The organism is Pseudomonas sp. Yb2C2 (assembly GCF_052112325.1).
In the GTDB taxonomy this organism is placed as follows: Bacteria; Pseudomonadota; Gammaproteobacteria; order Pseudomonadales; family Pseudomonadaceae; genus Aquipseudomonas; species Aquipseudomonas marginalis.
Genome location: NZ_JAVAJK010000007.1, coordinates 230,686 through 286,002, shown reverse-complemented (window position 1 = coordinate 286,002; position 55,317 = coordinate 230,686). Strand labels below are relative to the sequence as shown.

The window sequence follows — 55,317 nt, the reverse complement described above, 5'->3', positions numbered from 1 at the left end:
GAGCTGTATGACTTGTTCCAGACCGCCTACATCAGCCCCGGCCTGATCAGTGACGGGATTTTCCACACCGGCAGCGAGGGCGTGTTTGGCTTCTCCGACCAGGCGGCGTTCGCCTCGGCGACCTTCCTCGGCCTGTTCCTCGGCGCCAGCCTGCTCAGCCCCATCGCCGACCGCTTCGGGCGCCGGGCGATCTTCACCTTTGCCTTGATCTGGTACACCGTCGCCACGGTGTTGATGGGCATTCAGACGTCCGCGCTGGGCATCATCGGCATGCGTTTCCTGGTGGGCATCGGCCTGGGCATCGAGCTGGTGACCATCGACGCCTACCTATCGGAACTGGTGCCCAAGCGCATGCGCAGTTCGGCGTTCGCCTTTGCGTTTTTCATCCAGTTCCTGTCGGTGCCGGCCGTGGCATTGATGTCATGGTGGCTGGTGCCCCAGGCGCCGTTCGGGGTGTCGGGCTGGCGCTGGGTGGTGCTGAGCAGTGCGGTGTTTGCGCTGTTTATCTGGCAACTGCGCAAGCGCCTGCCGGAATCACCGCGCTGGCTGGCGCAGAAAGGCCGCTTCGAAGAAGCCGGCAGGATCATGGACACCCTGGAGGCACGCTGCCGGAAAGACCATGGCAAACCCCTGGATGAACCCGAACCCGAAACCGTCAGCGTGCAAGGCAGCGGCCGTTTTGCCGACATCTGGCAACCGCCATACCGCCGCCGCGCGTTGATGCTGATTGTGTTCCATGTGTTCCAGGCCATCGGCTTCTTTGGTTTCGGCAACTGGTTGCCGGCGCTGCTTTCGGGCCAGGGTGTCAGCGTGACCCACAGCTTGCTGTACGCCTTTATCATCACCCTCGCCTACCCGCTGGGGCCGTTGCTGTTTGTGAAGGTGGCCAACCGCTTCGAAAACAAATGGCAGATCGTCGGCTCCGCCATGGGTGCGGTGATCTTCGGCAGCCTGTTCGCCCTGCAAACCACGGCGGTGGGGCTGGTAATCTGCGGGGTGATGATCACATTCTGCAACGCCTGGCTGAGCTTCAGTTACCACTCCTACCAGAGCGAGCTGTTCCCGACCAATATCCGCGCGCGGGCGGTGGGGTTCTGCTATTCGTTCAGCCGCTTGTCGACGGTGTTCAGCAGCCTGTTGATCGGTTTTATCCTCGAACACCTGGGCACACCCGGTGTGTTGGCGTTTATTGCCAGCAGCATGCTGATCGTGATGATCACCATCAGTTGGTTCGGCCCGCGTACGCGCAACCTGGCCTTGGAAAATATCGCCCATTGACGGCAACGGTTGGCCGCCTGCGGGACAATGTTTGCCGCGGCGGCCAGGCCAAATCCAGTCAAACCGGGGTTATCGGACCCGGCATGTTATTTGCTCCCGCTATGGCACCGAACATTTTCCCAGGTGACCGATCATGCTGGTTAACAACAACCCCCAAGCCGTGTCGACCCTTCAAAAGATCACGCGTCCCGACATGGACCCTGCCAACGCCGCCGCCAGCACGCTGTACAGCGGCGCCCTGCAAGCGGCGCAGCAAAGCGTGACCCTGCCGGCCGCGCAGAAGGATCTGGACAAGGCGGGCGATCGCATCGACGAAGCGTTCGCCAAGACCCGCGTGCAGTTGCAGGCCAGCACAGCGGCCACCACGGTGACGACGGATGTCCCCGCCACCAGCTCCGCCCGCACAGACTTCACCGATTACATGAGCAAAACCCCGGCCGAGCGTATCCGTGAGCAATTGCTCAAGGAACAAGGGTTGACCGAGGCGGATGTGCAGAACATGTCACAGGAAAAGCAGGACGCCATTTCCAAGCAAGTGGCCGAACGTTTGAAGCAGCAGCAAGAGCAGCAGGTAGCGGCGAAGACCACTGACCCGCAGGCGCAGGCAGTGAAGGAAACCCTGGCGGCGATCTAAGTCACAGGTGGGACGCCGAGCGTCCCTGGCGGCATTCCCACGCGGGTGCGTGGGAATGATCATTAACTCAGTGACCGAACAGGCCTGTCTCGGTTTTCTTGGCTTTCTTCTCGGCGCGTTTTTCGTCGGCGGTCTTTGCCGGTTTCTTCTTCGCGGCTTTCTTTGAATCCATACCTTTGGCCATGATGCATGCTCCACTTACAGGGGATGTAACACTGGGTATACCACCTATTGCCGCACAGAAGGCGCTTATAATCCCCGGCCCTTGATTATGTTGCCCAAACACCATGCCCGAACTGCACATCGCCCCCCTGGCTGAGCCGCTATGGCCGCTGCTGAACAAGTTTTATCGCCGTCATGACTCACCGATGAAGGCACTCAAGGGCGGGCGTTTGTGGGTAGCGCGCGACAGCGAGATTGTCGCCGGTCTGTGCCTGACACCCGTGATCGGCGGACAGTGGTTGACCGGCGTGTTTGTCGACCCGGCGTATCGCGGCCAGGGGTTGGCGGGGCGATTGATAGCCGCGGCGGCGGCCGAGGTGCAAGGCACGCTGTGGTTGTTGTGCCATCCGGACCTGGAGGGTTTGTATCAGCGCATGGGTTTCACCCAGGACACGCTATTGCCGCAATCCCTCAGCGAGCGACTGGTGCGCTACAAACGTAACAAACCGATGATCGCGATGGGCTTAGATCGTTTAGTGAGGTCGTCCTCGGATAATGTGTGATCGCCCCGCATGGGCCCCATGCTAGCCTCGGCGACACAGTGGCCCACTTTTCGGATGATCATGAAAGCGACCTTTGCAGCTCTGTCCCTTACCGCCCTCCTCGTTCCCACGTTCAGCCAGGCCGCCGACGCATCGATCAGCGCCCAGCAATACGCCAGCGTGTTGGCCGGCAACTGGCGCGACCCGGCCAACAGCGACCGCGACGGCTATCGCCACCCGCAGCAGACCTTGGAGTTCTTTGGCCTGCGCGCCAGGCAGACCGTGATCGAAATTACCCCAGGGGGCGGTTGGTACAGCGAACTACTGGCACCGTTGCTCAAGGAGCACGGGCATTACATCGCCGCCGTACAGGCGCCGAGCAGCAGCGCCTATGCACGCACGTCCGAAGAGAACCTGAAAAACAAATTCGCCGCCGACCCTACGCGCTATGCCAAGGCAGACGTGGTCGAGTTCGACCCCAAGGCACCGGTGTTCGGCAAACCTGCTTCGGCGGACGCCGTGCTGACGTTCCGCAATGTGCATAACTGGGTGCTGGCCGATACCGCCGAGGCCACGTTCCACGCGTTCTACACGGTGTTGAAACCGGGTGGCGTGCTGGGTGTGGAAGATCACCGGGCCAAGGACGGGGCCGAGCTGGAGGCGATCAAGGACAGCGGTTACCTGACCACCGCCCAGGTGGTGAAACTGGCCACCGACGCGGGGTTCAAGCTGGCAGGCCAGAGCGAGGTCAACGCCAACCCGAAGGACACCAAGGATTATCCCGCCGGCGTGTGGACGTTGCCGCCGACGTTGAAATTGGGGGAGCAGGACAAGGCAAAATATGTGGCGATTGGCGAGTCAGACCGGATGACGTTGCGGTTCGTCAAACCGGCCAAATAACCTGGTCCCGCCCACATTTTGTTCTCAACGGGTCGGCGATTACTCGTCAGCGGTTGGGTCCATGTCGGGAAACATCACTTCAATAAAGCCGAACTTGCTGAAGTCGGTAATGCGCGAGGGGTAAAGCCGGCCGATCAGGTGATCGCATTCATGCTGCACCACCCGCGCGTGGAAGCCATCGGCAAAACGTACGATCGGCTCGCCCTTCGGATCAAACCCCTCGTAGCGAATCTGCTGGTAACGGTCCACCGCACCACGCAGTCCGGGCACCGACAGGCAGCCTTCATAGCCTTCTTCCAGCACCGGGCTGAGCGGCGTGATCAACGGGTTGATCAGGATGGTCTGCGGCACCGGCGGCGCATCCGGGTAGCGCTCGCTGGCTTCGAACCCAAAGATCACCAGTTGCAGGTCGACGCCAATCTGCGGCGCGGCCAGGCCGACGCCGCCCACGTGCTCCATGGTCTGGAACATGTCGTCGATCAATTGCCACAGCTCGGGGCTGTCGAACATTTCCGGCGGTACCGGCGGGGCGATACGCAGCAGGCGTTCATCGCCCATTTTCAGGATTTCACGGATCATCGATCAGACTTCATCGGTAGTGGGTTTGGAGTGGTCGCGGCCGAGGCCGGAGACATGTTGTTTTTCGTGCGCGGGCGCGGGCTCATCGAAATCCTTTGCGCCTGGCTCCTTGCCTTCGGCCGACATGTGCTCGATCACGGCATTCATCTCCGCCCCCAGCAACAGCACGGCGGCGGAAATGTAGAAGTACAGGAGCAACACGATGATCGCACCGATGCTGCCATACATGGCGTTGTAGTCGGCGAAGGTTTTGACGTAGTAGCCAAAACCGAGGGAGGCGACGATCCACACCACCACCGCGAGCACCGAACCCGGGGTAATAAAGCGAAACTTCTGCTCGACGTCCGGCATCACGTAATACATGAGGGCCACGGCAAACATCAGCAGGATCACGATCAGCGGCCATCGCACGATGGTCCACAAGGTCACCACGAATTCCTGCATACCGATCTGGCCGGCCAGCCATTCCATCACCTGTGGGCCGAGCACCATCAGCGCGGCGGCGGCCAGCAGCATGCCGGCGATGCCGATGGTGTAGAAAACCGACAGCGGGAAACGCTTCCAGATCGGCCGGCCTTCCACGACGTCGTACGCGGCGTTCATGGCGCTCATCATCAGGCGCACGCCAGCGGAGGCGGTCCAGAGGGCAATCACGATACCCACCGAGAGCAGGCCACCCTTGGATTGCTGCAACTGGTCGATCACCGGGTTGACCTGCTCCAGGGCCTGGGGCGGCAACACCAGCTCCGATTGCAGGCGCAGCCAGGTGAAAAAGTCCGGCAGGTGCAGGAAACCGATCAGGGCGATAAGGAACAGCAGGAAGGGAAATAACGAAAACAGCATCTGGTAGGCCAGTGCCGAGGCGTAGGTGGACATCTCGTCATCGACGAATTCCTTGACGGTGCGCACCAGCACTGTGTGGAGCTTGAGACCATCGAGAACCGGAAAAATCATAGCGTCTCCTTTCGCCGCAAAAAGGGGGTCGTGGGCGACTCAGGGGCCGTTTTCTACATCAAGGTAGCCTATTTGGCGACCTTGAAACAATTTCGAAACTTTAATCACTGCATGTGACATAAAAACGGCCATCCGTGGATGGCCGTCGGGCTGCACGATGGCAGTCTTACTTGGTCGCTTTTTTCACCGCGTCCTTGGTGTCGCCCACGGCTTTTTCAACCTGGCCTTTCTTTTCCTGCACGACGCCTTCAGCGCGCAGTTTGTCGTTGCCGGTGACTTTGCCGACGCCTTGCTTGATGTTACCGACGGCTTCGTCTTTCAAACCTTTTGCCTTATCCGCTGTGCTGCCCATGGTATTTCTCCGAAAGAACAATCAAAGGGTTTTGGTCATTACGTAGAGATTGACCCAAGGCCGTTCGGCAGAGTTTCAATTATTTTTCGGTGAACATTTCATCGCCAACGACAGGTTTGGCTTTATGTTTTGCAGCCAACCCACGAGAATGCCCGGCACATTCAGGCTCCAACGCTGAATAACAGATCCCGTAGGAAGGTTATGAAACTCAATAAAGCACAGGCCATCGCCCGCAGAAACCAGGAACTGGGCGGTGCCGTACTCGGCGTCAATAACTGCCACTTCACCGACCTGGACCGCAAACGCAACATCTGGTGGTTCGATCTGCCGGTGGGGCGTATTGCCGTCGGCCAGTACGAGTGGATTCACCTGTTGATGCACAACGCCGAGACCGACCAGTTGCTGCACCTGAAGGTGCCGACCGTGTTCCTGCGTGAAAAGCTCGAGGGACTGGTGGTGCGCAACGCAGGCAAGCGCAAGCCGGAGATTACCCTGGAGCTGAGCGCGGATAAGGATTCGTTCTTGAAGGATGTGCGGCCGGCGGGTGCGGGTGTCAGCTTCGCGCAGTTCGCCGTGTAAGAACGCGGTCAAAAAAATGTGGGAGGGGACAAGCCCCTCCCACATTTGGATCGGATTACTTTTTAAGACCGAGTTTCTTCAACTCTTCATCGCGCAATTCGCGGCGCAGGATCTTGCCCACGTTGGTGGTCGGCAACGCATCGCGGAACTCCACGGCCTTTGGCACTTTGTAGCCGGTGACATTGGCGCGCATATGCTCCATGACCTGCTCCTTGGTCAGGGTGGCGCCCGGCTTGACCACGATGAAGAGCTTGATGTGTTCGCCGGACTTTTCATCCGGCACACCGATGGCCGCGCACTGCAGCACGCCCGGCAGGCCCGCCAGCACGTCTTCCAGCTCGTTGGGATACACGTTGAAACCGGAGACCAGGATCATGTCTTTCTTGCGATCGACGATGCGCATGTAGCCATCCGGCTGGATGATCGCGATGTCGCCGGTCTTCAGCCAGCCTTCGCTGTCGAGCATCTCGGCGGTGGCGTCTTCGCGCTGCCAGTAGCCCTTCATCACCTGCGGGCCCTTGACGCACAGTTCGCCGACTTCACCCAGGGCCAGCTCGACGCCGTCGTCGGTGATGACCTTGCACAGGGTCGACGGCACCGGAATGCCGATGGTACCGATCTGGATATGCTGGATCGGGTTCACCGTGGCCACGGGGCTGGTTTCGGTCATGCCGTAGCCTTCGCAGATGCCGCAACCGGTCACGGCTTTCCAACGCTCGGCCGCCGCCAGTTGCAGGGCCATGCCGCCCGACAGGGTGACTTTCAGCGCGGAGAAGTCCAGCTTGCGGAAGGCTTCGTTGTTGCACAGCGCCACGAACAGAGTGTTCAGGCCGACAAAGCCGCTGAACTTCCACTTCGACAGTTCCTTGACCATCGCCGGCAGGTCGCGCGGGTTGCTGATCAGGATGTTGTGGTTGCCGATCAGCATCATCGCCATGCAATGAAAGGTGAATGCATAGATGTGGTACAGCGGCAGCGGCGTGATCAGGATCTCGCAACCTTCATTGAGGTTGGAGCCCATCAGCGCCTTGCATTGCAACATGTTGGCGACCAGGTTGCGGTGGGTGAGCATCGCGCCCTTGGCCACGCCGGTGGTGCCACCGGTGTATTGCAATACGGCCACATCGCCGCTGGCCGGGCAGACTTCGTTGACCGCTTGCCCCTGGCCCTTGGCGAGTACGTCGTTGAACTTGATCGCCTTGGGCAAGTGATAGGCCGGGACCATTTTCTTCACGTACTTGATGACGCTGTTGATCAGCAGGCGCTTGAGCGGCGGCAACAGGTCGGCGACTTCGGTGACGATCACATGCTTGACGGCGGTCTTGGGCACGACCTTTTCCGCCAGGTGGGCCATGTTGGCCAGGCAGACCAGCGCCTTGGCGCCGGAATCATTGAATTGGTGTTCCATTTCCCGCGCGGTGTACAGCGGGTTGGTGTTGACCACGATCAGGCCGGCACGGATGGCACCGAACACGGCGACCGGGTATTGCAGGACATTGGGCAACTGCACGGCAATGCGATCGCCGGGCTTCAAGTCGGTATGCTGTTGCAGGTACGCGGCGAAGGCGCCGGACAGTTCGTACAATTCACCGTAGGTGATCGTCTTGCCCAGGTTGCTGAAGGCCGGTTTGTTGGCGAAGCGCTGGCAGGACTGCTTCAATACCGCCTGAATATTCGGATACTCGTCTGGATTGATTTCTGCAGCAATCCCGGCGGGGTACTTATCCTTCCAAAAGTCTTCGTGCATGGAAGCCCACTCCTCAGCGACGCGAATTCATCATCGCATTTGATGCGATTATTATTGGTGTATGTTTTTTTTGGTGAATCTGGCGCTTTCAAGCAGGCCTAGACGTCACAAAGCGCGCCGAGAGTAGCAGCTTTGCCAAGGGCCGACTAGAGCCTAAAGAGGGCCCCGCAGTCATAATCACGACTGTCCTACAATATTTGGTCACACTTTAAACAGAAGTGAAATACCTTGATGAAAGGCTCTGGAATAAGGCCTTCAGGACGACGCACGACAAATGTGGGAGGGGGCAAGTCGAATCGTCGCACCGCCCCTCCCACATTTTTACCGCATCTCACATCAGGCGATGTCGCGTAGTTCCCTGCGCAGGATCTTCCCTACCGGCGTCATCGGTAACGAGTCGCGCAACACAATGTGCTTGGGCACCTTGTAACCCGTGAAGTTGGTCTTGCAGTACGCCTTCAACTCCTCAAGGCTCACCCCTTCTGCACGCGCCACCACGAACAGCTTCACCGCCTCCCCCGTGCGCTCGTCCGGCACGCCGATCACCGCGCAGTTGGCCACGGCCGGATGGGCCATCACCACGTCCTCGATTTCGTTGGGGTATACATTGAAACCCGAGACGATGATCAAATCCTTCTTGCGGTCGACAATGCGCACAAACCCATCTTCGTCGATCACCGCGATGTCACCGGTCTTCAGCCAGCCTTCGGCGTCCAGGGCCTCAGCAGTGGCCGCCGGTTGCTGCCAGTAGCCCTTCATCACCTGCGGGCCCTTGATGCACAACTCACCGCGCTCGCCCAGGGGCAGCTCGGTGCCTTCGTCATCAATTACCTTCATCGCCGTGGCGGGCACCGGGATGCCCACGGTCCCCAGGCGTGATTTCTTGCCGTAGGGGTTGGTGCTGGCCACCGGCGAGGTTTCCGTCAGGCCATAGCCCTCGCCGATCGAGCAGCCGGTGATCTGCTCCCAGCGTTCGGCCGTAGCCTTGATCAGGGCCGTACCGCCGGAGTTGGTGAGCTTGAGGTGGGAGAAATCCAGGTTCTTGAACTCCGGGTGGTCCATCAACGCCACAAACAGCGTGTTGAGCCCCAGCAGCCCGGTAAAGCGCCACTTTTTCAGCTCCTTGATAAACCCACCGATGTCCCTGGGGTTGGTGATCAGTACGTTGTGGTTACCCGAGACCATCATGCACATGCAGTTCGCGGTGAAGGCATAGATATGGTACAGCGGCAGCGGCGCGATCATCACCTCCTGCCCTTCCTTGATCAGCGGGTGGCCGTCGTCGCCCACCTGGGACATGCACGCGCGCGCCTGTTGCATGTTCGCCACCAGGTTGCCATGGGTGAGCATCGCGCCCTTGGCCAGGCCGGTGGTGCCGCCGGTGTATTGCAGCACGGCAATATCGTCCAGGTTCACCGGATGGCGCGTCACGCCGAGGCCCGCGCCCATGCGCAGGGCGCGCTTGAACGACACCGCACGCGGCAGGTGGTAGGCCGGGACCATCTTCTTGACCTTGTCGACCACGGTGTTGACCAGCCAGCCTCTGGCAGCGGGCATGAAGTCGCCCATCCTGGCTTCGATCAGGTAGTCGATCTCGGTGTCGGTGCACACGTCCTGCACCCGCGAACCGAACAGGTTGAGGTAGACCAGGGCACGCACGCCGGCGTCCTTGAACTGGTGGCGCATCTCGCGCGGGGTGTAGAGCGGGTTGGTGTTGACCACGATCAGCCCGGCGCGCAGTGCGCCGAACACGGCGATCGGGTAGTGCAGCACGTTGGGCATCTGTACGGCGATGCGCTCGCCGGGCTTGAGGTCGGTGTGCTGCTGCAGGTAGCCGGCGAACGCCGCACTCTGGCGCTCAAGCTCGGCGTAGGTCAGGGTGACACCCATGTTGCTGAATGCCGGACGGTCGGCAAAGGCCTTGCACGAGCGCTCGAAGACTTCGATTACCGACTTGTAGGCCGACAGGTCGATGTCATTGGGAACGCCCGCCGCGCGTTTGTCATTCCAGAAATCAGGTTGCATTATTCTTGTCCCCTTACCTGAAGGTGTCCGGCCGCTTTTATAGAAAGCGGAGCTTGGGGGACGTTAGCAGCTATGGCCAAACAGGCAAATACAGCAAATTGCGTCATTGATTGTATGAATCTTGTCCCTGATGCGCAGGCAGATACCCCGTCGCCTGACAGATGAGCTATACACTGCAACAACGTCGAGCAGACCTTGAGCAGACCTTGAGAAAGGGAACCCCATGAACCACAGCACCTTCTGGCTGACCGCGAATGACCGCAGCCGCCTGTACGTCAATCATTGGATGCCCGACGGCCCGGCCAAGGCGGTGGTCATGCTGTCCCACGGCATGGCGGAGCACAGCGGGCGCTATGCGCGGCTGGCCGAAGCCTTGTGCAGTGCAGGCTATGGCGTGTATGCGCCGGACCAGCGTGGCCACGGCCGCACCGCCGACGAAGGTACGCTGGGCCTGTATGCCGAAAAGGATGGCTGGAACAAAGTGGTCGGCGACCTGGCCAGCCTCAACCAGCACATCGGCCAGCAGCAGCCGGGGCTGCCGATCATTTTGCTGGGCCACAGCATGGGCAGCTATATCGCCCAGGCCTACCTGCTGCACCACAGCGCCAGCCTGCATGGAGCGATTCTCAGCGGTTCGAATTTCCAGCCCGTGGCGCTGTACCGCGCCGCACGGCTGATCGCTCGCGCCGAACGCCTGCGCCAGGGTGTGCGCGGGCGCAGTGCGTTGATCGAGTTCCTGTCGTTCGGCTCGTTCAACAAGGCATTCAAGCCCACTCGCACCGCGTTCGACTGGCTCAGCCGTGACCCGAACGAAGTCGACAAATACATCAACGATCCACTCTGCGGCTTCCGCTGTACCAACCAACTATGGATCGATCTGCTCGGCGGCTTGCAGCAAATCAGCAAAGCGTCCAATCTCGCCCAGATCGATCCGGGCCTGCCGATCCTGGTGATGGGCGGCGAATGTGATCCGGTCAGTGAGGGCAAGCGTCTCAAAAGCCTGGCCCATGCCCTGCGTGAGGCCGGCAGCCAGCACCTGCAACTGAATATCTACCCGCAGGCGCGTCACGAAGTGTTCAACGAAACCAATCGCGACGAAGTCACCGCCGATGTGCTGACGTGGCTCGACCAGGCCCTGACCTTGCGCAGGCCGGCCCACTGCGAATAAATTTACGTTTAAAATCAGATAGTTAAATTACCGATTAGCCACAGGATGCACCTTTAGATGACCCAGGTAACCAACACCCCGTACGAAGCCCTTGAAGTCGGCCAGACCGCCAGCTACAGCAAGACCGTCGAAGAGCGTGATATCCAGCTGTTTGCCGCCATGTCCGGCGACCACAACCCGGTACACCTGGATGCCGAATACGCCAAGGCGACCATGTTCAAGGAGCGTATCGCCCACGGTATGTTCAGCGGCGCCCTGATCAGCGCGGCCGTTGCGTGTGAGCTGCCCGGGCCGGGCACTATCTATATCGGCCAGCAGATGAGCTTCCAGAAGCCGGTGAAAATCGGCGATACCCTGACCGTGCGCCTGGAAATCCTCGAGAAGCTGCCGAAGTTTCGCGTACGCATTGCCACCCGTGTGTTCAACCAGCGCGATGAGCTGGTCGTGGATGGCGAGGCGGAAATTCTTGCACCACGCAAGCAGCAGGTCGTGACCTTGACCGAGTTGCCGCCGATCAGCATCGGCTGAGTACGGTTTTCAAGGCCAACACCCTGCAAATGTGGGAGGGGGCTGCCCCCGATGGCGGTGTGTCAGTCATTGAAATATCGACTGATCCACCGCTATCGGGAGCAAGCCCCCTCCCACATGTCTTACACAGCAGCGCTTAGGAGCGCTTACGACTGAGCGCGAGCCTGGTTACGCAGGGCTTTTACCTGGTCGTGATTGCGTTGCACGCCGTGGTACTGACGCTCAACCAGGTCACGAATGCCCAGCAGGTTGTGCTTGTTGATCTTCTCGATGGCTTCTTTATAAGCCTTCAGTGCGTGATCTTCGCCGCGCTCGGCTTCGTTCAGCACAGCCTCTTCGTCCTTACCGGTCACCATCGACTTCACGTCGACCCAGCCACGGTGCAGGGCGCCGGCTACGCTGCCGGAGTCTTCCGGATCACCGCCCAGGGCACGCACGGCGGTCTTCAATTCGGCGGCGGCGGTAGCGCAGTCAGCGGAGCGCTTGGCAAACAGCGCCTTGAGTTCCGGATGCTTGATGTCTTCTGCGCATTCCTTGAAGCCTTTCTGGCCGTCGATGCTGGTCTCGATCAGGTCGTTCAGTACGGAGATCGATTCTTTGTTGATGTCAGTCATTTTTCAATTCCTTAGGCAGGTGAAGAAGGGTTGCCTTAATGATTGCAGCGCTCGTGCCAGGTTTTGAAAAATTACTTTTATGTTTATTTTCAATCACTTAAAAATATTTGAACCATCTGTATGTACGTTATTTGCATGATCTGTCATTTGGCCTTCATGCAGAATGCCTGTATTTTCGAAGACCTCGCCTCACTCAATACGAAACCCATGAATCCCGAAAAACTCGAACTGCTGATCACCCGCGAAATGCCCTTCGGCAAGTACAAGGGCCGGATCATCGCCGACCTGCCGGGTCCCTACCTGAACTGGTTCGCCCGCGAAGGCTTTCCCCACGGCGAACTGGGTGGGTTGCTGGCATTGATGCAGGAAATCGACCACAACGGCTTGTCTGAATTGTTGGAACCGCTGCGCGTTAAACACGGCAAACCCGCCCCCCGCCATTAAGAGACTCGCCATGCCAAGGAATGCTGACAACGAACCTCACTGGCAGGCCATCGCCCAGCGCTATGCGCTGGAGCCCGGCCCGATCAACCTGGAGAACGGCTACTTCGGGCGTATGAGCCGCGAGGTGCAGGCGCAGTACCTGGAGCATGTGGCGTTTATCAACCGCAGCAACTCGCTGTATGTGCGCCAGCGCTTCGAGCAAGGTGAAAACGTCGAGATCCGTCGCCAACTCGCAGGCCTGATCGACGTCGACCCCGAGGCAGTCGCCTTTACCCGCAACGCCACCGAAGCCTTGCAGTCGCTGATCCGCAACTACAACCGCCTGCAACCCGGCGATCAGGTGCTGATCAGCGACCTGGAGTACGACACGGTCAAAGGCGCGATGCGCTGGTTGGCGGGGGTTCGCGGTGTGGAGGTGATAGAACTGTCCCACACCCACCCGGCCAGTTTCGACAGCCTGGTGCAGACCTATCGCGATGCGTTCGCCCAATACCCGCGCCTGAAGCTCATGGCACTGACCCATGTGACCCACCGCACCGGCCTGGTGATGCCCGTAGAGGCCATCGCCAAGGCTGCGCGTGAGCATGCCATCGACGTGATCCTCGACGGCGCCCATGCACTGGGCCAGATCGAGCTCAACCTCGCCGAACTGGGCATTGCGTTCGCCGGCTTCAACCTGCACAAATGGATCGGCGCGCCGCTGACCCTGGGGTTCCTCTATATCGCCCCCGAACGCCTGGCAGATATTGATCCGGACATGGGCGAGTTCCACTACCCCGCCACCGACGTGCGGGCGCGTACGTCGTACAGCACGCCGAACTTTCCGGCACTGATGACCTTGCCGCTGGTACTGCAAGAACATCGCGCGCTGGGTGGCGCGGCGGCCAAGGGCGCGCGGATCAATTACCTGCGGGATTTATGGGTGAGACAGGTGCGACCGTTGCCGGGGATCGAGGTGCTGACGCCGGACGATCCACGGCTGTATTGCGGGATTACGGCGTTCAAGTTCAGCGGGCGGGATCAGCAGGTGATGGTGGATCGCATGCTCAAGGACTATGGGCTGTTCACTACTACGCGCACCGGTGCGGCGTTTGGTACCTGTATCCGCGTGACACCGGGGTTGCTGACGTCGGCGGAGGACATCAATGTCCTGGTCAATGCCATTACCGAGCTAAGCAGAGATTAAAAGTGGGCCTCAGGTTTTTACCGGCAAAAAAAAGCGGTACACCGACCAAGTGCACCGCAAAAATGCCGTTAAGCACAGCAACAACGATTCGATGAATCAGATCAATCCAGCAGCGCCAGCGCCTGCGCGGTGACTTCCTGGATGCGGGCCCAGTCGCCGTTCTTGACCCACTCCGGGTCAAGCATCCAGCTGCCGCCCACGCACATCACGTTTTTCAACGCCATGTAGTTTTTGATATTGGCCGGGCCGACGCCGCCGGTCGGGCAGAATTTCACTTCGCCGAACGGGCCGCCCAAGGCCTTGATCGCGGCGACACCACCGCTGACTTCGGCCGGGAACAGTTTGAAGCGACGGTAGCCCAGGCCGTAGCCTTCCATGATGCCGGAGGCGTTGCTGATGCCTGGCAGCAGCGGGATCGGGCTGTGCACCGAGGCTTCCAGCAGGTCACGGGTGATGCCGGGGGTGACGATAAATTGCGAACCGGCGACTTCCGCCGCTTCAAGCATGTGGCGGTCGAGTACGGTGCCGGCGCCGGTGCACAGTTCAGGCCGCTGCTCACGCAGCACCTGAATGGCCTTGAAGCCGAACTCGGAACGCAAGGTCACTTCCAATGCGGTCAAACCACCGGCTGCCAGGGCATCGGCCAGCGGCAGGATGTCCTGCTCGCGGGCAATGGTGATCACCGGCAGGATCCGCGCCTTGGCGCAGAGGCTGTCGATCAGGGCAACTTTATCCGCCATGGACACGGTCGGTTGAGGGCTTTTCATAGCGGCTGATCCTTGGCTCATGGGCACCAGTAAATCTCTAAAGTAGGTTGCAAAAACGCGCGAATCGGCATGGCAGCGACGTCGTCACTGGCCAGCGCGGCGCTCAAGGTGGTCAATTTCGAACTGCCGGAAATCGACAGCGCGGTGTAGTGGGCCGTGGCCAGCAATGCGCGACTCATGGTCAGGCGCTGGTGCGGCACGGTCGGCGCCAGCATCGGCCAGCAACGGCGGGTACCGTCGGCCTGCAGTGCAGCGGCGAGGTTCGGGCTGTTGGGAAACAGCGATGCGGTGTGGCCGTCATCGCCCATGCCCAGCACCAGCACATCAATGGCCGGCAACTCGGCCAGCAGGCGATCGGCCTGCTCGGCAGCGTCTTCAAGGTTGGCGGCGGCGCTGTACAGGCTGAGGAACCTGGCCTTGGCCGCCGGGCCTTGCAACAGGTGCTGCTTCAACAGGCCGGCATTGCTGTCGGCGTGTTCCACCGGCACCCAGCGCTCATCGGCCAGGGTGATGGTGACCTTGGACCAGTCCAGGCCTTGCTTGGCCAGGTTCTGGAAAAACGCCACGGGGCTGCGGCCACCGGACACCACCAGGGTCGCTTCGCCACGGGCACTGATGGCCGCGCGCAGTTGTTCGGCCACGTCGTTGGCCAGGCCGTCCGCCAGCAGCACAGGCGTGCGGTACTCGTGGGCAGTCACGCCCCGAGGCAGTTTCAATTCAGATATCGCCATACCAAGACCTCCCATCCCGCGTGATCAGTGCAATCGAGCTCATCGGCCCCCAGGACCCCGCCGCATACGGCTTGGGCGCATCACCGGATTTTTTCCACCCGGCGATCAACTGGTCACACCACTTCCACGCGGCTTCGATTTCATCTTTGCGAACAAACAGGTTCTGATTGCCGCGCATCACTTCCAGCAGCAAACGCTCGTAGGCATCGGGGATGCGCGCGCTGCGATAGGTGTCGGAAAAATTCAATTGCAGTGGCCCGCTGCGCAGTTGCATGCCCTTGTCCAGGCCCTGCTCCTTGGTCATCACGCGCAGGGAAATACCTTCGTCCGGCTGCAGGCGGATGATCAGCTTGTTGCTGATCTGCAGGCGCTGTTCGGGGGCGAAGATGTAGTGGGACGGTTCCTTGAAATGGATGACGATCTGCGACAGCTTCTGCGGCATGCGCTTGCCGGTGCGCAGGTAGAACGGCACCCCGGCCCAACGCCAGTTACGAATATCGGCGCGCAGGGCGACGAAGGTTTCGGTGTCGCTCTGGGTGTTGGAGTTCTCTTCTTCCAGGTAACCGGGCACCGGCTTGCCGGCGCTGTAGCCGGCGATGTACTGGCCACGCACCACTTGAGTGGTAAGGCCATCCGGGCTGATCGGCGCCAGGGCCTTGAGCACCTTGACCTTCTCGTCACGGATGCTGTCGGCGGACAGGTCGGCCGGCGGGTCCATGGCGATCAGGCAAAGCAGTTGCAGCAGGTGGTTCTGGATCATGTCGCGCAGCTGGCCGGCCTTGTCGAAATAGCCCCAACGGCCTTCGATACCGACCTGCTCGGCCACGGTGATTTCCACGTGGGAGATGTAGTTCTGGTTCCACTGGGTTTCGAACAGACTGTTGGCGAAACGCAGGGCGATCAGGTTCTGGACGGTCTCTTTGCCCAGGTAGTGGTCGATACGATAGGTGCGGTTTTCCGGGAAGAACTGCGCCACGGCGTCGTTGACCTTGCGCGAGGATTCCAGGTCCGAACCGATGGGTTTCTCCAGCACGACGCGGGTGTTTTCCGCCAGGCCGACCTTGGACAGGTTCTCGCAGATCGCACCGTACACCGCCGCAGGCGTGGCGAAGTAGGCAATCAGGCGTTGCTCGGTGCCGGCCTTTTCCGCCAGGGCCACGTAGTCATCGGCTTTCATGAAGTCGACGTGGACATAGGTCAGGCGCGCCAGGAAGCGCTGGGCGATGCTCTCGTCCAGTTCCTTGCCGACGTATTTACGCAATTCTTTTTCGATATGGGCCAGGTGTTGCTGCTCGGAACCGGCTTCCCGGGCCAGGGCCAGGATACGGGTATCGTCGTGCAGCAGCCCGGCGCCATCGAGTTGATAGAGGGCAGGAAATAACTTGCGCAGCGCCAGATCACCCAAGGCGCCAAACAGGGCAAAGGTGCAGGGTTCTACGGTTATCGAAGGCATGATGTTTGTTCTTTTATCAAGTTAAGCTACAAATACCTTTTTTCAAGGCATCACTCAAGGAAAAATGTAGTAATAACCACAACATTTTCCGGAAATACGCATTCCGAGTGGTGGTGTTCAGCTACCCTCAGTAGGATAGGCCACCGCAAAAGGCCACTCGTCGATTGGTTGCCACCCTTTATTTGCATCGTCGCCCGAAGGAAAGACTGAATGGACCGCGTGCGAAATCTTCTGGAACAGATCCGGAACCGCCTCGAAGAATTGAACAAGGCTGAGAAAAAAGTGGCCGAGGTCATCCTGCTCAACCCGCAGCAGGCGACCCGCTTCTCCATCGCAGCCCTTGCCCAGGCCGCCTCGGTCAGTGAACCGACGGTCAACCGTTTCTGCCGTTCGTTCGGCGTCAGCGGTTACCCTGAACTTAAATTGCAGTTGGCGCAAAGCCTGGCCAGTGGCGCAGCGTATGTCAGCCGCGCCGTGGAGGCCGATGATAACCCCGAGGCCTACACCCAGAAGATCTTTGGCAGCGCCATCGCCTCACTGGATGCCGCCTGCCAGGCCCTGGACCCGGCCCTGATCAGCAAGGCCGTGGACCTGTTGATCCAGGCGCGGCAGATCCACTTCTTCGGCCTGGGCGCTTCGGCCCCGGTGGCCATGGACGCGCTGCACAAGTTTTTCCGCTTCAACCTGGCGGTCACCGCCCACGCCGACGTGCTGATGCAACGCATGATCGCCTCGGTGGCCCACACGGGCGAGCTGTTCGTGATTATTTCCTACACCGGGCGCACCCGTGAGCTGGTGGAAGTGGCGCGTATCGCCCGGGAAAACGGTGCGTCGGTGCTGGGCGTAACCGCCGAGAACTCGCCGCTGGCCAAGGCCAGTACCGTAAGCCTGAACATTCCACTGCCCGAAGACACCGACATCTATATGCCGATGACCTCACGGATCATTCAGTTGACGGTGCTGGATGTGCTGGCGACCGGTATGACCTTGCGCCGTGGAGTGGATTTCCAGCCGCATTTGCGCAAGATCAAAGAGAGCTTGAATGACAGCCGGTATCCGGTGGGGGATGAGTTCAACTAAGCCCCTGCCCGCGCCTGCAAACTGAGATGCGCCCTCTCCCCCGGCGCCAGACTCGCCCCGGCCATCGCCGACTCCACGCACACAAACCCCGACGCTTCGTTGAAGCTCACCCCCAGCAGCGGCCGGCTGCCGGGATGCCATACGACGGTGTCGGCGCTGTCGCCGGTATCAATGCACAATTCACGCTGCCAGGCGTGATCCTTGAGGTGCAGTTCGCCATCGTGCTGGAACACCCGCTGGCAGCCGCCATCAACCCTTAGTTCGCCTTCCTGCTGGCACGCCTGGCGATTGAGCTGGTCGTAACCGTGCGCGCCGTCGAGCCCAGACAGCGCTATCTCATCAACGTGACCAATACGCCAGTAAGCGTGCAAAGCATGGCTCAACTGGCACGGCAACTCGTCCTGGTGCTCGGTGCTCAGGCGCAGTTCCAGGGTGTCGCCCAGGTGCGCGTGCAGGTCGACCTGCCAGTCGCACAGCTGCAATTGCCAGTGCAGGCGCACGCCGTCGTCGTCGCTGCTGCTGTCGAGCAGTTTCCAGTCGATCAACCGCGCCCAACCATGGGACGGCCACGCGTTTTCGCACGGATGGCGGCCATACCACGGCCAGCACACCGGCACGCCGCCACGGATGGCGCCGACTTGCGGCCACTTGGCCGCACACCACAGCCAGGGTTTCTGGCCACGGGGCTGAAAGTGCAACAGTTGCGCGCCCTGGCGACTGAACACCGCCTGGCACAGCGGATGGTCGATCACCAACACGTCGCGCATCTGAAAGCGCTCCCAGGCGAACACCGGACGCTCGCGCAGGGATTTGAAAAAGCGTTGCAGCGGTTGCTCATGCATGTGCCACGGTCCCAAATATCACAGTGCCACCCAAAAAAAAGCGGATAGCCATGGCTACCCGCAAAATGCGCACAGAGAGAAGGAGCTTATCGCAACAGCGTTAGAACGTAGACTGAATTTTCAGGCCCGCCACCAGCGCGTTGTCGACTTTATCCACGCCGCCCGGTTGGACAACGTATTGCAGGTTGGGACGCACGGTCAGCCAGTTGGTGACGTGGAAACCGTAGTTGATTTCGAAGTTGTACTCGGTTTCGCGGATCGGCGAGAACAGCGGGTTGTCGTAGTCGGCCACGCCGTTGGCGGCATTCAGCAGTTCGGCGTTTTTCTTCACGTCATCGTTGACGTGCAGACGCGCAGCACCAATACCGACGTCATCTTTCGGACGCGCGTCGAATGGGCCTTTGTACACCAGCATCAACGACTGGTAGTTGTCGACCAGGTTGGTTTCCTTGTCGTGGAAGGTCGCGTTGGCGGCGATGTTCAAGCCACGGGAAGCGTCGCCGTTATGGGTGGTGAGTTGCTGCTGGGCAACGAACCAGTAGCCTTTTTTGCTGCTGCGGGTACGGTAGGCCGCACCGGTGGTAGCAGCATCGTTGCCATTGACGTCTTCACGAACGTCAGCAGCATCGGCGGCGCTCTTGTAGTAACCCACACGGTATTCGCCCGGCAGGTTATTCACCTTCGGCGACCAGACCAACTCCACCGGAATCACGGTGCCCTTGGTGCCGCTGCCGCTGAGTTTGAAGCCGTTGCCGTGCTCCAGCTGCGACGGGTTCTGGTTGTATGCACCGATTTGCGCATACAGCTCAGGCGTGATGTTGTACTTCACGCGGATCGCGGCCTGGCTGACCGGCCAGTTGTACCAGGTGTTTACATAGTTGCCGACCTGGGAGCCACAGAACGACAGGTTCTGGAAGTCGCACGGGAAGGTGTTGAAGTCTTCGCCTTCACCGAAGTAGCCGAGCTTCACGTCCAGCTTGTTGTCGAACATCTGGTGCTGAATCCAGAACTGGGTCAAACGCACCATGTGGCCACGACCGTAGACTTCCATGGACGAGCTCAGCGTGCCGGCACGCGGGTCGCCAATGCGGTCGTTGGAGATGTTCTGGCCATTACGGTTAGTCAGCTGGATCTTGGCCTGGGTGTTATCCCAGCCCCACAGCTTTTGCAGGTCCAGCGCCACGCCCAACCCGAACTGGTCGGAGTAACGGCCGGTCTTGTCGTCGTTGTAGCCGCCGCGCAGGTTGGCGCCCATTTCCCCTACGTAGTCAGCCTTGATGTCGATACCTTGCTCGATCAGCTTGGTACGCTCGCCGCCCCAATCACCGGTCATCCACTTGGAGTCGGCACTGAATGCATCGGCCGCCATCGCATTGGCGGACAGTACAAGGGCTGCTGCTGCTGACAGTTGGCAGATCAGCCGAGTGTTGTTGTGTTGCTTTTTCATCCCTACATCCTCGTCTTTATTGTTATTAAACTGTTTTTATCTAACGCGGGTTACTTTTTTTCATCTAAAACAACAACTTATCTACTTCATCGACCTTTGAATTGGGCCACGTTGTCCGCATGCCCCTGTGCGGGCAATGAAGAAGCAGTGCCGAGGCGCTCGCCCGTGTTGGCGTCGAACAGCAATACCTTGGATGGATCGAATTGCAGTGTCAGGGTCTCGCCCACCTGCGGCGCCACATCAGGCGCCAAACGGCAGCAGACCTTGGTGTCATTGAGCTGCACAAACACCAGTGTGTCCGGGCCGGTCGGCTCGGTGACCTGGACCTCGGCACGTATGCTCGATGAACCATTACCCTCACCCGCCGCCAACACGATCTGCTCCGGGCGCAGGCCCAGGATCACATCACGGTCTTCCAGGCCGGCGTCGTTCATACCCAGCGGCAATTCGCATCGCGCCTGGCCGCTGTCGAGCAGCGCCACCAACACCCCGTCCTTGCGTTTTAGGCGCATAGGAACGAAGTTCATCGGTGGTGAACCGATAAAGCTTGCCACAAATAGGTTAGCAGGGTCGTTGTAAATTTCTTTCGGAGTGCCGAATTGTTGGATGATGCCGTCCTTCATCACCGCCACCTTATCGCCCAGGGTCATCGCTTCAATCTGGTCGTGGGTCACGTAGACCGTGGTGGTCTTGAGGCGCTGGTGCATCAGCTTCATTTCGGTACGCATCTCGACGCGCAGCTTGGCGTCGAGGTTCGACAGCGGTTCGTCGAACAGGTAGATCTTCGGCCGACGCGCCAGGGCCCGGCCCATGGCCACGCGCTGTTGCTGGCCGCCGGAGAGCTGGCCTGGCTTGCGGTTAAGCAGGTGTTCGATCTGCAGCAGCTTGGCCACGCGCGCCACTTCGGCGTCGATGTCGGCCTGGGGCATCTTGCGGATCTTGAGGCCGAACTCGATGTTCTCGCGCACGCTCATGGTCGGGTACAGCGCGTAGGACTGGAACACCATGGCGATGTCACGGTCCTTGGGGCTCATGCCGCTGACGTCCTGGTCGCCGATCATGATCGCGCCGCCGGTGATGGTCTCCAGGCCGGCGATGCAGTTCATCAGCGTGGACTTACCGCAACCCGAAGGGCCGACCAGGATCAGGAACTCCCCTTCCTTGATCGACAGTTCGATGTTCTTCAAGGTGTCGGGCAGGCCGGCGCCATAGGTCTTGTTTACATTGCGAAGTTCAAGCGTAGCCATGATTACCCCTTGACCGCGCCGGCCGTCAGGCCGCGCACGAAATACTTGCCTGCGATCACATAGACCAGCAGGGTCGGCAGCCCGGCGATCATCGCCGCCGCCATATCCACGTTATATTCCTTGGCTCCGGTGCTGGTGTTGACCAGGTTGTTCAGCGCCACCGTGATGGGCTGGGAGTCGCCACTGGAGAACACCACACCGAACAGGAAGTCATTCCAGATCTGGGTGAACTGCCAGATCAGGCAGACCATGATGATCGGCGTGGACATCGGCAGAATGATCTGGCGGAAGATGGTGAAGAAACCGGCACCGTCCAGGCGTGCCGCCTTGATCAACGCATCCGGGATGCTCACGTAGTAGTTACGGAAGAACAGCGTGGTGAACGCCAGGCCGTACACCACGTGCACAAACACCAGGCCGGTGGTGGTGCTGGCCAGGCCCATCTTGCCGAGGGTGAACGACGCGGGCAGCAGCACGGTCTGGAACGGCAGGAAGCAGCCGAACAACAGCAGACCGAAGAACAACTGCGAACCACGGAAGCGCCAGAACGACAGCACATAACCGTTCAACGCACCGATGGCGGTGGAAATCAGCACGGCCGGCACGGTGATCTTGATCGAGTTCCAGAAGTAGCCATCCACGGTGTCCCAGGCCTTGACCCAGCCGATGCCGCTGACCACGGTCGGCCAGCTCAACAGGTTGCCGGTGCTGATGTCTTCCGGGGTCTTGAAGCTGGTGAGCAACATCACCACCAGCGGTACCAGGTACAGCAATACAGCGAGGATCAACACCGCGTAGATCGCGATGCGGCTCAGGCTGATGGCAGGTTTGGCAGCGAGACTAGTCATTACGCTTGGTCCTCAGCTCGGAGTAGAGGTAAGGCACGATGATCGCGAGGATCGCACCGAGCATCAGGATTGCACTGGCCGAGCCCATGCCCATCTGGCCACGGCTGAAGGTGAACGAGTACATGAACATCGCAGGCAGATCGGACGAGTAGCCCGGCCCGCCAGCGGTCATCGCCGCCACCAGGTCGAAGCTCTTGATCGCAATGTGCGCCAGGATCATCACCGCACTGAAGAACACCGGACGCAGGCTGGGCAGCACCACGCTCCAGTAGATGCGCGGCAGGCTCGCGCCGTCGATCTGGGCGGCACGGATGATCGACTGATCAACGCCACGCAGGCCAGCGAGGAACATCGCCATGATGAAGCCGGAGGCTTGCCACACGGCGGCAATCACCAGGCAGTAGACCACGCGGTCCGGGTCGATCAGCCAGTCGAGACGGAAGCCTTCCCAGCCCCAGTCACGCAGGAGTTTGTCCAGGCCCATGCCCGGGTTGAGCAGCCATTTCCAGGCGGTACCGGTGACGATCATCGAGAGCGCCATCGGGTACAGGTAAATGGTGCGGATAAAACCTTCGCGGCGGATTTTCTGGTCGAGGAAAATCGCCAGCGTCACGCCGATCACCAGGGTGATGCCGATGAACATCCCGCCGAACAGCGCCAGGTTCTTGCTCGCCACCCACCAGCGGTCGTTGTCGAACAACCGCTCGTATTGCGCAAGACCCGCCCATTTGTAGCTTGGCAGGAACGTAGAGGTGGTGAACGAGAGCACAAACGTCCACAGGATGTAGCCGTAGAAACCCACCAACACGATGAACATGCTGGGCGCCAGCACCAGTTTGGGTAGCCAGCGCTGCAGTGCATCGAACGGCGAGGCTTTGCTGAACACAGCAACAGAACTCATGGGGAAATCCAATACAGGGAAAAAGGACTACAGAAGCACGCCTTGTGAGGGGTCAGGGATCCCCCTCACAAGGTCAACCGTTACTTGGCAGACTTGATCGCAGCGCCGAGTTTCTTGGCGGTGTCGGCCGGGTCGGCTTTCGGGTCGTTGATGTAGTTGGTCACGACATCGAAGAACGCACCTTGCACCGCCAGGGTGGTGGCCATGTTGTGCGCCATGCTTGGCTGCAGGCCGCCGGTCTTGGCGTCAGCCAGGAAGTCCTTGGCGGCGGTCTGGGCGCAGGAGTCGAAACCGTAGGAGTCCATTTTGTTCAGCATGTCGTTGCGAACAGGGATCGAGCCCTTGTTGATGCTGAACACCTTCTGGAAGTTTTCACCCAGCACGACTTTGGCGATGTCCTGCTGGCCAGCGGCAGTGCCTTTGTCTTTCTGCTTGAACACCGCCAGGGAGTCGATGTTGTAGGTGAAGGCTTTGTCGGTGCCCGGGAAGGCTACGCACTCGTAGTCTTTGCCGGCGACTTTCTTGGCGGCAGTCCATTCGGACTTGGCCCAGTCACCCATGATCTGCATACCGGCCTTGCCGTTGATGACCTTGCCTGCTTCGAGGTTCCAGTCCTGGCCTTTGCCGTCGGCGTCCATATAGGTCGCGACTTTCTTCAGCTCGGTCAGGGACTTGACCATTTCCGGGCCGGTCAGCGCAGCATTATCCAGGTCGACCAGGGCTTTCTTGTAGCCATCGGCGCCCATTACCGACAGGACCACCGCTTCGAACACGGTGCTGTCCTGCCAAGGCTGACCACCGTGGGCAAGCGGGATAAAGCCCGCGGCCTTGAGCTTGTCGCCGGCGGCGTAGAATTCTTCGAGGGTGGTCGGGTTCTTGGTGATACCGGCTTTCTTGAAGACTTCCGGGTTGATCCACAGCCAGTTCACGCGGTGGATGTTGACCGGTACGGCAACGTAGTCGCCGTCGTACTTCACGGTGTCGGAGACTTTCTTGTCGAGCAGGGAATCCCATTTTTCGTCTTTGGCGACGGACTTCAGGACGTCGGTGTCGAGCAGGCCGGTAGAGGCCCACTCCTGGATGTCGGGGCCTTTGATCTGGGCAACGCCTGGCGGGTTGCCGGCGACCGCGCGGCTTTTCAGCACGGTCATGGCAGTAGCGCCACCGCCACCTGCGACGGCGCCGTCTTTCCAGGTGAAGCCGTCTTTCTCGACTTGGGCCTTCAGGACATCTACAGCCGCTTTTTCGCCACCCGAGGTCCACCAATGCACAACTTCAACCGTCCCTTTGGAGTCGGCGGCAAATGCACTGAGGGGAAACAACGAGGCAACGGAAATAGCTACGGCGAGGCGATTAATCGCGTTCATCTGAATACCTTTTCTTGTTGTTATGCATGCAAGTCTGGAGCTTGCGCTGCACGGAGTTTAAACATGGTTTTTTCGAGCACAGGTAACAAAGGGATGCACAAATGTCACCACTTGGTGACATAACACCCAGCGCCTAAAGCGCTGGCCATGCTCGGTGCCAGGGGCAGTGCAGGCAGCACGACCGCTTGCCAGGCATGGTACAGGTCCGGTTTACCGCCCCAGATGGTGCTGCTGGGCTGGTTGTGCGGGCTGAGTTCGTGGTGCCAGCTGCCGTGGAGGCGGTCGATGAAATGGGTGTCGCAAAACTCCCAGAAACGCCGGTACCAGGTTTCGTAATGCAGCTCACCCGTGCGTTTGAGCAAGGCCTGGGCAGCGGCGCTGGCTTCGGCGTGGGTCCAGTGCAGACGCTCGCGCACGACCGGGCGGTGGTTCCAGTCCAGGGTGTAGACGATACCGGGGGCGCCATCCACGGCCCAGGCATAGTCGCAGGCGCTGGCAAACAGGCCCTTGGCGGCGCTCAGCAGCCAGTCCGGCGTGGCCAGCCCGGCCTGCAGGCGCGCGGCTTCCAGGTGCAGCACCAGCCGCGCCCACTCAAAGCCATGGCCAGGGGTGATGCCATACGGGCGGAAGCCATCGGCGGGGTTGTCTTCGTTGTAATCGAGCAGGGGTTTCCATTGCGCGTCGAAATGCTCGATTACCATGAACTGGTTGGCGGCGGCGTGGGTATGAATCACTCGCTCGACGATGCGCAGGGCGCGATCCAGCCAACGTGTGTCGGCGGTGACATCGGCCAGGGCCAGGAAGGCTTCGGTGGCGTGCATGTTGCTGTTGGCGCCGCGATAGGCTTCGACGCCGCTCCAGTCCCGGGCGAAGGATTCGAGCATCACGCCCTCCTCTTCGCTCCAGAAGAACTGGTCGATGATATGGATGGCGTCGTTCAGCAGATTTTGCGCACCGGGCGCGCCTGCCACCACGGCCGAGCTGGCGGCCAGGGCGACAAAGGCATGCAGGTAGGCCGCCTTGCCGCTGTTGCCGTCCAGGGCCTGGGGCACGGCGAACCAGCCACCGTGTTCGCTGTCACGCAAAGGTCCGCCCAGGGCCGCAACACCGTGCGCCACCAATTCGGCATAACCCGGCAAGCCCATGGCATGGGCCATGGCGAAGCTGTGGGTCATGCGCGCGGTATTCATGGTTTCGGCATGGGCATCGGCCGGCAACTGGCCTTTGTCATCGAGGTTGCCAAACCCCTCAGGCAGACGGGAGGCCTTGGCGAAGGCCAGCAGGCGCTGCCCTTCGGCGGCGAGCCAGTCGTGATGGGCAGGTGCATTCAGCCAACTGCTGGCAGGCAGTGGTCGCGTGGTCATGGGTGGCCCTTATTATTGTTTGTGGGATGACCGGAGTCTAAACAAGGGCAAGGTGGGGGCAAGTAACGAAGGGGATGGGAAATGTCACCAGATGGTGACATTCAAGCCGCTAGGCGGCCTGTGGCAAGCAAGCTTGCCACAGGCCCGATATTACTGGCCGAGCGGCGTTGCTGCCGCCGGCGCATTCAGGCGCTGATTCAGGTTCTGCACCTGGCTCTGCAAGGTGGTGATATTGCGGGTGGTCTGGATGCGGAACACGTCGAACTCCTTGTTGGTCGGCGCATCGCTGTTGGCCGGCTGGCTGTCCTGGCCGCTTTTGAGTACCACGAGGTCCTGCTCAAGACGGGCGATGGCTGCGCTCGGGTTACCTTGCTTTTTCAAGGCAGCCACATCAGCAACCAATTCCTTTATCTCGGTATCGCGCTTGCCGGCATCGCCCTGCGCTGCCTTCAGGGTGGCCACTGCATCGGTCAAGGCTTGCACCTGGCCCTGCAGCTTGGCATTGGCGCTCGACAGCTCAGTGGTGCTGGCAGTCATTTGCGCCAGGCGCTTGTCCAGCTCGGTGGCCTGGCCGGCAACGCCGAGTTGCTGCTTGCCCTGCTCCAGCAACTGGGTTTCCAGCTGTTTGATCTGCAGTTTCAGCGCTTCGCTGCCGTTGTTCACGTTGGCTTCACTGGCTACGACCTTGCCGGAAATGTCCTGCAGGCGCCCTGCCGCTTCTTCGCTGATGCGCGCAAAGCTTTCCTGGGTGGCTACCAACTGCTGGCCCATCAGGGAAATCTGCTGGAAGCTCCACCAGGCCAGGCCGGCGAAGGCGATCAGCAGCGCGCCGATCAATGCCCACAGCGGGCCGGTGCTGGCGCCCTTGACCTTGACCACGGGCGTATTGCGCGAACGCACCGAGGTGGCCGGGGAAGGTTCGAAATCATCGTCATCCCCAAGATCGGCCCGCAGGCTGGGAATGTTGTCGAAATCGTCTTTGGCATCGTTACGCATGAATCAACCCTGAATCGGTGAGTTAGCTGGCTGGAAAGCCGAGCGACGGGAGTATAAACCCCAACCCCATCGCGTTGATCGACCCGGAACCTGGAATTCGGTTCCCGATGTGTTGCCTGTTGTGACCTTATTTGAACCCGGGATCCTGGGCCTTCCACCAACTGCAGAACTCGTCGAGGGCAGTCCACAGGCTGACCTTGGGCTCGTAATCCAGATAATGCCTGGCCCGGCTGATGTCGAGGGTGAAATCTTTGTTCATTACCTGCATGCCCAGGCGCGATAACGCCGGCTCCGGACGACCGGGCCACATTGCGCAAAAGGCTTCGTTAAGCGCCGCCACGCTGTAAGACAAGCCGTAGGAGCGATAACGGGTCACCTGGGGCAGCTCCATTTGGCGCATCACGTAATTGACCACATCCCACACCGGCACCGGCGTGCCGTTGCTGATGTTGTAGGCCTTGCCCAGGGCCGAACCGGTGGCCAGCAAACTGCTGAGCAGCGCTTCGTTGAGGTTGTGCACACTGGTGAAGTCGACCTTGTTGAGACCGTCGCCGACGATAGCCAGGCGGTTCTTGCGCTGCATCTTCAACAGGCGCGGAAAAATACTCATGTCACCGGCACCGGTGACGAAACGCGGGCGCAGGGCCAGCACCTCGAGGCCGAACTCCTGGGCGCCGAACACTTTCTGTTCGGCCAGGTACTTCGTGGCCGCATAGGGATGCTTGAAGCGCTTGGGGACTTGCTCTTCGGTCAACCCGAGGTGATCGCGCCCGTCGAAGTAGATCGACGGCGACGACAGGTGCACCAGACGGCCCACGCGCTGCTTGAGGCAGGCTTCCACGACGTTTTCAGTCACCAGCACGTTGCCTTGATGGAAGTCCTGGTACTTCCCCCACAAGCCCACGGCGCCTGCACAATGCACCACGGCTTCGACATCGCGGCACAGGTCGCGCACCAGGTCGGCATCACTCAAGTCACCCTGGATAAACTCGGCACCGCGTCGAACCAGGTGCTCCACACCCTCGGCGCGCCGCCCGTTGACCCGCACGTCCAGGCCCTGCTCCAGGGCGAAACGCGCAAAGCGCCCGCCGATGAAGCCGCTTGCGCCGGTGACCAGAATCTTCATGTATTACCCCGTGTTCTTTCATTTTTCATCGCTGTTGCCTTGACGACCGCCATCAGTCCAACGGCACCAACCATTGTCCACAGGCTTGGGCCAGGTGGTCGGTCAACAGGCCCAACAGCTGCCCGCCGCTGCGCCAATGATGCCAGTACAACGGTACATCGATGGGCTTATCTGGCATCAACTCGACCAACACGCCCTTTTCCAGTTGGTCGCGCACCTGCAACTCAGGCACCAGCCCCCAGCCGAGCCCGGCTTCCGCCAGGCGGATAAAGCCTTCGGACGATGGGCATAAATGGTGTTCGAAACCGCCGTCCACGCCCAGAGACGCCAGGTAGCGGTGCTGCAGGAAATCATCCGGGCCGAACACCAGTGCCGGTGTGCGCGCCAGTTGCTCGGCACGCACACCTTGGGGGAAATGCCGTGCAATAAATGCAGGGCTGGCCAACGCCCGATAACGCATGGCGCCGAGCAACAGGCTGCGGGCTCCGGCCACCGGGCGCTCGCTGGCGCAGATACAGGCGGCTACTTCCCCGGCGCGCATGCGCTTGAGTCCCACCGTCTGGTCTTCTACGACCAGATCCAGCAGCAAATGCTGCTCGGCACAGAAGTCGCTGACCGCCTCGGCCCACCAAGTGGCCAGGCTGTCGGCATTCAGGGCGATGCGCAGGCGTTCAGGCATGCCTTCTTCGTCCAGCGCCGGCACCTGGCTTTGCAGGTCGCGCTCCAGCAGCCGCACCTGCTGCACATGGTTAAGCAAACGCCGACCGATATCGGTGGGCGCCGGCGGCGTAACCCGCACCAGCACCGGCTGGCCGATGCGTGCTTCCAATAACTTGATGCGCTGGGAAATCGCCGATTGCGACAGCCCCAATACCTGGGCACCGCGCTCGAAGCCGGCCTGTTCCACCACCGCCGCCAGGGCGGAAAGCAATTTATAGTCGAACATCAGTTTCTCTAATGAGCGATCAGCAATATTGGTTTTTCTTATACAGCCTGGACCACGAGAATAGCCAGCATCGCTTCTCTCTTTAAAAGGAACCTTCACCATGGCTGGCGAAACCGCCCTGGCAACCCTGCTGCGCAGCATGAGCCCGCAGCTCAATGACGGTGACTACGTGTTCTGCACCCTGCCTGACCATCGTATCCCGGCCGGTTGCGAGGCCATCGGCAGCTTTCGCGAGCAGGAAGGCCTGACCCTGATCCTGGAGCGCCGGCAGGCGGAACAGGCCGGGCTGGCGTTCGACTACATCGCCGCGTGGATCACCCTGAATGTGCATTCAGCGCTGCAAGCCGTGGGCCTGACGGCCGCCTTCGCCAGCGCACTCGGCAAAGCCGGGATCAGTTGCAACGTGATCGCCGGCTACTACCACGACCACCTGTTCGTCGGCCGTGCGGATGCCGAGCGAGCCATGGACGTATTGCGGCAACTGGCAGCGACTTCGGAGTAATGGTTATGTGGCAAAGCTATCTGAACGGATTATTGGTGGCCCTGGGGCTGATCATGGCCATCGGCACGCAAAACGCATTTGTATTGGCGCAAAGCCTGCGCCGTGAACATCACCTGCCGGTGGCGGCGTTGTGCGTGGTGTGCGACGCCTTGCTCGTGGCCGCCGGGGTATTCGGCCTGGCGACGGTGCTGGCACAAAACCCGCTGCTGCTGGCGATTGCCCGCTGGGGCGGCGCCGCGTTCCTGCTGTGGTACGGCACCCTGGCGCTGCGCCGGGCGTTTTCGACACAAGGCCTGGAGCAAGGGGGCGACCTCAAGGTCCGCTCATTGCGCGCCGTATTGCTCAGCGCCCTGGCGGTCACGTTGCTCAATCCTCATGTGTACCTGGACACGGTGCTGCTGATCGGCTCACTGGGCGCGCAACAAACCGAACCCGGCGCCTACGTGGCCGGGGCCGCGAGCGCATCGTTGCTGTGGTTCGCCACCCTGGCGCTCGGCGCGGCCTGGCTGGCGCCATGGCTGGCACGCCCGGCGACATGGCGCCTGTTGGACCTGTTGGTAGCGGCGATGATGTTCAGCGTGGCCTATCAATTGATCAGCGCCTGATGAATATTCCAAAACGCTCTGGAACCTCTATCCCACACAGTTGTTGCGTGGTTTTGCCGCACCCCCGGTGCTATGATCCGGACCCTGCGCCGCAAAGAGTACAAACTCCCCGGCGCTTGTTTGGCCGCCCGTGATCGGCCTTGCGCTCACCGCAACTGACCTGATTAGGAGAATCATCATGGCTTTCGAATTGCCGCCGCTGCCCTACGCACACGATGCCCTGCAGCCGCACATCTCCAAGGAAACCTTGGAATACCACCACGACAAGCACCACAACACCTATGTCGTGAACCTGAACAACCTGGTGCCAGGCACCGAGTTCGAAGGCAAGACCCTGGAAGAAATCGTCAAATCTTCTTCGGGCGGCATCTTCAACAACGCCGCTCAGGTCTGGAACCACACCTTCTACTGGAACTGCCTGGCACCAAACGCCGGCGGCCAACCTACCGGCGCGCTGGCTGAAGCCATCAACGCCGCGTTCGGTTCGTTCGACAAGTTCAAGGAAGAATTCACCAAGACGTCCGTCGGCACCTTCGGTTCCGGTTGGGGCTGGCTGGTGAAAAAGGCTGACGGTTCCCTGGCCCTGGCCAGCACCATCGGCGCCGGCAACCCGCTGACCAGCGGCGACACCCCGCTGCTGACCTGCGACGTGTGGGAACACGCCTACTACATCGACTACCGCAACGTGCGTCCAAAGTATGTGGAAGCGTTCTGGAACCTGGTCAACTGGAAGTTCGTCGCTGAGCAGTTCGAAGGCAAGACCTTCACTGCCTAAGCAACCCTTGCAGTAGAAAGAGCCCGGCGATTGCCGGGCTTTTTTGTGGGTGCAGCATAGGCAAGCCAGAAATACTGGAACCCATCAATAGGATTCACCACACAAGGGGTAGGAGGAATAAACCTCTTAATCACGTGTGAGGAATTACGATGGATCCTATGTCGGCGGCAACGGGCGCAATCCCAATGATAACGGGACTTCTTGATAAGGGTATGGATCTGGCCAAAGGAGTAATGGACATGGCAAACGAGGAAATCGACATAGCCGGTGGCGGCGAAAAGATCGGCGGGGAAGGACAACAACCACAGGGTCCGGTTAATTACTAACACCGCCGGCTCGCAGAAGGCGGACCGGCTCCGCCTTCTCTCCAGTCAATATTTGTACCGCATGCTGATTCTTTATCCACGTCTGCCAGGCACCGATCTGCGTTGGTACCTCTCAATGCTGGTCAGCCAAAACGTCAATTGAGCTTATGCCCCAATGTCCCTTTGACTGCCAACCTCAGATTGCCAATACTCATGGCATATTGAAGGCCACCCGCATGAGACAAGGAATGCCCCTTTGAAGCTGGAACTCAAAAACAGCTTGTCGGTGAAGTTGCTACGGGTCGTGCTGCTGTCGGCGTTGATCGTGGGCGTGACGCTGAGCGTGGCGCAGATCGTTTTCGATGCCTACAAGACGCGCCAGGCCGTGGCCGGTGATGCCCAGCGCATCCTCGACATGTTTCGCGACCCCTCGACCCAGGCCGTCTATAGCCTGGACCGCGAGATGGGCATGCAGGTGATAGAGGGGCTGTTCCAGGACGAGGCGGTGCGCATGGCCTCCATCGGCCATCCCAACGAAACCATGCTGGCAGAAAAAAGCCGTGCCTTGCAGCACTCCCCCAGCCGCTGGCTCACCGACCTGATTCTTGGCCGGGAACGCACCTTCACCACTGCCTTGGTCGGCAAAGGCCCCTACAGCGAATATTACGGTGACCTGAGCATTACCCTCGACACCGCCACGTACGGCCAGGGCTTTATTGTCAGTTCGGTGATCATCTTCATTTCCGGCGTGTTACGCGCCTTGGCCATGGGCCTGGTGTTGTACCTGGTTTACCACTGGCTGCTGACCAAGCCGCTGTCGCGGATTATCGAACACCTGACATCGATCAACCCGGACCGCCCCAGCGAGCACAAGATCCCGCAACTCAAGGGCCACGAGCGCAACGAGTTGGGGTTGTGGATCAACACCGCCAACCAGTTGCTCGAATCCATCGAGCGCAACACCCACCTGCGCCATGAGGCGGAATCCAGCCTGCTGCGCATGGCCCAGTACGATTTCCTCACCGGCCTGCCCAACCGCCAGAAACTGCAGGAGCAACTGGACAAGATCCTCATCGACGCCGGTCGTCGCCAGCGCCGGGTGGCGGTGCTGTGCGTGGGACTGGATGACTTCAAAAGCGTCAACGAGCAGTTTACCTACCAGGCCGGCGACAAATTGCTGCTGGCCCTGGCCGACCGTCTGCGCGCCCACAGCGGTCGCCTCGGCGCCCTCGCCCGCCTGGGGGGCGACCAGTTCGCGCTGGTACAGGCCGATATCGACCAGCCCTACGAAGCGGCCGAACTGGCGCAAAGTATCCTCGACGACCTGGAGGCGGAGTTCGCCCTCGACCACGAGGAAATTCGCCTGCGCGCCACCATCGGCATCACCTTGTTTCCCGAAGATGGCGACAGCACCGAGAAGCTGCTGCAAAAAGCCGAACAGACCATGACCCTGGCCAAGAGCCGCTCTCGCAACCGCTATCAGTTCTATATCGCCAGCGTCGACAGCGAAATGCGCCGCCGCCGCGAGCTGGAAAAAGACCTGCGCGATGCCCTCAGCCGCGACCAGTTCCACCTGGTCTACCAGCCGCAGATCAGCTATCGCGACCAGCGTGTGGTAGGCGTGGAAGCCCTGATCCGTTGGCAGCACCCGGAACACGGGCTGGTGCCGCCGGACCTGTTCATCCCGCTGGCAGAACAGAACGGCACCATTATTCCGATTGGCGAATGGGTACTGGACCAGGCCTGTCGACAATTGCGCGAATGGCATGACCTGGGCTTCACCGAACTGCGCATGGCGGTCAACCTGTCCACCGTGCAGTTGCACCACACCGAGCTGCCACGGGTGGTCAACAACCTGATGCAGATCTACCGCCTGCCGCCGCGCAGCCTGGAGCTGGAAGTCACCGAAACCGGCCTGATGGAAGACATCAGCACCGCCGCCCAACACCTGTTGAGCCTGCGCCGCTCCGGGGCATTGATCGCGATTGATGACTTCGGCACCGGCTATTCCTCCTTGAGCTATTTGAAAAGCCTGCCCCTGGACAAGATCAAGATCGACAAAAGCTTCGTCCAGGACCTGCTGGACGACGATGACGACGCCACCATCGTTCGCGCCATTATCCAACTGGGCAAAAGCCTGGGCATGCAGGTCATCGCGGAAGGCGTGGAAACCGCGGAGCAGGAGGCCTACATCATCTCCGAGGGTTGCCATGAAGGTCAGGGTTACTACTACAGTAAACCCCTGCCGGCCCGGGAGTTGGCGGCTTTTTTGAAGCAGGCGGAGCGCAATGGCGCGGCCATTCTCTGAGCGGGCAAAACGATACTGAATATTTCCCGCGTATAACCCTTTACACAAAATGCAAATCTTTCGCATTATGTCGCAGTTTTGCGCGACCCCCGCGCGCCCATCAACAACCGAAGCAGGATGTTCGCCATGATTCGTATGCCCCTGGCCACCGCCAGTCTGCTGGCCATTGCCATTTCTCTCGCCGGTTGCGGCGAAGGTAAAGACAAGCCCGCAGCAAACCAGGCGCCGACCCCGGCTGCCAGCACCACCGCTCCAGCGGCTGCCACCCCTGCCGGCCAGGTCGATGAAGCGGCCGCCAAGGCCGTGGTTGCGCATTACGCCGACATGGTCTTCGCGGTGTACAGCGATGCCGAGTCCACGGCAAAAACCCTGCAAATCGCAATCGACGCCTTCCTCGCCAAACCGAACGACGAAACCCTGAAAGCCGCCCGCGCCGCCTGGGTTGCCGCGCGCGTTCCGTACCTGCAGAGCGAAGTGTTCCGCTTCGGCAACACCATCATCGATGACTGGGAAGGTCAGGTTAACGCCTGGCCCCTGGACGAAGGCCTGATCGACTACGTCGACAAATCCTACGAACACGCCCTGGGCAACCCGGGCGCTACCGCCAACATCATCGCCAACACCGAAGTCCAGGTCGGCGAAGACAAGGTCGACGTGAAGGACATCACCCCGGAAAAACTCGCCAGCCTCAATGAGCTGGGCGGTTCCGAAGCCAACGTCGCCACCGGCTACCACGCCATCGAATTCCTGCTCTGGGGCCAGGACCTGAACGGCACCGGCCCGGGCGCGGGCAACCGCCCTGCGTCGGACTACCTGACCGGCGACGGCGCAACCGGCGGCCACAACGAGCGCCGCCGCGCCTACCTGACCGCCGTGACCCAACTGCTGGTCAGCGACCTGCAGGAAATGGTCGGCAACTGGAAACCCAACGTCGAAGACAACTACCGCGCCACCCTGGAGGCAGAACCTGCCACCGACGGCCTGCGCAAAATGTTGTTCGGCATGGGCAGCCTGTCCTTGGGCGAGCTGGCCGGTGAGCGCATGAAGGTTTCCCTGGAAGCCAACTCGCCGGAAGACGAACAGGACTGCTTCAGCGACAACACCCACTACTCGCACTTCTACGACGCCAAGGGCATCCGCAACGTCTACCTGGGCGAGTACACCCGCGTCGACGGCACCAAACTGACCGGCGCCAGCCTGTCGTCCCTGGTGGCCAAGGCTGACCCGGCTGCCGATACCGCGCTGAAAGCGGACCTGGCGGCGACCGAAGCGAAGATCCAGGTCATGGTTGATCACGCCAACAAGGGTGAGCACTACGACCAGTTGATCGCGGCCGGTAACGACGCAGGTAACCAGATCGTGCGTGACGCCATCGCCGCCCTGGTCAAGCAGACCGGCTCGATCGAAGCTGCTGCCGGCAAGCTGGGCATCAGCGACCTGAACCCGGATAACGCTGATCACGAATTCTGATCAGCGCGGTGTTGAATGAGGCGGCCTTCGGGTCGCCTTTTTTGTGCACTGTCTTTACCACCGCAAACCCATGTGGGAGGGGGCTTGCTCCCGATAGCGGTGGCTCAGTAGATACTTCCTTCACTGACACACCGACATCGGGAGCAAGCCCCCTCCCACATTTGATCCATGTTGTGCCCAAATCCGCCGGTTTACATGCCCTGCACCCCAGGTAGAATGGCGCCTCTGCCCTATTTCGAGCTTACTTCATGGCGTTGCCGACCCTACGCATCATCGGTTTCATCATCGGCATCTTCCTGATCACTCTTGCGATCGCCATGGTCGTGCCCATGGCCACCCTGGTGATTTTCGAACGGACCAGCGACCTGCCCTCGTTCCTCTGGGCCAGCCTGATCACTTTTGTCGCCGGGCTTGCCCTGGTGATTCCCGGGCGTCCCGAACACGTGCACCTGCGTCCGCGAGACATGTACCTGCTCACGGTCAGCAGTTGGGTGGTGGTATGCGTATTCGCCGCGCTGCCGTTCCTGCTGACCCAGCACATCAGCTACACCGACTCGTTTTTCGAAAGCATGTCCGGCATCACCGCCACCGGTTCCACGGTGCTGAGCGGCCTGGACACCCTGTCCCCCGGCATTTTGATATGGCGCTCGCTGCTGCACTGGCTCGGCGGCATCGGCTTTATCGGCATGGCGGTGGCGATCCTGCCGCTGCTGCGCATCGGTGGCATGCGCCTGTTCCAGACCGAATCCTCGGACCGCTCGGAGAAGGTCATGCCCCGCTCGCACATGGTGGCGCGGCTGATCGTGGCGGCCTACGTCGGCATCACCATCCTCGGCAGCCTGGCGTTCTGGTGGGCCGGCATGGGCCTGTTCGATGCGATCAACCATGCGATGTCGGCGATTTCCACCGGTGGGTTCTCCACCTCGGACGAGTCCCTGGCGCACTGGAAACAACCGGCGGTGCACTGGGTGGCGGTAGTGGTGATGATCCTCGGCAGCTTGCCGTTCACCCTGTACGTGGCCACCTTGCGGGGTAATCGCAAGGCATTGATCAAGGATCAGCAAGTACAGGGCTTGCTCGGTTTGTTGCTGGTGACCTGGCTGGTGCTCGGCACCTGGTACTGGTGGACCACCAACCTGCATTGGCTGGATGCCCTGCGCCATGTGGCGTTGAACGTTACGTCGGTAGTGACCACCACCGGTTTTGCACTGGGGGACTACAGCCTGTGGGGCAATTTCTCACTGATGCTGTTTTTCTACCTGGGCTTCATCGGTGGCTGTTCCGGCTCCACGGCGGGCGGGATCAAGATTTTCCGCTTCCAGGTCGCCTATATCCTGCTCAAGGCCAACTTGAACCAGCTGATTCACCCGCGCGCGGTAATCAAGCAGAAGTACAACGGCCACCGTCTCGACGAAGAGATCGTGCGTTCGATCCTGACCTTTTCGTTTTTCTTCGCCATTACCATCTGCGCCATCGCCCTGGCCTTGTCGCTGCTGGGCCTGGACTGGATGACCGCACTCACCGGCGCCGCCAGCACCGTGTCCGGCGTCGGCCCGGGCCTGGGGGAAACCATTGGCCCGGCCGGCAACTTCGCCAGCCTGCCGGATGCGGCCAAGTGGATCCTGTCCCTGGGCATGCTGCTGGGCCGGCTGGAAATCATCACAGTCTTTGTTCTGTGCATTCCGGCGTTCTGGCGTCACTGACCGTCGACGCGTCCTGCAGCCGCGCCCGGTATTCGCCGGGCGTGGCATCAAACCAGCGGCGAAACGCGCGAAAGAAGTTGCTCGGGTCGGCAAAGCCCAGCAGGTAGGCAATCTCCAACAGGGTCATGCGCGGCTGCGCCAGGTATTGCTCGGCCAGTTCGCGGCGGGTGTCGTCGAGCAGGGTCTGGAAACTCGTGCCTTCTTCCTGCAGGCGCCGCTGCAAGGTGCGCTGGGACAGGTGCAGGGTCTTGGCCACCACTTCGCGCTTGGGTTCGCCCTGGGGCAGCAGCCGGCACAGCACCTGCCGCGCCTTGTGGGTCACGCGGCTTTCGGAGAAACGCGCCAGGTACTCACCGGCAAATCGATCGTGCAACAGCGCCATGGCCTCGTTGGCCGTGGGCAGTGGCGCGTCCATGTCGGCGCGCTCAAAGATCAGCGCGTCATACGGCGCATCGAACTCCAGCGGGGCATGGAACGCTTGTTTATAGGGGGCCAGGTCCCCCGGTTGATCGCCCTGCAACAGCACTTTGCGGGGTTGCAGGGTCCGCCCGGTGAGCCAGCCGCACAGCGCCAACGCACAGGCCAGGGAGGCTTCGGCGCTTTGTCGGGTCGGCGGAAGATGATCGCCATGCACCGTCAGAATCAGCGCATAGCCTTCAGGTAATAGTCGAAAACTCAAGTCCGCGCTTTCGGCGATGATCCGCTGGTAACGCACCAAGCGCATGAAGCCTTCGGCCAGGGTGTTGCTGGACATCAAGGCGTAACCGGCCACATGAAACGACGCCGGGCGCACCACCTTGCCCATGTTCAGGCCAATCGCCGGGTTGCCCGACAACTCGACCGCGCGCTGCCACAGGCGGGTCATGGAGTCCTGCGGGAACCGCGCATCGGGGTCACTCAGGGCGGCGTAGTCCAGGCCCAGTTGCTTGAACAAGGCGCGGCAATCCAGGCCGTCCATTTCCAGTGCCTTGACTATCCCCATCGCCCAGCTTGCAGACGTTGTTCGTTCGCTCATGGCGTCTTCTTGAATAAAGCAGGCTCAAAACGGCAGCCAGGAAAGCCAAGGATACTAAAGTGGCATCTATTGTCACTGGCTGTTACCACTGATCACTCTAGACTCAAATAAGCTCCCCGCCGAACATCTGTTCGGCGGCACAACAATCAAAGGGCCGGCCGTAGTGGAAAACCTCAAGCGATTCAACAGCTTTGCCGAGTTTTACCCTTATTACCTGACCGAGCACGGCAACAGCACCTGCCTGCGCCTGCACTTTATCGGCACTACCCTGGTGATCGGCATCCTGGCCTATGCCATCGGCCGAGGCTCACTGGGGCTGTTATTGGCCGTGCCGATTGCCGGCTACAGTTTTGCCTGGATCGGGCATTTTTTCTTCGAAAAGAACCGTCCGGCGACTTTCCAGCACCCGTTCTACAGCTTGCTCGGGGATTTTGTGATGTACCGCGACATGATCCTCGGCAAGGTGCCGTTCTGAACGGTGTGACCTCTTGTCACTTGCGTAAAAACGATAAAAGGTTCGTACACCCGGCGATATAAAAGTCTTTTTGTCATTTACAGTGCTGTATCCTGCCAAGGCTTTTTGAGAGCGCGGAATCACCTGCGATTGAAAAAACAGACTTTGCGAGGAGCGACGACGATGCACGAGATACCTAATCTCCCCTTCCCAAGCCTGCACGAAACTGAGCAGCCAACACCGCAGCAGGCCAGCGCGAAGCAGCCTGAGGCCAAACAAGCAAAACCAGTCGACAGCAAGAGCCAGGACTGACGCCGTACCAGACCGTGTGGAAAGCGGACCTTTGAACGCTTTCCACACTGCCTGAATCACCCCGAGGTACCCGCCATGACAGACACCCTCCCGGACACCGCCGTACTCGACACCGCCCTGCAGATGGTCGACGTGTGGAACCGCCTCAGCGCGGACAAACAAGCCTTGCTGCTCAAGCGCTTCGGCACCCAGGAAAACGCCCTGGCCGCCCTGGTCACCACCCAGTTACTCGCCCCCCTTCAAGCCTGACGTCTTTTTGATCTGACGTTTTTGCGTTTTACCGCCCTGCGCACGCCCAAGCCCCGGTATCATTAGCAGCCTATCTTTACCTGCTGCGACAGTGGACCTCTCCCATGCCAGATACCCAGCGCCCCATGGCGGTCACGCTGCAAGTTGTTTCCATCGTGTTGTTCACCTTTATCGGCTACCTGAATATCGGCATTCCCCTGGCCGTGTTGCCGGGCTATGTCCACAGTGAACTGGGCTACGGCGCGGTGATCGCCGGACTGGTGATCAGCGTGCAATACCTGGCCACGCTGTTGAGCCGCCCGTATGCAGGCAAAATCATCGACAACCTGGGCAGCAAGCGGGCGGTGCTGATCGGCCTGGTGGGCTGCGGCGCGAGCGGCGTGTTCATGTTGCTTGCGGCGTGGTTTTCGAGCGTGCCGGCCGTCAGCCTGGCCAGCCTGCTCATCGGTCGATTGGTACTGGGCAGCGCAGAAAGCCTGGTGGGCTCAGGCGCCATCGGCTGGGGCATTGGCCGGGTGGGCGCGGCCAATACCGCCAAGGTCATTTCGTGGAACGGTATCGCCAGTTACGGCGCGCTGGCGGTCGGTGCACCGTTGGGCGTGCTGCTGGTGAGGAATTTCGGGCTGTGGAGCATGGGCGTCAGCATTATCCTGCTGGCGGTCGTCGGCCTGTTGCTGGCCTGGAACAAAGTGGCTGCGCCCATCGTCGCCGGCGTGCGCCTGCCGTTCATGAATGTACTGGGCCGGGTGTTGCCCCACGGTTGCGCGTTGGCCCTGGGCTCCATCGGCTTTGGCACCATCGCCACCTTTATCACCCTGTATTACACCACTCAGCATTGGGATAATGCGGTGTGGGCATTGAGCCTGTTCGGCGCCAGCTTTATCGGTGCACGCCTGCTGTTCGGCAACCTGATCAACCGTATCGGCGGCTTTCGCGTGGCAATCGCTTGCCTGTCGGTGGAGATCCTCGGCCTGCTGCTGTTGTGGCTGGCGCCGGATGCCAACCTGGCCCTGGCCGGCGCAGCGTTGAGCGGTTTCGGCTTTTCCCTGGTGTTTCCGGCGCTGGGGGTGGAGGCGGTCAACCTGGTGCCCGCGTCCAGCCGTGGTTCGGCGGTGGGCGCCTATTCGCTGTTTATCGACCTGTCGCTGGGCATTACCGGGCCGCTGGCCGGGGCCGTGGCGGCAGGTTTCGGCTTTGCGTCGATCTTCCTGTTCGCCGCCCTCGCCGCCCTCGGTGGGCTGCTGCTGAGTGTCTACCTGTACCGGCAAGCGCCCAAGGCCCGCGAAGCGCGCGATGCCTAGAAGTCGACCTTGCCGCGCCCGGCCTTGATGCTGCCGCGCTTGGTCTTGGATTCCAGGCGCCGCTTTTTCGAGCCCAGGGTGGGCTTGGTCGGGCGGCGCTTCTTCTCGACCTTGGTGGCAGTGAGGATCAGCTCCACCAGGCGTTCCAGCGCGTCGGCGCGGTTCTGTTCCTGGGTCCGGTACTGCTGGGCCTTGAGTACCAGCACGCCTTCGCTGGTGATACGGCTGTCACGCAGTGCCAGCAGTCGCTCCTTGTAGAACGCCGGCAGCGACGACGCCGGAATATCGAACCGCAGGTGCACCGCGCTCGACACCTTGTTGACGTTCTGCCCTCCGGCGCCCTGGGCGCGGATGGCGGTCAACTCGATTTCGGCATCGGGCAGGTGCACGTTGTTGGAAATAACCAGCATCACTCAATAAACCCTAGGCAACAGACACGCCCAATCAGGACAACAACCTCGACAACAAGGACGCATGACAATGAAAAGACTATTGATCACTTTGCTCGGCACCTTATCACTCATTCAAACGTCACTGTCCTTTGCAGATAACGCCAATGGCAAAAACCTCTATTCACAGCGCTGCGCCATGTGCCACGGGCCAGACCTCAAGGCAACGGGACCGTTGGCCAGGAAAAGCAACCCGCCTACACCTGACCTGACAACCCCAGCCTTCAAAAAACGGCTGGCGGCTTACCCGGGCGTTATTGTGTCGTCGGTCATACTTCGCCCGAATGGAGACCTGATCCCAAAAACGCTGCGCGAGAATGGAGTAAAGGTCCCGCCGCATGCCTGGAACGTTAAGGACTTTCGCGACTTGAATGAATACATGAGCGGTGTGATTTCAAAAAGTTGACGGCTTCAAAATGCAAAAACCCCGCGCCCTATACAGGATGCGGGGTTTTCCAGGTAGGCGCCTGTTTACTTCAACGCCGCACTCGCGGTGTTCAACGCCGCTTCAGCACTGCGCTTGTTCTTGATCCAATAACACACCGCCATAAACGCCACCCACACCGGGATCGCGTACACCGACACCTGGATCCCCGGAATCATCAGCATGATCACCAGGATAAACACCACGAACGCCAGGCACACATAGTTGCCGTACGGGTACCACAGCGCCTTGAACAACGGCGCCTGGCCGGTGCGGTTCATGTGCTGGCGGAACTTGAAGTGGGAGAAGCTGATCATTGCCCAGTTGATCACCAGCGTGGCCACCACCAGTGACATCAGCAGTTCCAGCGCATGTTGCGGAATGAAGTAGTTCATCAACACCGCCACCAGCGTGACCGCCGCCGAAGCGAGGATCGAACGCACTGGCACGCCGCGCTTGTCGATCTTGGCCAGCGCCCTGGGCGCATCCCCCTGCTCGGCCATGCCCAGCAGCATGCGGCTGTTGCAGTAGGTGCCGCTGTTGTACACCGACAACGCCGCCGTCAACACCACGAAGTTGAGGATATGCGCGGCGGTGTTGCTGCCCAGCATCGAGAACACCTGCACGAACGGGCTGCCACTGTAGGCATCGCCGGAGGCGTTGAGGGTGGCCAGCAGGCTGTCCCATGGTGTCAGCGACAGCAACACCACCAGGGCGCCGATGTAGAAGATCAGGATGCGGTAGATCACCTGGTTGATCGCCTTGGGGATCACAGTGCGTGGCTGGTCGGCTTCGGCGGCGGTAAAGCCGAGCATTTCCAGGCCGCCGAAGGAGAACATGATGATCGCCATGGCCATCACCAAGCCGCTGACGCCATGGGGGAAGAAGCCGCCGTGTTCCCACAGGTTGCTCACCGAGGCTTGCGGGCCGCCGCTGCCACTGACCAGCAGGTAGCTGCCCAGGGCGATCATGCCGACAATGGCGACCACCTTGATGATGGCGAACCAGAACTCCGCTTCACCAAAGACTTTGACGTTGGCCAGGTTGATCAGGTTGATCAGCACGAAGAACGCCGCCGCCGAGACCCAGGTCGGGATCTCCGGCCACCAGTAGTGCACGTATTTGCCGACGGCTGTCAGCTCGGACATGCCCACCAGGATGTACAGGATCCAGCAGTTCCAGCCCGACAGGAAGCCGGCGAAACCGCCCCAGTACTTGTGGGCAAAGTGGCTGAAGGAACCGGCGACCGGCTCTTCGACGATCATTTCGCCGAGCTGGCGCATGATCATGAAGGCAATGAAGCCGCAGATGGCATAACCCAGGATCATCGACGGGCCGGCGGATTTGAGCACGCCGGCCGAGCCCAGGAACAGGCCGGTGCCGATGGCGCCACCAAGGGCGATCAACTGGATATGCCGATTTTTCAGGCCGCGTTTCAGCTCGCCTGAAGAGGAATGGGGTTCACTCATGAAAAGGGTCTCACGCAAGGTTTGATGATGTTGAATGCAGGTTGCTGCCTTGAATTACCGACTCAAGCAGCGCCGCTCAAACCCCAGCGCAGGCACCAGGAATACAGCGTCTTTCTAACGGTCATGCGTCACCTGTTTGTTTTTATCTGTGACGAAATCGAACCCGCCGGGCTCGTGGCCAGGCGGAGTGATCAGGGCGGGTAAACCCTGAGGTCTTGGCCTTTTGCGTGGTTACGCAAGGGGGTCACAGTAAAACGCGGCGCATTGTACACCGCTCGACAGCTTCAAGCCGCACCCGCAGAGCACGTGCGACGATCTGTCAGGTATTCCTTACAGCGGTAAATAGGCCAATCATGCCGCGAGGTACACGTAAATTAATCGTTACAGCATGGAAAATCTGCGTTACATCTGTAAGTTTTTGAAAAAATGACGGCAGGAAAATTCATCACCATTAGCGACGCCAGCTCACTGTATTTGCTGAAGAAAAAAAGCCGACGAAAAAACAGAAGAAAAAATCTAAATGAGACCGTGTCAATAAAATTTTTGCATTACTAAACACTCTCACCTAGGTTCTTTCACTTGCCCAGCGAAGCCCGCTGGCAAGCCGTTCTCAAACAACGTCCTCTAGGAGATACACCATGCAAGCACTGGAAAACGACCTGGAAACCGAACTGCAGCTCGACGATTGGTTTGAAGCGCCGACCCACGAGGCCGCCGTTGAAATGATGCAAGCCGATGCCGTGGTGCCATTTGGCACGGCGATGTGGCCTTTCTGACACCCGGCACGTATTCGGCAGGTGCTGTGCACGGCACCTGCCTCCTTACCCAAGGCACACAAGGACATACGTCATGGACAAGGCCCGCGCCGTTGAACACTTTCTCTACTACCTTGCACACCATCCGGCCCTCAGCGGCCTGAACTGCCCCACTGTGCTGCTGGGCCACACCGAGCGCTACGACGCCATCGCCCAGGCGATCGCCCAGAGCAGCGCCGCCCGTTTCAACTTCCAGGTGCAGCGCCTGGACCTGGCCGACAGCGACAGCCTGGCGCAGGCCATCGAAGCCTGCGACCTGTACCTGTTCCTCTACGATTCCTCCACCCTGCCCAACCCGCGCGCCGAAGGCCCGGACTTCATCCGTGCCCTGCAAGGCGTGATGGCCGAACACTGGAAGAAATCCCTGCTGTTCAAGGATTACGGCGACTACTTCTACGACACTTTCAGCGTCGAGCCGCAGCGCATCGCCGACCTCAACGCCACGCTGATCCGGCGCATGTCCCAAGCCGCTGTGCTGAGCTTTACCGACAAACACGGCTCACGCCTGCAGGCGCCCATGAGCAGCATCAAGAAGTGGACCAATATCAACGGCATCGGCAACCACGACCTGGCCCCCGGCGAAATCGCCACCCACAGCGAGGCCATCAATGGTCAGGTGCGGTTTGTCGGCACCTTTCTCAGCACCATCCCCTTCGCACGCAAGTACGGCGTGCTGCAGTCACCACTGGAACTGTGGATCGAAAACTCGACCATCTGCAGCGTGGCCAGTGACGTGCCGGGGCTGGCCGACGACTTCAATAAATACCTGAATGCCAACCCGTCCAATCGCCGGGTGGAGGAACTGGGGATTGGCACCAATGAAGGGGTGAAGGACCTGTATGCGCGCAATGCCGGGTTCGAGGAGCGCCACTGCGGCTTGCACCTGGGCTTGGGTGGCGGGCAGAAAGGCAGCCATCACCTGGACCTGATCTTTGCCAGTGGGGTGTTGGCGTTGGATGACAAACCCGTCTTTGACGGCATCTTTGCGTTCTGATCACCGACCTTGAAAACGATGGAGATCCAACTGTGGGAGGGGGCTTGCTCCCGATAGCGGTGCGTCAGTCGCCGGATTGGCAAGCTGATACACCGCTATCGGGAGCAAGCCCCCTCCCACATGTTTTACCTCTATTCCAAGGCACACAAACGCCAACCCTAGGGTTGGCGTTTGTGTGCCGCGGTTACATCACTGCGGTTTCTTGCGACCAAAGCCTGGACGTTGACCTGAACCGGCCGGTGCGCCACGGCGCTTGCCCGATGGCTCGTCCGCGACCAGTTTCAGGCCTGGGCGCTTTTTCGGCGCTGGCTTGGCCGGGCGCTTGGTGTTGGCACTGTCGGCTGGGTGATCGGATGCTGGAGCACCGCGACCGGCGTCACCACGGTTGCTGCGACCACCGCTTGGCGCGTCACCACGACCGGCTGGGCGTGGGGTGCGTGGCGCACGTTCGCCTTCCTGGCGCGATGGCGCGGTTGGGCGACGCTCGCCTTCGATGTGCGGTTGACGTGAGATACGCCCCCCGGTAGCCGGTGCATCCAGCGCCGGGCGCAGGGTGCGGGCAACACGTTCGGTGCGGGCCACGGGGCGCGACGATTTACGCTGCATACGATCGAGCTTGTCTTTGCTCTTGGCGTTCATCTGCGGCATGGCGACCGGCGTCAGGCCGACTTCGGCGCTGAGGATGTCGACTTCGTACTGGCTCATTTCGCGCCAGCGGCCCATCGGCAGGTCGGAGTTGAGGAACACCGGGCCAAAACGCACGCGCTTCAGGCGGCTGACCACCAGGCCCTGGGATTCCCACAGGCGACGCACTTCACGGTTACGCCCTTCCATCACCACGCAGTGGTACCAGTGGTTGAAACCTTCACCGCCCGGCGCTTGCTTGATGTCGGTGAACTTGGCCGGGCCGTCTTCCAGCACCACGCCGGCCTTGAGGCGTTCGATCATCTCATCATCGACTTCACCACGCACACGCACGGCGTATTCGCGGTCCATCTCGTAGGACGGGTGCATCAGGCGGTTGGCCAGTTCACCGTCGGTGGTGAACATCAGCAAGCCGGTGGTGTTGATGTCGAGACGACCGATGTTGATCCAACGGCCTTCTTTGGGCTTGGGCATCTTGTCGAACACGGTCGGACGGCCTTCCGGGTCGTCACGGGTGCAGATCTCGCCATCGGGCTTGTTGTACATGATCACGCGGCGCACCGATTCGGCGGCCTCTTCACGCTTGATGACCTTGCCATCAATGGTGATTGCATCGTGCAGGTCGACGCGCTGGCCAAGGGTGGCCTCGACGCCGTTGACCTTGATGCGCTTCTGGGTGATCCAGGCTTCGACGTCGCGGCGCGAGCCCACGCCGATACGCGCCAGCACCTTTTGCAGCTTTTCGCCTGCAGGGCCGATTTCCTGGCTGTCGTTCTGGTCTTTGTCGTTCATCTTAAGCACCTCCCGGTGGGTCGATTCAGGCGTGGCCTGAAGAGTGTTGAAAGCTGGGCTTTGGCCGAATAGGTCGGCAAAGGGTCGCGAATCATACGCCCATGGCGCGCGTTGCGCATCAGAGACTAGTCGATAAGCGCCAGGTCATGGTTTTTTCCGCCGACCGGTGGTGCCCCAGGCCCCGCATTCGACTGCGTCAGTCTTCGAACTGGCGGCGTTCGTTCTCGATGGCTTCGGCCAGTGCCCGGGCTTCGTCTTCTTCGTCGCTCAGGGGCGGTTGTTCGAGGGCGGCGACGGCGGCCAGGAGTTTTTCGCGGGCTTCGGCCACGCCGAGGATATCGTCCTCAGGTTCAGGTTCGACCTCCACGCTCACCTGGGCTTCCGGCTCGGCCGCACCATCGCGCAGCAAGTCATCAAAGTCGGTCTTGATGCCCTGCTCCATGTCGTCCAGTTCCAGCAACAACGTGTGGAAACTGGTTTCGTCCCTGGGCTCCTCCGGCTCGGCGGTGGCGTCGGCCAGTTCCTGCAGGCTCGCCGGGACCGGGGCGTCGTCGAAGTCGAGCACCGGCTCGGCTTCCATCTCACGCAATTCGGCCAGGGGCGGCAGGTCGTCGAGGTTTTTCAGGTTGAAATGGTCGAGGAACACCTTGGTGGTGGCGAACATCGCCGGTTTGCCGGGCACGTCGCGGTAGCCGACGATGCGGATCCACTCACGCTCCAGCAGCGTCTTGACGATATGGCTGTTAACCGCCACGCCCCGCACGTCCTCGATTTCGCCACGGGTGATGGGCTGGCGATAGGCGATCAGCGCCATGGTCTCCAGCATCGCCCGTGAATAGCGCTGCGGGCGCTCTTCCCAGAGGCGGCCGACCCACGGGGAAAACTTCTCACGGATCTGCAGGCGATAACCCGACGCCACCTCACGCAGTTCAAAGGCGCGGCCGTCGCAGGATTTGCGCAGGATTTCCAGCGCCTTCTTGAACACCGGCGGTTCAGGGCGCTCGGCTTCCTCAAACAGTTCGAACAGACGCTCCAGGGATTGCGGTTTACCCGAGGCCAGGAGAAAGGCCTCCAGCAACGGGGCCAATTCGCGGGGTTCAGTCAGATTCATCGTTTCAGCTCTTTATTCGGCTCGCGCCCGCACGTGGATAGCCGCAAAAGGCTCATTCTGGACCAGCTCGACCAAGGACTCCTTGACCAGCTCGAGGACCGCCATAAAGGTCACCACCACCCCCAGGCGCCCTTCTTCCGCCGTGAACAGCTCCACAAACGGCACAAACCCGCCGCCCTTGAGGCGTTCGAGCACATCGCTCATACGCTCGCGGGTGGACAGGGCCTCGCGACTGACCTGGTGGTGTTCAAACATATCGCCACGGCGCAGCACCTCGGCCATGGACATCAGCAACTCTTCCAGGCTCACGTCCGGCAGCAGCTTGCGCGCGCGGGCTTCGGGGGCGTCGAGCTTGGGTACCACCACGTCGCGGCCGACGCGGCTCAGGCCGTCGATACCTTCGGCGGCGGCCTTGAAGCGCTCGTATTCCTGCAGCCGGCGGATCAGTTCGGCGCGCGGGTCGTCCTCTTCGGCCTCGACCGTCTCCGCGCGCGGCAACAGCATGCGCGACTTGATCTCGGCGAGCATGGCGGCCATCACCAGGTACTCGGCAGCCAGTTCCAGGCGTACCGACTGCATCAACTCGACATAGCCCATGTACTGGCGGGTGATTTCCGCCACCGGGATGTCGAGGATGTTGATGTTCTGCTTGCGGATCAGGTACAGCAGCAAGTCCAGCGGGCCCTCGAAAGCCTCAAGGAAGACCTCCAGGGCGTCCGGCGGAATGTACAGGTCCAGCGGCATTTCCAGCACCGCCTGGCCGTACACCATGGCAAACGGCAGCTCCTGCTGGGCGCCCGCCTGGCTGTCGACGGTTTCCACGGCTGACATTCAGGCCTCGGCCATAAAGGGCGCAGGATCGCCGCAACCGACACGGATCACTTCAGGTTCGCCGTCGGCCAGGTTGATCACGGTGGAGGCCTTGTTGCCGCCGAAACCGCCGTCGATGATCAGGTCCACCTGTTTTTCCAGCAATTGGCGCATCTCGTACGGGTCTTCCAGGGGCTCGGTGTCGCCGGGCATGATCAGCGACACACTCATCAGCGGCTCACCCAGCTCGGCCAGCAACGCCAGGGCGATGGGATGCTCCGGCACCCGCAGGCCGATGGTGCGTTTTTTCGGGTGCAGCAGCAGGCGCGGCACTTCGCGGGTGGCGTTGAGGATAAAAGTGTAGGGCCCTGGCGTGTGGGCCTTGAGCAGGCGGAAGGTGCCGGTGTCGACCTTGGCGAACAGGCCCAGCTGGGACAAGTCGCTACAGATCAGCGCAAAGTTGTGCTTGTCATCCAGCTGGCGCAGGCGTCTGACACGCTCGACTGCGCCCTTGTCACCGATCTGGCAACCGATGGCGTATGACGAATCGGTTGGGTAGATCACCACACCGCCGGCGCGAATGATCTCTACGGCCTGCTTGATCAGGCGCGCCTGGGGGTTTTCCGGATGAATCTGGAAGAATTGACTCACGGGTTCTACCTGTTCAGACGGTGGCAATAATGGGGTCATGCTTGAATCTCCCCCACAACAGCGGCAAATCTTCCGGGACCGCGCGGTACTCGCCGATCTCGGACCAGCCGCCAGGGCCATGAAAGTCACTGCCGGCGCTGACCAGCAGACCAAATTCGCGGGCAAGGATCGACAGGCTGCCCACCTGTTCGGCGGGTTGAAAGCCGTTGACCACTTCGATCGCGTGACCGCCCGCTCCAATATAGTCGCCAATCAGCTTGCGACGCTTGCTGCGGGTGAAATCGTAATGCCAGGGATGCGCCAGGCTGACCCAGGCTCCGGAGGCCCGCAGGGTCTCGACGGTGTCTTCGAGGGTCGGCCAATGTTGCTTCACATCGCCCAACTTGCCGGCGCCCAGCCACTTGCGAAAGGCTTCGGCGCGGTCTTTGACAAAACCCTCACGCACCATCCAGTCGGCAAAGTGCGGACGGGCCGGCGCGTTGCCGCTGTCACCCAGTTCCTGCTGGAGGGCGCGGGCGCCGTCGAGGGCGTTGGGCATGCCTTTGAGGCTGAGTTTTCGGCTTATTTCTTCGGACCGCAGCCAGCGGCCATCGTGCAATTGCGCGATAGCCTCCACCAGCGGCGGCGCTTTTTGATCGAAGCCGTAGCCGAGCACATGAATGGTGGCGCCGCCCCAGATGCAGGACAATTCCACCCCGTTGACCAGTTGCATGCCCAGGGCATGGGCCGTTGTACGCGCTTCGTCGAGGCCTTCGAGGGTGTCGTGGTCGGTCAACGAGAGGACTCGCACGCCTTTTTCAAACGCACGCGCAACCAGTACCGCGGGCGCCAGGGCGCCGTCGGAGGCCGTGCTGTGGCAGTGCAAATCAACATTCACGGGGGTGTGTAACCTCAAGTCAGCTGGCGCTATCGCAACCAAGGATGTTTGTTATTATGCCGCCACATCCAGCTTCTGGCTCTTACTGTGAAACAATTCATCGACTTCATCCCGCTGTTGCTGTTTTTCATCGTTTACAAACTCGACCCCAGGGTCATCGACCTGGCCGGCCATGAGCTGACTGTCGGCGGCATCTACAGTGCCACCGCCGTGCTCATCATCAGCTCTGTGGTGGTCTACGGCGCCATCTTCATTTCCCAGCGCAAACTGGAAAAAAGCCAGTGGCTGACCCTGGTCGCCTGCCTGGTCTTCGGCAGCCTGACCCTGGCCTTCCACAGCGAAACCTTCCTTAAATGGAAAGCGCCGGTGGTGAACTGGCTGTTCGCCCTGGCATTCATCGGCAGCCACTTCATCGGTGATCGCCTGCTGATCAAGCGGATCATGGGCCACGCACTGACCCTGCCGGAACCGGTGTGGACACGCTTGAACGTGGCCTGGATCGTGTTTTTCATCTTCTGCGGTGCCGCCAACCTGTTCGTGGCGTTTACCTTCCAGGACTACTGGGTCGACTTCAAAGTGTTCGGCAGCCTGGGCATGACCGTGCTGTTCCTGGTCGCCCAGGGCATCTACCTGTCGCGCCACCTGCATGACACCGAGCCTACTACGCCGAAAACCGAGGACTGACATGCTCTACGCCATCATTGCCACCGACGTTGCCAACTCGCTGGAAAAACGCCTGTCCGTGCGCCCGGCCCACGTCGAGCGCCTGAAAGTCCTTCAAGCCGAAGGCCGCATCGTGCTGGCCGGCCCGCACCCGGCCGTGGACAGCAACGACCCGGGCGACGCCGGTTTTACCGGTAGCCTGATCGTCGCCGAGTTCGCCTCGCTGGCCGATGCCCAGGCCTGGGCCAAGGCCGATCCCTATGTCGCCGCAGGGGTCTACGCCGACGTAGTGATCAAACCCTTCAAGCAAGTCCTGCCCTGATCCCGATTGCGCCGAACCTATTGAGTACGGCGCACTCCTAATTGCTCATTATTTTCGGCAACCTGCCGACAACGTTCTGAATATTCGTGTGGAATCAGGAGTTCCGATGCGCTTACGTCAGTTGTGTCTGTTGGCAGTGTTAATGATCGGGGCTACGGCCCACGCTGAAGAAACCTCGAGCACCGGCAGTTCCACGCCCCTGTCCTTGAGCGCCGGCGCCCAGATCACCGAGTTGCAGCAACGCTTGAAAGAAAGCGAGCGGCAGCGTGAAGAACTGAGCAAGCAACTGCAAAGCGCGGATGCCACCCGCGAAAGCGCTCAATTGAGTCGCCTTCGCCAGGAGAACCAACGCCTGGCCCAGCAACTCAAAGATGCACAGGGCGGCGCCTTGACCCGCTGGCTGACCGAGCAGCAACAATGGTTCGTCACGGGTGGGGCCGTCGCACTGATCGCCCTGTTGTGCGGGATCTTCGCCAGCGGTGGGCACCGTCGCCGTCGACAATGGCTAAATTGAGTGAGTCATGAGCGAGCTGTTACTGATAGATGATGACCAGGAGCTCTGCGAGCTGCTGAGCAGTTGGCTGAGCCAGGAAGGTTTCCAGGTGCGCGCCTGCCACGATGGCTTGAGCGCGCGCAAAGCCTTGGCCGACAGCGCCCCGGCGGCGGTGGTACTGGATGTGATGCTGCCCGACGGCAGCGGCCTGGAGCTGCTCAAGCAATTGCGCAACGACCATCCGGAGCTGCCGGTGCTGATGCTTTCGGCGCGGGGCGAACCCCTGGACCGCATCCTCGGCCTGGAATTGGGCGCCGACGACTACCTGGCCAAGCCCTGCGACCCACGCGAACTCACCGCGCGCCTGCGCGCGGTATTGCGCCGCAGCCACCCGGCCGCCGTGTCCAGCCAACTGGAACTGGGCGACCTGTGCTTCAGCCCGGTGCGCGGCGTGGTCAGCATCGATGAGCAGGAATTCACCCTCACCGTCTCCGAAAGCCGCCTGCTGGAAGCATTATTGCGCCAGCCCGGCGAGCCACTGGACAAGCAGGAACTGGCGCAGATCGCCCTGGGCCGCAAGCTGACCCTTTACGATCGCAGCCTGGACATGCACGTCAGCAACCTGCGCAAGAAGATCGGCCCTCACCCCGATGGCCGGCCACGGATCGTGGCGTTGCGCAGCCGGGGCTACTATTACAGCCTCTAGAGGCAGCTATAAGTTGCAAGCTACAAGCGGCAAGTGAAAAGCTGTTACTTGCCGCTTGCAGCTAAAAACTTGCAGCTGCCGCCCCCCTTACCAAACCTTTACCCTCTCCTGACGGCGGCTGACCTTGATCTCCGTAATCTACTCACATCCGGACTCACCGGAATAGAGACAGGAGAATCACCATGCGCAAGACCCTTATCGCTTTGATGTTCGCCGCCGCCCTGCCGACCGTTGCGATGGCCGCACTGCCTGAAGGCCCGGGCCCGATGGGCGGCCCTGAAGGGCACATGATGGGTGGCCCGGGCCACGGCGGTGAACACGGTCCGCGTGGCAAAGGCGGCCCCTTCAGCCAACTGGACCTGAGCCGCGAACAGCGCGAGCAGATCGGCAAGCTGATGGGTGACCAATGGCACGCTCGCAAGGACCTGGTCAAAAAGTACCTGGACAAACTCCCGGCCGCCGACCAGAAAGCCATGCAGGATGAAATCGCCGCCGGCAAGCAGAAGACCCAGGCCGATATCCGTGCCGTGCTCAAGCCTGACCAGCAGAAGAAGTTCGACGAGATCGTCAAGAAGCAAGAACAGCGCCGGGCAGAATGGAAGGAATTCCAGGCCTGGAAAGCGCAACAGTCGCAAAAAGCGCAATAATGCACCCGCGTTAACACTCCCAGCCCAGTGGCCACCACCACTGGGCTTTTCCTGTTTGAGGGTTTCCTGTGCGTTCATTGTTCTGGCGCATCCTGGCCAGTTTCTGGCTGGCCATCGCCTTGGTTGCCGGGTTGTCGATCCTGCTTGGGCACATGCTTAACCAGGATGCCTGGATTCTCAGCCGCCACCCCGGCCTCAATAACCTGGCGCAAGAGTGGACCCAGCTCTACGAAACCCAGGGTGAGGATGCTGCCCAGGACCTGCTGCAACAGCGCAAGCGCCAGTACCACATCGACGTGCAAGTGCTCAACGAAAGCGGCGAGCCGGTGGTGCGCGGCACCTTCCCGCGCCGCGCCGCCGCCTTTGAAGCCCGACAGAACGACAGCAAGGAAGGCCATCTGCCCTGGCGACGCCTGACCGCCGAGTACACCAGCGAGAAGACCGGCGACACCTACCTGTTGATCTACCGCATCCCGCACCCGGAGCTGGACGAGTGGCACCGCAGCAGCCTGGCATGGCCCTTGAGCGCACTGACGATTGCCCTGGTGGTACTGACCTTGTTCAGCCTGTTCGTCACCTTGTCCATCACCCGCCCACTAAGCCGCCTGCGCGGCGCCGTGCATGACCTCGGCCAGGCCACCTACCAGCAGAACAGCCTGGCGCAACTGGCTAACCGCCGCGATGAGTTCGGCGTACTCGCCACCGACTTCAACCGCATGGGCGCACGCCTGCAAAGCCTGATCGGCAGTCAACGCCAGCTGCTGCGCGACGTGTCCCATGAGCTGCGCTCGCCCCTCGCGCGCCTGCGCATCGCCCTGGCCTTGGCCGAGCGCGCCAGCCCCGAAGAACGGGAAAAACTCTGGCCACGCCTGACCCGCGAATGCGACCGCCTGGAAGCGCTGATCAGCGAGATCCTGGTGCTGGCCCGCGTCGATGCCGACAATGCCAGCGCCGAAGACATCGACCTCATCCCCCTGCTCAAAACCCTGCAAAAGGATGCCCAACTCAGCGCGCCGGACCAGGTGGTGCAACTGAGCACCGACGCAGACCTGCAACTGAAGGGCTGGCCGACCATGATCGAACGGGCTGTGGATAACCTGCTGCGCAATGCCCAGCGCTTCAACCCGCCGGGGCAACCGATCGATTTGCACGCCCAGCGCCAGGGCGAACGTATCCTGATCAGCGTGCGCGACCATGGCCCCGGCGTGGACGCCGAACACCTGAGCCAACTCGGTGAACCGTTCTACCGCGCTCCCGGCCAGACCGCCCAAGGCCACGGCCTGGGCCTGGCGATCGCGCGACGCGCGGCCGAACGCCACGGTGGCAGCCTGATCCTGGCCAATCACCCAGCCGGTGGTTTTATCGCCAGCATCGACCTGCCGTTGGAACCGGGAGTTGTCACGCCGGTGTGATGATCTTCTATAGTGGCCCCTCTCTTACGGAGGGCCTTTGATGACTGACCTGCTGACTCCCATCCAAGCCGCACTCGATCTACCCCACACCCCGCTGACCTTCACCGAGGCTGGCGCCCTGCCCTCGACCTTCGCTGTCACCGAGCTGGCCAGTGCCAGCATCGGCGCCGCCGGGCAGGCCGTCGCCCAGTTGATCCGGCAACAGACCGGGCGCCAGCCCGAGGTGAGTGTGGACCGACGCCTCGCCTCTTTCTGGTTCTCGTCCTCGATCCGCCCGCTGGGCTGGCAAGTGCCACCGTTGTGGGATCCGGTGGCCGGCGATTACGCCAGCGCCGATGGCTGGATTCGCCTGCATACCAACGCGCCTCATCACCGTGCCGCCGCCGAGCGGGTGCTGGGCAAGGTCGCCGACCGCGCCGGGATGGCCGGCAAGGTCGCGGCGTGGAACGCGGCAGAACTGGAACAGGCGATTGTCGACCAAGGTGGCTGCGCCGCGCAGATGCGTGCCTGGCAAGCCTGGCAGCAACATCCGCAGGGGTTGGCGGTGAACGCCGAGGCGCTGGTCCAACGCCAGACCTTCGAAACCACGACCGACAAACCCTGGCACGGTTCGCTGGCACGCCCGCTGGCCGGCCTCAAGGTGCTGGACCTGACCCGCGTATTGGCCGGCCCGGTGGCCAGTCGTTTCCTTGCCGGCCTCGGCGCGGATGTACTGCGCATCGACTCACCCACCTGGAACGAACCCGGCGTAGTCCCGGAAATGACCCTGGGCAAACGCTGCGCGCGCCTGGACCTGAAAACGCCCGAAGGTCGGCGGGTTTTCGAGCGTTTGCTCAGGGACGCCGACATCCTGTTCCACGGTTACCGCGCTGACGCCCTGGAGCATCTGGGCTACACCGCCCCCGAACTGCAACACCTCGCCCCAGGCCTGATCGACGTCAGCCTCAACGCCTACGGCTGGAGCGGCCCGTGGCGTAATCGCCGGGGCTTCGACAGCCTGGTGCAGATGAGCAGCGGGATCGCCGAGGCCGGCATGCTCTGGAAACACGCGGATAAACCGGTGCCACTGCCGTTGCAGGCGCTGGATCACGCGACCGGGTATCTGATGGCGGCCAGTGCGATTCAGGCGCTGGGCGAACGGCTGCAGTCGGGGCGCGGTGGTTCGGCGCGGTTGTCGTTGGCACGCACCGCAACGTTACTGGTGCAAGCAGGCCAAGTGCCCGAGCAACCGTCGTTGCGCGAGGAAGAACCAGGGGATCAAGGCCTGGTCGTCGAACAGACCGCCTGGGGCCAGGCCCATCGGCTGCTGCCCCCGCTGACTATCAGCGGTACGCCATTGCAATGGGATTTGCCGGCGGGAGAATTGGGCTCCCACCGGCCTCAATGGTGACTTGACGGCCGCTATCGGCAGCAAGCCCCCCACACTTTGATGGGTGAACATATTCAAAATGTGGGAGGGGGCTTGCTCCCGATGAGGCCAGTACCGTCACCCCATCACAACGACAACACCCCGCTGTACAACCCATACGCCGCCAGCCCTGCACCGGCGATCACGCAGCTGAAAATGCCTTTCTCAACGTGGGTAAACAACGGCTGGCCCTGTTCGCGCTTGGCCAGGGCGAACAGGATCACGCCCGGCGCATACAGCAGCGCCGACAGCAGCAGGTATTTAAGGCCCCCGGCGTAGAGCAACCATACGGCGTAACCCAGGGCGATCAACCCCACCAGCAGGTCCTTGATGCGATGGCGGTGGGCACCTTCATAGGTTTCACCACGCCCGCTCAGCAACACCGCGTAAGCCGCCGACCACAGGTAAGGCACGAGGATCATCGACGACGCCAGGTAGATCAGGGTGGTGTAGGTGCTGTGGGAAAACAGCGTGATCACCAGGAAGACCTGGATCATCACATTGGTCAGCCACAAGGCGTTGACCGGCACCTGGTTGGCATTTTCCTTTTTCAGGAAGGCCGGCATGGTCTTGTCATGGGCGGTGGCATAGAGGATCTCGGCACACAGCAGCGCCCAGGACAACAAGGCCCCCAGCAGCGACACGGCCAGGCCGATACTGATCAGCAACGCGCCCCAGGGACCGACGATATGCTCGAGCACACCGGCCAGGGACGGGTTTTGCAGGCCGGCCAGCTCCGCCTGGCTCATGATGCCGAGGGACAACACATTCACCAGCACCAACAGCGCCAGCACGCCGAGAAAGCCGATCACCGTGGCCCGCC

58 protein-coding genes (2 of these 58 cut by a window edge) are annotated in these 55,317 nt (G+C 60.9%); 30 read left to right on the top strand and 28 right to left on the bottom strand.

Annotated elements, in window-relative coordinates; genetic code table 11:
- From Q8X51_RS12725 to Q8X51_RS12710, 4 genes are all read left to right on the top strand, one after another.
- Window positions 1–1,278 carry the 3' portion of an MFS transporter gene (locus Q8X51_RS12725; protein ID WP_065947863.1) on the top strand. 132 nt of this gene lie to the left of the window's left edge, so 1,278 of the gene's 1,410 nt are visible here — the last part of the coding sequence; its start codon lies beyond the left edge, outside the window; its stop codon occupies window positions 1,276–1,278.
- Between the two features lie 133 nt (window positions 1,279–1,411).
- Window positions 1,412–1,912 (top strand): hypothetical protein, encoded by a 501-nt coding sequence (locus Q8X51_RS12720; protein WP_065925280.1) that lies wholly within the window; start codon window positions 1,412–1,414, stop codon window positions 1,910–1,912.
- Between the two features lie 287 nt (window positions 1,913–2,199).
- Complete coding sequence (locus Q8X51_RS12715) at window positions 2,200–2,637, top strand: GNAT family N-acetyltransferase (RefSeq protein ID WP_065925281.1); 438 nt, start codon at window positions 2,200–2,202, stop codon at window positions 2,635–2,637.
- Window positions 2,638–2,697: 60 nt separating this feature from the next.
- Window positions 2,698–3,516, top strand: coding sequence for a class I SAM-dependent methyltransferase (locus Q8X51_RS12710; RefSeq protein WP_407693915.1), 819 nt, complete (start codon window positions 2,698–2,700; stop codon window positions 3,514–3,516).
- A 39-nt stretch (window positions 3,517–3,555) separates the two neighbouring features.
- Here the strand turns inward: Q8X51_RS12710 and def are convergent, their stop codons facing one another.
- From def to Q8X51_RS12695, 3 genes are all read right to left on the bottom strand, one after another.
- Complete coding sequence (gene def, locus Q8X51_RS12705; RefSeq protein WP_027605605.1) at window positions 3,556–4,095, bottom strand: peptide deformylase; 540 nt, start codon at window positions 4,093–4,095, stop codon at window positions 3,556–3,558.
- Between the two features lie 3 nt (window positions 4,096–4,098).
- Window positions 4,099–5,049, bottom strand: coding sequence for a YihY/virulence factor BrkB family protein (locus Q8X51_RS12700; protein ID WP_027605604.1), 951 nt, complete (start codon window positions 5,047–5,049; stop codon window positions 4,099–4,101).
- Window positions 5,050–5,215: 166 nt separating this feature from the next.
- Window positions 5,216–5,401 carry a CsbD family protein gene (locus Q8X51_RS12695; RefSeq protein WP_016973106.1) on the bottom strand — a complete coding sequence of 62 codons (186 nt, stop codon included), beginning with the start codon at window positions 5,399–5,401 and terminating at the stop codon, window positions 5,216–5,218.
- A 201-nt stretch (window positions 5,402–5,602) separates the two neighbouring features.
- Between Q8X51_RS12695 and Q8X51_RS12690 the strand changes: the two genes are divergently transcribed.
- Complete coding sequence (locus Q8X51_RS12690) at window positions 5,603–5,980, top strand: hypothetical protein (RefSeq protein ID WP_027605603.1); 378 nt, start codon at window positions 5,603–5,605, stop codon at window positions 5,978–5,980.
- Between the two features lie 55 nt (window positions 5,981–6,035).
- Here the strand turns inward: Q8X51_RS12690 and fadD1 are convergent, their stop codons facing one another.
- On the bottom strand, window positions 6,036–7,727 hold the full coding sequence (gene fadD1 / locus Q8X51_RS12685; RefSeq protein WP_027605602.1) for a long-chain-fatty-acid--CoA ligase FadD1: 1,692 nt from the start codon (window positions 7,725–7,727) through the stop codon (window positions 6,036–6,038).
- Window positions 7,728–8,063: 336 nt separating this feature from the next.
- Entirely contained in the window at window positions 8,064–9,752 is a 1,689-nt protein-coding gene (fadD2, locus tag Q8X51_RS12680) for a long-chain-fatty-acid--CoA ligase FadD2 (RefSeq protein ID WP_065925283.1), read from the bottom strand.
- Between the two features lie 223 nt (window positions 9,753–9,975).
- Here fadD2 and Q8X51_RS12675 point away from each other — a divergent pair, with 223 nt between their 5' ends.
- Entirely contained in the window at window positions 9,976–10,920 is a 945-nt protein-coding gene (locus tag Q8X51_RS12675; protein WP_065925284.1) for an alpha/beta hydrolase, read from the top strand.
- Between the two features lie 57 nt (window positions 10,921–10,977).
- Window positions 10,978–11,448, top strand: coding sequence for a MaoC family dehydratase (locus Q8X51_RS12670; RefSeq protein ID WP_003175719.1), 471 nt, complete (start codon window positions 10,978–10,980; stop codon window positions 11,446–11,448).
- A 146-nt stretch (window positions 11,449–11,594) separates the two neighbouring features.
- Here Q8X51_RS12670 and Q8X51_RS12665 read toward each other — a convergent pair whose 3' ends face one another.
- Window positions 11,595–12,062: a ferritin-like domain-containing protein gene (locus Q8X51_RS12665; RefSeq protein ID WP_032891010.1), complete on the bottom strand. Its 468-nt coding sequence runs from the start codon at window positions 12,060–12,062 to the stop codon at window positions 11,595–11,597.
- Between the two features lie 207 nt (window positions 12,063–12,269).
- Here Q8X51_RS12665 and Q8X51_RS12660 point away from each other — a divergent pair, with 207 nt between their 5' ends.
- Together Q8X51_RS12660 and Q8X51_RS12655 are read left to right on the top strand one after the other, a co-directional pair.
- The gene (locus Q8X51_RS12660; RefSeq protein WP_017139191.1) at window positions 12,270–12,506 is read left to right on the top strand and encodes a DUF3820 family protein; all 237 of its coding nucleotides are present in this window, start codon (window positions 12,270–12,272) and stop codon (window positions 12,504–12,506) included.
- A 10-nt stretch (window positions 12,507–12,516) separates the two neighbouring features.
- Window positions 12,517–13,692: an aminotransferase class V-fold PLP-dependent enzyme gene (locus Q8X51_RS12655; protein WP_407693914.1), complete on the top strand. Its 1,176-nt coding sequence runs from the start codon at window positions 12,517–12,519 to the stop codon at window positions 13,690–13,692.
- A 101-nt stretch (window positions 13,693–13,793) separates the two neighbouring features.
- On the opposite strand, the gene Q8X51_RS12650 is transcribed toward Q8X51_RS12655, so the two are convergent.
- From Q8X51_RS12650 to zwf, 3 genes are read right to left on the bottom strand one after another with little or no spacing between them, the layout of a single operon-like run.
- A complete protein-coding gene (locus Q8X51_RS12650) occupies window positions 13,794–14,459 on the bottom strand; it encodes a bifunctional 4-hydroxy-2-oxoglutarate aldolase/2-dehydro-3-deoxy-phosphogluconate aldolase (RefSeq protein WP_407693913.1) in 666 nt (221 codons plus the stop codon).
- Window positions 14,460–14,476: 17 nt separating this feature from the next.
- The gene (gene pgl / locus Q8X51_RS12645) at window positions 14,477–15,190 is read right to left on the bottom strand and encodes a 6-phosphogluconolactonase (protein WP_027605597.1); all 714 of its coding nucleotides are present in this window, start codon (window positions 15,188–15,190) and stop codon (window positions 14,477–14,479) included.
- The gene (zwf, locus tag Q8X51_RS12640) at window positions 15,177–16,643 is read right to left on the bottom strand and encodes a glucose-6-phosphate dehydrogenase (protein WP_027605596.1); all 1,467 of its coding nucleotides are present in this window, start codon (window positions 16,641–16,643) and stop codon (window positions 15,177–15,179) included. The genes pgl and zwf overlap by 14 nt, the downstream gene beginning before the upstream one ends.
- A 219-nt stretch (window positions 16,644–16,862) precedes the next feature.
- Between zwf and Q8X51_RS12635 the strand changes: the two genes are divergently transcribed.
- Complete coding sequence (locus Q8X51_RS12635) at window positions 16,863–17,723, top strand: MurR/RpiR family transcriptional regulator (protein WP_169898656.1); 861 nt, start codon at window positions 16,863–16,865, stop codon at window positions 17,721–17,723.
- Here Q8X51_RS12635 and Q8X51_RS12630 read toward each other — a convergent pair.
- The 10 genes from Q8X51_RS12630 to Q8X51_RS12585 form a co-directional block, all read right to left on the bottom strand.
- A complete protein-coding gene (locus tag Q8X51_RS12630; protein WP_074847514.1) occupies window positions 17,720–18,565 on the bottom strand; it encodes a D-hexose-6-phosphate mutarotase in 846 nt (281 codons plus the stop codon). The genes Q8X51_RS12635 and Q8X51_RS12630 overlap by 4 nt on opposite strands.
- A gap of 100 nt (window positions 18,566–18,665) precedes the next feature.
- Window positions 18,666–20,012 (bottom strand): carbohydrate porin, encoded by a 1,347-nt coding sequence (locus tag Q8X51_RS12625; protein WP_027605594.1) that lies wholly within the window; start codon window positions 20,010–20,012, stop codon window positions 18,666–18,668.
- A gap of 86 nt (window positions 20,013–20,098) precedes the next feature.
- Window positions 20,099–21,259 (bottom strand): ABC transporter ATP-binding protein, encoded by a 1,161-nt coding sequence (locus Q8X51_RS12620; protein ID WP_065925932.1) that lies wholly within the window; start codon window positions 21,257–21,259, stop codon window positions 20,099–20,101.
- Window positions 21,260–21,261: 2 nt separating this feature from the next.
- On the bottom strand, window positions 21,262–22,107 hold the full coding sequence (locus Q8X51_RS12615) for a carbohydrate ABC transporter permease (RefSeq protein WP_065949393.1): 846 nt from the start codon (window positions 22,105–22,107) through the stop codon (window positions 21,262–21,264).
- Window positions 22,100–23,008, bottom strand: coding sequence for a carbohydrate ABC transporter permease (locus tag Q8X51_RS12610; RefSeq protein ID WP_003175732.1), 909 nt, complete (start codon window positions 23,006–23,008; stop codon window positions 22,100–22,102). Before Q8X51_RS12610 ends, Q8X51_RS12615 begins: the two co-directional genes overlap by 8 nt.
- A gap of 80 nt (window positions 23,009–23,088) precedes the next feature.
- Window positions 23,089–24,375, bottom strand: a complete 1,287-nt coding sequence (locus Q8X51_RS12605) for an ABC transporter substrate-binding protein (protein ID WP_407693912.1) — start codon at window positions 24,373–24,375, stop codon at window positions 23,089–23,091.
- 104 nt (window positions 24,376–24,479) lie between these two features.
- Entirely contained in the window at window positions 24,480–25,739 is a 1,260-nt protein-coding gene (locus Q8X51_RS12600; protein ID WP_323147317.1) for a D-mannose isomerase, read from the bottom strand.
- A 150-nt stretch (window positions 25,740–25,889) separates the two neighbouring features.
- Complete coding sequence (locus Q8X51_RS12595; protein WP_407693911.1) at window positions 25,890–26,735, bottom strand: ATPase; 846 nt, start codon at window positions 26,733–26,735, stop codon at window positions 25,890–25,892.
- Window positions 26,736–26,862: 127 nt separating this feature from the next.
- Window positions 26,863–27,861 carry an NAD-dependent epimerase/dehydratase family protein gene (locus tag Q8X51_RS12590; RefSeq protein WP_027605588.1) on the bottom strand — a complete coding sequence of 333 codons (999 nt, stop codon included), beginning with the start codon at window positions 27,859–27,861 and terminating at the stop codon, window positions 26,863–26,865.
- A gap of 52 nt (window positions 27,862–27,913) precedes the next feature.
- A complete protein-coding gene (locus Q8X51_RS12585) occupies window positions 27,914–28,807 on the bottom strand; it encodes a LysR family transcriptional regulator ArgP (RefSeq protein WP_407693910.1) in 894 nt (297 codons plus the stop codon).
- 100 nt (window positions 28,808–28,907) lie between these two features.
- Here Q8X51_RS12585 and Q8X51_RS12580 point away from each other — a divergent pair, with 100 nt between their 5' ends.
- The 7 genes from Q8X51_RS12580 to Q8X51_RS12550 all read left to right on the top strand — a co-directional run bounded on the left by Q8X51_RS12580 (window position 28,908) and on the right by Q8X51_RS12550 (window position 36,475).
- Window positions 28,908–29,309: an ACT domain-containing protein gene (locus Q8X51_RS12580; RefSeq protein ID WP_027605586.1), complete on the top strand. Its 402-nt coding sequence runs from the start codon at window positions 28,908–28,910 to the stop codon at window positions 29,307–29,309.
- Between the two features lie 5 nt (window positions 29,310–29,314).
- Window positions 29,315–29,914 (top strand): LysE/ArgO family amino acid transporter, encoded by a 600-nt coding sequence (locus Q8X51_RS12575; RefSeq protein ID WP_065925927.1) that lies wholly within the window; start codon window positions 29,315–29,317, stop codon window positions 29,912–29,914.
- 178 nt (window positions 29,915–30,092) lie between these two features.
- Complete coding sequence (locus tag Q8X51_RS12570; RefSeq protein WP_003212997.1) at window positions 30,093–30,689, top strand: superoxide dismutase; 597 nt, start codon at window positions 30,093–30,095, stop codon at window positions 30,687–30,689.
- Between the two features lie 149 nt (window positions 30,690–30,838).
- Entirely contained in the window at window positions 30,839–31,015 is a 177-nt protein-coding gene (locus Q8X51_RS12565) for a hypothetical protein (protein ID WP_161985734.1), read from the top strand.
- A 235-nt stretch (window positions 31,016–31,250) separates the two neighbouring features.
- Window positions 31,251–33,302 (top strand): putative bifunctional diguanylate cyclase/phosphodiesterase, encoded by a 2,052-nt coding sequence (locus Q8X51_RS12560; protein WP_027605584.1) that lies wholly within the window; start codon window positions 31,251–31,253, stop codon window positions 33,300–33,302.
- A gap of 126 nt (window positions 33,303–33,428) precedes the next feature.
- Window positions 33,429–34,772 (top strand): imelysin family protein, encoded by a 1,344-nt coding sequence (locus tag Q8X51_RS12555; RefSeq protein WP_407693909.1) that lies wholly within the window; start codon window positions 33,429–33,431, stop codon window positions 34,770–34,772.
- A gap of 248 nt (window positions 34,773–35,020) precedes the next feature.
- Window positions 35,021–36,475, top strand: a complete 1,455-nt coding sequence (locus Q8X51_RS12550) for a TrkH family potassium uptake protein (protein ID WP_065925925.1) — start codon at window positions 35,021–35,023, stop codon at window positions 36,473–36,475.
- Here Q8X51_RS12550 and Q8X51_RS12545 read toward each other — a convergent pair.
- Window positions 36,432–37,490, bottom strand: coding sequence for an AraC family transcriptional regulator (locus tag Q8X51_RS12545; protein ID WP_065925924.1), 1,059 nt, complete (start codon window positions 37,488–37,490; stop codon window positions 36,432–36,434). The two genes, Q8X51_RS12550 and Q8X51_RS12545, sit on opposite strands and share 44 nt — an antisense overlap.
- A 163-nt stretch (window positions 37,491–37,653) precedes the next feature.
- On the opposite strand from Q8X51_RS12545, the gene Q8X51_RS12540 reads away from it, so the two are divergent.
- The 3 genes from Q8X51_RS12540 to Q8X51_RS12530 all read left to right on the top strand — a co-directional run bounded on the left by Q8X51_RS12540 (window position 37,654) and on the right by Q8X51_RS12530 (window position 39,806).
- Window positions 37,654–37,965, top strand: coding sequence for an Mpo1-like protein (locus tag Q8X51_RS12540; protein ID WP_407693908.1), 312 nt, complete (start codon window positions 37,654–37,656; stop codon window positions 37,963–37,965).
- A gap of 366 nt (window positions 37,966–38,331) precedes the next feature.
- A complete protein-coding gene (locus tag Q8X51_RS12535; protein ID WP_162844272.1) occupies window positions 38,332–38,505 on the top strand; it encodes a hypothetical protein in 174 nt (57 codons plus the stop codon).
- A gap of 104 nt (window positions 38,506–38,609) precedes the next feature.
- Window positions 38,610–39,806 carry an MFS transporter gene (locus Q8X51_RS12530; RefSeq protein ID WP_065947872.1) on the top strand — a complete coding sequence of 399 codons (1,197 nt, stop codon included), beginning with the start codon at window positions 38,610–38,612 and terminating at the stop codon, window positions 39,804–39,806.
- On the opposite strand, the gene arfB is transcribed toward Q8X51_RS12530, so the two are convergent.
- Entirely contained in the window at window positions 39,803–40,216 is a 414-nt protein-coding gene (gene arfB / locus Q8X51_RS12525) for an alternative ribosome rescue aminoacyl-tRNA hydrolase ArfB (protein ID WP_065925922.1), read from the bottom strand. The genes Q8X51_RS12530 and arfB overlap by 4 nt on opposite strands.
- A gap of 70 nt (window positions 40,217–40,286) precedes the next feature.
- Between arfB and Q8X51_RS12520 the strand changes: the two genes are divergently transcribed.
- On the top strand, window positions 40,287–40,661 hold the full coding sequence (locus Q8X51_RS12520) for a cytochrome c (RefSeq protein WP_065925921.1): 375 nt from the start codon (window positions 40,287–40,289) through the stop codon (window positions 40,659–40,661).
- 65 nt (window positions 40,662–40,726) lie between these two features.
- Here the strand turns inward: Q8X51_RS12520 and Q8X51_RS12515 are convergent, their stop codons facing one another.
- Window positions 40,727–42,148, bottom strand: coding sequence for an amino acid permease (locus Q8X51_RS12515; protein ID WP_065925920.1), 1,422 nt, complete (start codon window positions 42,146–42,148; stop codon window positions 40,727–40,729).
- A gap of 638 nt (window positions 42,149–42,786) precedes the next feature.
- Between Q8X51_RS12515 and Q8X51_RS12510 the strand changes: the two genes are divergently transcribed.
- A complete protein-coding gene (locus tag Q8X51_RS12510; protein ID WP_003175756.1) occupies window positions 42,787–42,924 on the top strand; it encodes a hypothetical protein in 138 nt (45 codons plus the stop codon).
- A 73-nt stretch (window positions 42,925–42,997) separates the two neighbouring features.
- Window positions 42,998–43,957, top strand: coding sequence for a leucyl aminopeptidase (locus Q8X51_RS12505; protein ID WP_407693907.1), 960 nt, complete (start codon window positions 42,998–43,000; stop codon window positions 43,955–43,957).
- 189 nt (window positions 43,958–44,146) lie between these two features.
- Here Q8X51_RS12505 and rluB read toward each other — a convergent pair whose 3' ends face one another.
- The 5 genes from rluB to Q8X51_RS12480 all read right to left on the bottom strand — a co-directional run bounded on the left by rluB (window position 44,147) and on the right by Q8X51_RS12480 (window position 48,843).
- Complete coding sequence (gene rluB / locus Q8X51_RS12500) at window positions 44,147–45,394, bottom strand: 23S rRNA pseudouridine(2605) synthase RluB (protein WP_027605574.1); 1,248 nt, start codon at window positions 45,392–45,394, stop codon at window positions 44,147–44,149.
- A 196-nt stretch (window positions 45,395–45,590) separates the two neighbouring features.
- Window positions 45,591–46,505 carry an SMC-Scp complex subunit ScpB gene (scpB, locus tag Q8X51_RS12495; RefSeq protein ID WP_407693906.1) on the bottom strand — a complete coding sequence of 305 codons (915 nt, stop codon included), beginning with the start codon at window positions 46,503–46,505 and terminating at the stop codon, window positions 45,591–45,593.
- Between the two features lie 12 nt (window positions 46,506–46,517).
- Window positions 46,518–47,216 (bottom strand): segregation and condensation protein A, encoded by a 699-nt coding sequence (locus Q8X51_RS12490; protein ID WP_169898658.1) that lies wholly within the window; start codon window positions 47,214–47,216, stop codon window positions 46,518–46,520.
- A gap of 120 nt (window positions 47,217–47,336) precedes the next feature.
- On the bottom strand, window positions 47,337–47,966 hold the full coding sequence (locus tag Q8X51_RS12485; RefSeq protein ID WP_027605571.1) for an L-threonylcarbamoyladenylate synthase: 630 nt from the start codon (window positions 47,964–47,966) through the stop codon (window positions 47,337–47,339).
- A 13-nt stretch (window positions 47,967–47,979) separates the two neighbouring features.
- On the bottom strand, window positions 47,980–48,843 hold the full coding sequence (locus Q8X51_RS12480; RefSeq protein ID WP_407693905.1) for a PHP domain-containing protein: 864 nt from the start codon (window positions 48,841–48,843) through the stop codon (window positions 47,980–47,982).
- 87 nt (window positions 48,844–48,930) lie between these two features.
- Between Q8X51_RS12480 and Q8X51_RS12475 the strand changes: the two genes are divergently transcribed.
- From Q8X51_RS12475 to Q8X51_RS12445, 7 genes are all read left to right on the top strand, one after another.
- Window positions 48,931–49,527 carry a septation protein A gene (locus tag Q8X51_RS12475; protein WP_065925914.1) on the top strand — a complete coding sequence of 199 codons (597 nt, stop codon included), beginning with the start codon at window positions 48,931–48,933 and terminating at the stop codon, window positions 49,525–49,527.
- Between the two features lies 1 nt (window position 49,528).
- Entirely contained in the window at window positions 49,529–49,828 is a 300-nt protein-coding gene (locus Q8X51_RS12470) for a YciI family protein (protein WP_027605568.1), read from the top strand.
- A gap of 106 nt (window positions 49,829–49,934) precedes the next feature.
- Entirely contained in the window at window positions 49,935–50,342 is a 408-nt protein-coding gene (locus tag Q8X51_RS12465; protein WP_027605567.1) for a translation initiation factor 2, read from the top strand.
- A gap of 7 nt (window positions 50,343–50,349) precedes the next feature.
- Window positions 50,350–51,027, top strand: a complete 678-nt coding sequence (locus Q8X51_RS12460) for a response regulator transcription factor (RefSeq protein ID WP_027605566.1) — start codon at window positions 50,350–50,352, stop codon at window positions 51,025–51,027.
- Window positions 51,028–51,209: 182 nt separating this feature from the next.
- Entirely contained in the window at window positions 51,210–51,674 is a 465-nt protein-coding gene (locus Q8X51_RS12455) for an LTXXQ domain protein (RefSeq protein ID WP_074847523.1), read from the top strand.
- A gap of 68 nt (window positions 51,675–51,742) precedes the next feature.
- The gene (locus Q8X51_RS12450; protein WP_315872395.1) at window positions 51,743–53,086 is read left to right on the top strand and encodes a sensor histidine kinase; all 1,344 of its coding nucleotides are present in this window, start codon (window positions 51,743–51,745) and stop codon (window positions 53,084–53,086) included.
- A 40-nt stretch (window positions 53,087–53,126) separates the two neighbouring features.
- On the top strand, window positions 53,127–54,476 hold the full coding sequence (locus Q8X51_RS12445; RefSeq protein ID WP_367246332.1) for a CoA transferase: 1,350 nt from the start codon (window positions 53,127–53,129) through the stop codon (window positions 54,474–54,476).
- Between the two features lie 104 nt (window positions 54,477–54,580).
- On the opposite strand, the gene arcD is transcribed toward Q8X51_RS12445, so the two are convergent.
- Window positions 54,581–55,317, bottom strand: partial view of an arginine-ornithine antiporter gene (arcD, locus tag Q8X51_RS12440; protein WP_065925911.1) — the 3' portion only. 691 nt of this gene lie beyond the right edge of the window; only the last 737 of its 1,428 coding nucleotides appear in the window; its start codon lies beyond the right edge, outside the window; it ends in the stop codon at window positions 54,581–54,583.

Excerpts from the sequence above, each read along its gene's own strand:
- Q8X51_RS12720 (WP_065925280.1), top strand. The coding sequence starts at position 1,412 with ATGCTGGTTAACAACAACCCCCAAGCCGTGTCGACCCTTCAAAAGATC.
- Q8X51_RS12715 (WP_065925281.1), top strand. The coding sequence starts at position 2,200 with ATGCCCGAACTGCACATCGCCCCCCTGGCTGAGCCGCTATGGCCGCTG.
- Q8X51_RS12710 (WP_407693915.1), top strand. The coding sequence starts at position 2,698 with ATGAAAGCGACCTTTGCAGCTCTGTCCCTTACCGCCCTCCTCGTTCCC.
- def (WP_027605605.1), bottom strand. The coding sequence starts at position 4,095 with ATGATCCGTGAAATCCTGAAAATGGGCGATGAACGCCTGCTGCGTATC.
- Q8X51_RS12700 (WP_027605604.1), bottom strand. The coding sequence starts at position 5,049 with ATGATTTTTCCGGTTCTCGATGGTCTCAAGCTCCACACAGTGCTGGTG.
- Q8X51_RS12695 (WP_016973106.1), bottom strand. The coding sequence starts at position 5,401 with ATGGGCAGCACAGCGGATAAGGCAAAAGGTTTGAAAGACGAAGCCGTC.
- Q8X51_RS12690 (WP_027605603.1), top strand. The coding sequence starts at position 5,603 with ATGAAACTCAATAAAGCACAGGCCATCGCCCGCAGAAACCAGGAACTG.
- fadD1 (WP_027605602.1), bottom strand. The coding sequence starts at position 7,727 with ATGCACGAAGACTTTTGGAAGGATAAGTACCCCGCCGGGATTGCTGCA.
- fadD2 (WP_065925283.1), bottom strand. The coding sequence starts at position 9,752 with ATGCAACCTGATTTCTGGAATGACAAACGCGCGGCGGGCGTTCCCAAT.
- Q8X51_RS12675 (WP_065925284.1), top strand. The coding sequence starts at position 9,976 with ATGAACCACAGCACCTTCTGGCTGACCGCGAATGACCGCAGCCGCCTG.
- Q8X51_RS12670 (WP_003175719.1), top strand. The coding sequence starts at position 10,978 with ATGACCCAGGTAACCAACACCCCGTACGAAGCCCTTGAAGTCGGCCAG.
- Q8X51_RS12665 (WP_032891010.1), bottom strand. The coding sequence starts at position 12,062 with ATGACTGACATCAACAAAGAATCGATCTCCGTACTGAACGACCTGATC.
- Q8X51_RS12660 (WP_017139191.1), top strand. The coding sequence starts at position 12,270 with ATGAATCCCGAAAAACTCGAACTGCTGATCACCCGCGAAATGCCCTTC.
- Q8X51_RS12655 (WP_407693914.1), top strand. The coding sequence starts at position 12,517 with ATGCCAAGGAATGCTGACAACGAACCTCACTGGCAGGCCATCGCCCAG.
- Q8X51_RS12650 (WP_407693913.1), bottom strand. The coding sequence starts at position 14,459 with ATGAAAAGCCCTCAACCGACCGTGTCCATGGCGGATAAAGTTGCCCTG.
- pgl (WP_027605597.1), bottom strand. The coding sequence starts at position 15,190 with ATGGCGATATCTGAATTGAAACTGCCTCGGGGCGTGACTGCCCACGAG.
- zwf (WP_027605596.1), bottom strand. The coding sequence starts at position 16,643 with ATGCCTTCGATAACCGTAGAACCCTGCACCTTTGCCCTGTTTGGCGCC.
- Q8X51_RS12630 (WP_074847514.1), bottom strand. The coding sequence starts at position 18,565 with ATGCATGAGCAACCGCTGCAACGCTTTTTCAAATCCCTGCGCGAGCGT.
- Q8X51_RS12625 (WP_027605594.1), bottom strand. The coding sequence starts at position 20,012 with ATGAAAAAGCAACACAACAACACTCGGCTGATCTGCCAACTGTCAGCA.
- Q8X51_RS12620 (WP_065925932.1), bottom strand. The coding sequence starts at position 21,259 with ATGGCTACGCTTGAACTTCGCAATGTAAACAAGACCTATGGCGCCGGC.
- Q8X51_RS12615 (WP_065949393.1), bottom strand. The coding sequence starts at position 22,107 with ATGACTAGTCTCGCTGCCAAACCTGCCATCAGCCTGAGCCGCATCGCG.
- Q8X51_RS12610 (WP_003175732.1), bottom strand. The coding sequence starts at position 23,008 with ATGAGTTCTGTTGCTGTGTTCAGCAAAGCCTCGCCGTTCGATGCACTG.
- Q8X51_RS12605 (WP_407693912.1), bottom strand. The coding sequence starts at position 24,375 with ATGAACGCGATTAATCGCCTCGCCGTAGCTATTTCCGTTGCCTCGTTG.
- Q8X51_RS12600 (WP_323147317.1), bottom strand. The coding sequence starts at position 25,739 with ATGACCACGCGACCACTGCCTGCCAGCAGTTGGCTGAATGCACCTGCC.
- Q8X51_RS12595 (WP_407693911.1), bottom strand. The coding sequence starts at position 26,735 with ATGCGTAACGATGCCAAAGACGATTTCGACAACATTCCCAGCCTGCGG.
- Q8X51_RS12590 (WP_027605588.1), bottom strand. The coding sequence starts at position 27,861 with ATGAAGATTCTGGTCACCGGCGCAAGCGGCTTCATCGGCGGGCGCTTT.
- Q8X51_RS12585 (WP_407693910.1), bottom strand. The coding sequence starts at position 28,807 with ATGTTCGACTATAAATTGCTTTCCGCCCTGGCGGCGGTGGTGGAACAG.
- Q8X51_RS12580 (WP_027605586.1), top strand. The coding sequence starts at position 28,908 with ATGGCTGGCGAAACCGCCCTGGCAACCCTGCTGCGCAGCATGAGCCCG.
- Q8X51_RS12575 (WP_065925927.1), top strand. The coding sequence starts at position 29,315 with ATGTGGCAAAGCTATCTGAACGGATTATTGGTGGCCCTGGGGCTGATC.
- Q8X51_RS12570 (WP_003212997.1), top strand. The coding sequence starts at position 30,093 with ATGGCTTTCGAATTGCCGCCGCTGCCCTACGCACACGATGCCCTGCAG.
- Q8X51_RS12565 (WP_161985734.1), top strand. The coding sequence starts at position 30,839 with ATGGATCCTATGTCGGCGGCAACGGGCGCAATCCCAATGATAACGGGA.
- Q8X51_RS12555 (WP_407693909.1), top strand. The coding sequence starts at position 33,429 with ATGATTCGTATGCCCCTGGCCACCGCCAGTCTGCTGGCCATTGCCATT.
- Q8X51_RS12550 (WP_065925925.1), top strand. The coding sequence starts at position 35,021 with ATGGCGTTGCCGACCCTACGCATCATCGGTTTCATCATCGGCATCTTC.
- Q8X51_RS12545 (WP_065925924.1), bottom strand. The coding sequence starts at position 37,490 with ATGAGCGAACGAACAACGTCTGCAAGCTGGGCGATGGGGATAGTCAAG.
- Q8X51_RS12535 (WP_162844272.1), top strand. The coding sequence starts at position 38,332 with ATGACAGACACCCTCCCGGACACCGCCGTACTCGACACCGCCCTGCAG.
- Q8X51_RS12530 (WP_065947872.1), top strand. The coding sequence starts at position 38,610 with ATGCCAGATACCCAGCGCCCCATGGCGGTCACGCTGCAAGTTGTTTCC.
- arfB (WP_065925922.1), bottom strand. The coding sequence starts at position 40,216 with ATGCTGGTTATTTCCAACAACGTGCACCTGCCCGATGCCGAAATCGAG.
- Q8X51_RS12520 (WP_065925921.1), top strand. The coding sequence starts at position 40,287 with ATGAAAAGACTATTGATCACTTTGCTCGGCACCTTATCACTCATTCAA.
- Q8X51_RS12515 (WP_065925920.1), bottom strand. The coding sequence starts at position 42,148 with ATGAGTGAACCCCATTCCTCTTCAGGCGAGCTGAAACGCGGCCTGAAA.
- Q8X51_RS12510 (WP_003175756.1), top strand. The coding sequence starts at position 42,787 with ATGCAAGCACTGGAAAACGACCTGGAAACCGAACTGCAGCTCGACGAT.
- Q8X51_RS12505 (WP_407693907.1), top strand. The coding sequence starts at position 42,998 with ATGGACAAGGCCCGCGCCGTTGAACACTTTCTCTACTACCTTGCACAC.
- rluB (WP_027605574.1), bottom strand. The coding sequence starts at position 45,394 with ATGAACGACAAAGACCAGAACGACAGCCAGGAAATCGGCCCTGCAGGC.
- scpB (WP_407693906.1), bottom strand. The coding sequence starts at position 46,505 with ATGAATCTGACTGAACCCCGCGAATTGGCCCCGTTGCTGGAGGCCTTT.
- Q8X51_RS12470 (WP_027605568.1), top strand. The coding sequence starts at position 49,529 with ATGCTCTACGCCATCATTGCCACCGACGTTGCCAACTCGCTGGAAAAA.
- Q8X51_RS12465 (WP_027605567.1), top strand. The coding sequence starts at position 49,935 with ATGCGCTTACGTCAGTTGTGTCTGTTGGCAGTGTTAATGATCGGGGCT.
- Q8X51_RS12460 (WP_027605566.1), top strand. The coding sequence starts at position 50,350 with ATGAGCGAGCTGTTACTGATAGATGATGACCAGGAGCTCTGCGAGCTG.
- Q8X51_RS12455 (WP_074847523.1), top strand. The coding sequence starts at position 51,210 with ATGCGCAAGACCCTTATCGCTTTGATGTTCGCCGCCGCCCTGCCGACC.
- Q8X51_RS12445 (WP_367246332.1), top strand. The coding sequence starts at position 53,127 with ATGACTGACCTGCTGACTCCCATCCAAGCCGCACTCGATCTACCCCAC.